Below are 57,671 nucleotides of genomic sequence, written 5' to 3'. Positions count from 1 at the left end.
GACGTCCCGCCAGATGTCCGCGAGCCAGGACAACGGGGCGAACGCGACCTCGGCCACACCGGGCGCCTTCCAACTCGCCGCCGCGGCCAGCGTGAGTACGCCGCCGGTACGCAGGCCGTCGCGGAGTCGTACCGGGAGCTTGAGCGTGGCGGCGAGGAGCAGGCACGCGGTGACCGCGAAGACGGCGGCCTGCCAGGAGACGGGCACGACCGACGCGGGCACGGCGCAGACGGCTCCGATGGCGGCCAGGCCCGAGCAGGCGGCGATCAGCAGGCGCGCCGCCGGCGCCCGCGTCGAGCCCGCCCACCACATCGCGATCACGGAGGCGGCGGCCAGGAGCCCGGCCACGACGAACGGCGACACCAGCGGGACGGAGCCGAGGTGGTCGGCGTCGGCCTCCGAGACCGCCAGCAAGGCGGTCAGGCTCGTGCCCAGCACCCAGGCGAGCGCGCCGGCCACGGCCGTGGTCACGTATTCGATCGCGGCCCTCGCCCGGCGGGCAGCCTGCCACAGGGCCAGGTCGAAGGCGGCCGTGGCGAGTAGGCCCGCGGCCATCCAGGAGAAGCCGGACGGGGATCCGCCCAACAGGGCCAGCCCGGCCAGCGGCAGGGGTGCCTGGGCCAGCACGATCGCGACCGCCGCGGGGAGGCGCAGCGGAGCCGCCCACGAGTACGCCGCCCACGCCACGGCCAGCGCGGCGGCGCTCAGCGACCATCCCCACATCGGATTCAGCTCGGGATCGGTGCTCGGGCCGGCGCTGTCGAAGATCTGCGCGATCGCGACGCCGTCCAGCGGGATCAGGACGAGCCCGATCAGCGCCACGGTCTCGGCCGTCGCGACCAGCCGCCGGCGTACGAGCAGCCAGGGCGCGGCCAGCACCCCCAGCGTGAACACGCTCAGGATGAGCGCCCGCAACGTCGGCACCTGCCAGCTCACCAGCGTGAACACCACCGCCGCGATCGACAGCAGCAGCCCGCCGAGCAGCAGCAACAGATTCTGCACCGCCCGATGCGACAAATCCCGCCCAGTCCTCCGCCCGCGCCGGACCCTGGCGATCGGCCCGTCGCTCTCGACCGGGCCGGTGTCCGCCACCGGCCGCGTGCCGCCGGCCTCGGCCACGAGGCCGCCCACGGAGTCCGTCACGGAGCCTCCCACCGACACGGCGTCCCTGGCACGCGTGGCGTCCGTGGCAGGCGCGGTGGTGAGTGCCGTGCCGGCCCTGCGCATGCCGGCGAGGGCTTCGTCACGACGCCGCACCAGCTCGGCACGGTGCTCCTCCACCCGTGCGAGGGTGACCGCGACGGCGAGGTAGGCGTCGGCGGCGGGGCCGTGAAGGAGCAGACGACACTCGGGGCAGGCGTCGACCACGGCGGAAAGGGCGGCGCCGCAGTCGGGACAGTTCGGCCAGTCCATGAAACGAACCTCGCGAAAGTCGGGGGCGCTCCCGACCTTGCCCCACGAATCCCACTTTGTCTGGGAATCAGGAAACCCGCGGCCCTGTCGTAACGAAAGCCACCCACGCCGTCCGGGGGGTGGGGTCACGGGAGCGTCACAGGTGGCGTTCCTGCTGGTCGAGGATGCCGACCGAGACGGCGATCGCCCGGGCGGGGTCGCCGGCCTCGATCGCCCGCAGCAGGTCCTCGTGGGAGGCGTCCGGATCCAGCGCCGCCTGCTCCTGGTCCCTGACGCTGTCGCGCAGCGCGTCGCTCATGCTCCGGTAGAGGTCCGCGAGCAGCGCGTTGTGCGCGGCGTCCGCCACGAGCACGTGGAAGTCCACGTCCGCGTCCGCGAACCCGTCGAGGTCGCCGGCCCGCCCGGCCGCGTCCCTCCGGGCCAGGGTCTGGCGCATCGCGGTCAGGTCCTCGTCGGTACGCCTGCCCGCCGCCAGCCGGGCGGCCACGAGGTCGAGCCCACGGCGTACGTCGATGATGTCCATCGCGGCGGCCGTGTCGAGGCGGCGGCGCAGCGCGACCTTGGACTCGTCGGTGGCGGTGACGTACGTGCCGTCGCCCTGCCTGGTCTGCAACAGGCCGGCGTGGGCGAGCACGCGGACCGCCTCGCGTACGGACAGGCGGCTCATGCCCAGGCTCTGCGCGAGCTGGCTCTCCGACGGGATCTTGGTGCCGACCGGCCAGACCCCGCGGGCGATCTCCTGGCGCAGCTCGTCGATGGCGGCGTCCACGAGCGAGGTCCGAGCGACGTTTCGCATGCGCCTTCTCCCAATCGGCTGACGGATCTCCAGCCTAGACGCTGCGGCTACGCCCTCCCGGCCGTGGGCACCGGTGCGTCGATCACTCGCAGTCGAGGAGGCGGGCGCCGAAGGCCCGGCAGGCGGCCCGGAAGCCGGCTGGTTCGTGGATGGTGAAGTCGGCGTTCATGAAGGCGAGGCTCAGGAGCAGCCATTCCCAGGTGTCGAGCATCAGGACGACCTTGGTCCGGCGCTCGTCCAGTGCCATGAGTTCGGCGTCCTGGTAGTTGAGTGCGTCGGCGACCGCGGGGAGGGGCGCGTCCACGGTGAGTACGACGCGGTCGCGGTTCTTGTTGATCCCTTGCCGGAGATAGTCCACGGCGGTGTCCGCGGGCAACGGCCTGGGCGTGTAGGTGCTGGTCGACGGCTGGAGATCGGCGATCCGGTCGATACGGAAGAGGCGCCAGTCGTCCTTGCCGGTGTCCCAGGCGAGGAGGTACCACCGCTGGAGATGGTGGATCTGGCGGTGGGGCTCGACGCGGCGGGAGGAGGCCCGGCCGTCCCTGCCGCTGTAGTCGAAGGTGACGATCAGGCGGCGCTCGATGGCGCCGGCCAGGGCGGACAGGTCGCCGGCGCTGGTGCTCGGGGCGGGTGACGTGCTGGTTTCCAGGCTCGCGCGGAGGTGGGCGGCGCGGTGCCTGAGGCGCTTCGGCAGGTATTGGTCGACCTTGCCGTACGCGCGGGTGGCGGCCTCGTCCACGCTGCCCTCGGTGGCGCTGCCGATGGCGGCGAGGGCGGCCAGCCCGAGGAGGGTCGCGATCGCCTCGTCGTCGTCGAGCACCAGCGGTGGCATGGCGTTGCCCGCGGTGAGCCGGTAGTGGCCGCCTGGGCCCGGCTGGGTCTGGACGGGGTAGCCGTAGCCGCGGAGGCGGTCGATGTCGCGGCGCAGGGTCCGGGGACTGACGTCGAGCCGCGTGGCGAGCTCGTCGCCGCTGAACGCCCGCCCGGACTGAAGGGTGGTGAGCAGGGCGAGGATGCGTTGGGTGACGTCCGCCATGCATCCAGTCTGACCGAAGTCGCGGTCACTTTCCGGCCACATCTCTTCATAGCCTCACCGGCATGCAGACGCGAACGATCCGCATCCGGGGTGCCCGTACCAACAACCTGAAGTCCGTCGACGTGGACATTCCTCGCGGCCGGTTGGTCGTGTTCGCGGGCGTGTCGGGGTCGGGGAAGTCCTCACTCGTGTTCGACACGATCGCGGCGGAGGCCGGGCACCAACTGAACGAGACATTTCCGCCCTTCACCCGTAACCGACTGCCGAAGTGGCATCGCCCTGAGGCAGACGAGATCACGGGACTGTCGCCGGTGGTGGTGATCGATCAGCGCAGAATCGGCGGGAACGCCCGATCCACCGTCGGCACCATCACCGACACCTGGGCCTATCTGCGGCTGCTGTTCTCTCGCATCGGCTCGCCGCATGTGGGCGAGTCGAACCACTTCTCGTTCAACGACCCGGCCGGCATGTGCCCGGCCTGCTCCGGGCTGGGCGAGGTCGTGGTGAGCGCCGTCGACCGGTTTCTCGACCTGGACAAGTCGCTCGCCGAGGGGGCGATCGTGCTTCCCGGGTTCGGCAACGGCGGCTACTGGTACTCCCTGTACGCCGGCATCGGCAGCTTCGACGCGGACACCCCGCTCAGGGACTGGACCGAGGAGGAACGCGCGGCCCTGCTCCACGGCGGTGAACACGCCGCACGCCTGAGCACCAGGCCCCCCGCGGACTACGAGGGCATCGTGCGGCGCTTCGAACGGATCTACCTGCACACCTCCGACGACCTCTCCGATCGCAAGCAGGAGACGATCGCCAGGTTCACCCGCTCCGAGACCTGCCATGACTGCCGCGGCGACCGGCTCAACGAGGCGAGCAGAAGCGCCACCGTGCTCGGGCACACCATCGGCGAAATGGCCCGCATGGAGATCACCGAGCTCGCCGGCCTCGTCGGGCGGGTGAGCGACCCGGCTGTCGCGCCTGTCACGGCAGCACTCAGAGACCGGCTCGCGGCCATGGTCACGATCGGCCTCGGTTATCTCCACCTCGGCCGCGCCACCACCAGCCTGTCCGGCGGGGAGTCGCAGCGGATCAAGACCGTCAAGCACCTCGGCAGCAGCCTCATCGAGATGCTCTACGTCTTCGACGAACCCACCGTCGGCCTCCACCCGCACGACATCAAGTCGATGATCACCCTGCTGCGGCAGCTCCGCGACCAGGGCAACACCATCCTCGTCGTCGAGCACGACCCCGCGGTCATGGCCATCGCCGACCACATCGTCGAGATCGGGCCCGACGCCGGCGCGGACGGCGGCGAACTGGTCTTCCAAGGCACCTTCGACGAACTCAGGACAGCGCGAACGGCGACCTCCACCGCCCTCGCCACGCAGCCCCCGATCACCACGGAACCTCGGGCGGCCACCGGTGCGATCACGGTGGTCGACGCCACCCGCAACAACCTCAGGAACCTGACCGTCGACATCCCCGCAGAAGTCCTCACCGTCCTCACCGGCGTGGCGGGGTCGGGCAAGTCCAGCCTCGCGAGCGAACTGGTCACCCAGCGGGGCGCGGTCGTGATCGACCAGCGGCCGGTCAGCACCAACCGCCGCTCCACCCCCATCACCTACAGCGCCATCGCGGCGCCGATCCGCAGGCTCTTCGCCAAGCACAGCGGCATGCCCGCCGGTTTCTTCAGCGCCAATTCCGACGGCGCCTGCCCCGACTGCAAGGGTTTGGGCGTCATCTACACCGACCTCGCCTTCATGGACGGCCAGGAGACCGTCTGCGAGACCTGCCAGGGCCGGCGGTTCGCCGCCGAGGTGCTCCGCCACCGGGTCAACGGCCTGTCGATCGCCGACGTCGGCGACCTGACGATCAGCGACGCCATCCGGCTGCTGCCCGACCGTACGATCCGCACGGCGCTACGGCACCTCGACCAGGTCGGACTCGGCTATCTCCGCCTCGGCCAGCCGTTGACGACGCTGTCCGGCGGTGAATGCCAGCGAGTCAAGATCGCCAAGGAGCTGCGCGACACCGCCGAGCCGACTCTCTACGTCCTCGACGAGCCCACCACAGGTCTGCACCTGCGCGACATCGCCACCCTGCTCAGGATCCTCGACCAGCTCGTCGACCAAGGCCACACCGTCGTCGTCATCGAACACAACCTCGACGTCATCCGGCACGCCGACTGGGTCATCGACCTCGGCCCCGGGCCGGGCAGGCACGGCGGCCAGATCCTCTACCAGGGCCCGGTCGCCCACCTGGACAGCACCGTCACCGCCGACGCCCTGCGAGCCGGGTGAGCGACGACGCGCTGGGATCTTGCCAGTTTCCGGCCCGGATGAGAGATTGCGGGGGATTTGGTCAATTTTCACGGAGGTCACGCGTGTCACAATTACGCCCGGCCCTCATCGCCGTCGCACTCACCCTCGCGATCGCGACCCCGGCCCAGGCGGCCGCCGAACCCACGATCACCGTCGAGAACGGCCGTACGCAGCCGGTCTTCTCCTACGCGGACGCCATCCGCGAGCACGTGTACGTCGAGTCGACCGTCGACAGCGACCTGGACGGCAACCTTGACAAGGTACGCGTGGACATCATCAGGCCCAAGGAGTCCGGCCCCGGGCTCAAGGTGCCGGTGGTCATCGACGAGAGCCCGTACTACGACAACTCGGGCCGCGGCAACGAGTCCGAGCGGAAGGTCTATGACGCCGCCGGAAATGTCGTGAAATTCCCGCTGTTCTATGACAACTACTTCGTCCCGCGTGGCTACGCCGTGCTGAACGTCGACATGCTCGGTACCACCAGATCAGACGGCTGCCCCGACATCGGCGGCCCGGCCGACGTGCTGGGCGGCAAGGCCGTCATCGACTGGCTGAACGGCCGCGCCAAGGCCACCAGGGCCGACGGCACCCCGGCCGTGGCCGACTGGACGACGGGCAAGTCCGCCATGATCGGCAAGTCGTACGACGGCACCCTCGCCAACGCCGTCGCGGCGACCGGCGTGAAGGGCCTGGAGACGATCGTCCCGATCTCGGCGATCAGCTCCTGGTACAAATACCAGCGCTCGAACGGCGTCGTCTACAACTACGACTACGCCTCCTGGCTGGCGAACGGCGTCGACACCGACCCGGACGCCAAGTGCCAGCAGGTGCGCGACAAGATGGACGCCGAGGACGGCGACGACACCGGCGACTACAACGCGTTCTGGCAGGAACGCGACTACATCGACGGCCTGCTGGGCGACGCCTCCAAGGTCCGGGCCAGCGTCTTCGTCGTCCACACGGTCAACGACCTCAACGTCAAGCCCGACAACTTCTCCGCCTGGTGGAAGGCCCTGGCCGACAGGAACGTGCCGCGCAAGATCTGGGTCGGCCAGACCCAGCACGTGGACCCGTTCGACTTCGAGGGCCGCAGAGCGCTCTGGGTGGACACGCTCCACCGCTGGTTCGACTACTGGCTGCACGGCGTGCGCAACGGCATCACGCGGGAGCCGCGCGCCGACGTCGAGATCGGCCCGGCGCAGTGGATCACCCAGCGCGACTGGCCGGCGCCGTTCGCGGCGAAGGCGTCGCTGCGCCCCGCGCCCGACGGCTCGCTCGGGCTCCTGCCGGCCGCCAGGAACAGCACCGCCTCCTTCACCGACACCGCCATGAGCGAGAACGAGATGACGGCCGACGTCGGAACGGCGAACCCGGGACGGGTGGCGTTCACCACGGGCGCGCTCCCGCTCGACCTGCGCCTGTCCGGCACGCCCACCGCGGACCTGCGGGTCAAGCTGGACAAGCCCACCGCCAACCTGACCGCCCTGCTCGTCGACTTCGGCGAGGCCACCCGCGTCGACTGGCGCCGCGGCCAGGGCATCACCACGCTCGCCGAGGAGGACTGCCACGGCGAGAGCACGGCCGCCGACGACGCCTGCTACCGCAAGGTCGTCACGAACGTGGCCACCCGCCCGCTGGAGATCGTCGCCCGCGGCTGGATCGACGTGCAGAACCGCGACTCGCTCAGCCAGTCCGCACCCCTGCCCGCGGGCAAGTACGGCAAGGTCAAGTGGCTGACGCTGCCGCAGGACTACACGTTCAAGAAGGGCCACAGGATCGGGCTCGTCATCGCCGGCACCGACTCGACCTACACCGACGAGTCGGGCACCGGCGCCGACGTGACCGTCGACCTGACCAAGAGCAGCGTCGTCGTGCCGTTCGTGCTCGGCACGCCGCTGACCGACGTACCGAAGGACAAGGTCAAGTTCCACGGACCGGACCGGGTCGAGCTGCCGCAGCCCGAGACCGAGTTCCAGTTCTTCTGATCTGATCACGGCCTCGGGCTCGGTGGAGCCCGGGGCCGCTCACTCGCAGTCGCGCCAGTAGACGCCGTTGCGCGAGTCGAGCAGCAGCACGCCCCTGTCCCTGGCGACGGTCCAGGCCACGTCCAGGGTCAGGGTGCCCTTCCCGGCCGTGGTGCCGCCCGTGCGGGTGCCGTCGCCGGTGGTGCCGCCCGCCCAGCGGACGGTGATCTCGCCCCGCCGCACGACCGGCCGCGCCGAGCAGCCCGGCACCGAGCGAGCCTCCCGCACCCGGAACGACGTGCCCGACACGGCGATGCCGTCCGTGCCGGTGGCCGAGACGATCTCGCAGCGGCCCGTGCACGACAACGAGAACGACCCGGTGCGCCCCGCCCCAAGCCACAACGACGACGGCGACAGCTTCGCCACCGGAGGCGGCGGCCTGGGCAGGTCCATCTTCCTCGGCACGCTCGTCAGGCCGAACTCGGCCGCCGGGGCGACCGCCGCCACCCAGCCCGAGGGCTCCTCCGGCTGCACGTCCGTCTGCGCGGCGGCCTTGGTGATCGTGGCCGGCTGCTGTTGCTGGGCGTTCATCACGGCCCAGACCAGTCCCGCCACCAGCAGTCCGACGCCGAGGATCAGCCCGAGCCTGGCCACCGTCCTGATCGGCGCGCCCGCCTCGGGATCGTCCTCGTCGGGCCTGTCCCGCCAGAACTCCTGCCACTGGGCCCCGCCTGGGCCCATGTCTGGGCCCTGGCCTGTGCCATTGTCTGGGCCCTGCCGCTGGTCGAGGCTGTCCCACGTGATCCCGCCGTAGCGGATGATCGCACCGTTGCTGTGGACGCCGTTGCTGGTGCCCTTGACGGCGGTGCTGTAGACGAGCTTGTCGCCGTACGCCCCGCCGCGGAAGGCCCGCGTACGACTCGGCGGCGTGAACGGGTGCCGCCCCCGCACCGCAGGTGAGCTGGAAGGCTCCTGGTCCGGGCGCCGTCCGCGTACCGCGGGTGAGCTGGAAGGCTCCTGGTCCGGGTGCCGACCGCGTACCGCGGGCGGGACGGAAGGCTCCTGGTCGGCGGCAGCCGCGCCCGCCGCCGACCAGGGCTTTCCCGGGGTCGCCGTCGTGGGGCCGGCGACCGGGACGGACGGCATGGTGTCGGCGTCCGGCGCAACGCCGGTGAATGGGCCGGTCGCGGGACCGGTCTCCACCAGTGTGCGCGCCTGCACGGGAAAGCCGTCCGCCCGCCAGAGAGGTCCCTCTCCGGGCAGCGGCTGCGCCAACGCCAGCCGGTTGGGAATTGTGCCGGGCAGTGCCGCGATCGGCAGGCGGCGCAGCAGCGCGCCCGCCGTCATGGTCCTCGGCGCGGCCCGGCAGGTCGCGCAGGACTGGATGTGCCGGCCGATCCTGGCCCTGGCCCGCCGGCCGGGCGCCGAGACCCACTCCGCGACCCGTGCCGTCAGGTCGGTGCACCCGTCGGGGGAGCGGGCGGCGATGATCGCGGCGAACCACTCCTCCAGGCCCGCCGCGGCCCGCGCCACGATGGCGTGCACCTCGGCCTCGGGCAGCTCGAAGACCACGGCCAACTCGGGGTCGGCCAGGCCGTGGCGTACGGACAGGTCGAGCAGCTCCCGCTGCGGGCGGTCCAGGGACAGCAGCGCCTCGGGCAGCAGCTCCGACATCCGGCCTGGACGCGACCAGGAGCCGATGCTCGCGGGCTTGGCGACGACCGCGCGGTGCGCGCGGGCCACCGCGTACAACCAGGGGCGCCGCAGGGCGGGGTCGGCGACTCGGTCCGCGTACAGGTGTGCCGTCAGGGCCGCGCCGGCGACCGCCTGCTCGGCGTCGCCCGCGGCGAGTTCGGTGCGGCAGTAGTCGTAGAGGCCCGCTCCGTGCTTGTCGCACAGGTCGCGAATGGCCTGGCGAGCATCGTCAGACAGGGTTCGCCACATCCGGCGTCACACCTCCTCCAGTCAGTACGCGGGCGCTTGTCGTGGACGGTCGGTCACCTCTTCCCTGGACCCGCCGGGCCTACGGCGGGCCCGTGGTCGGCGCCATGGGTGGTCCCGTGGCCGGCCTTGTGAGGGGCCCCGTGGCTGGCCCCGTGACTGGCCCCGTGACTGGCCCCGTGACTGGCCCCGTGACTGGCACTGTGTCCAGCAGTGAGGCTTGCGCCAGGTAGGCCCGGGTCGCGTCGGGGTCGCCGGCGATGGCCCGCAGCCCCGCCATGGCCGCCGCCAGCCTGGCGCTGTCGTGTTCGCGTACGCCCGCCGGCCGCGTCCCGCCACGCGGGATCACCCGCTGCATCAGCACGGAACGCCGCCGCCACGCCCACGCCTCGAGCACGGCAGGCGCGGCGAAACCGCCGACCACGGCCGCGATCACCTGTGCGGCCTCGGCGGCGTCGTGGATCCCCGCGTTCATGTTGAGCCCGCCGACGGTGGAGGTCAGGTGCGCGGCGTCGCCGACGAACATGACCCGCCCGCACCGGTAGGAGGGCAGCACCCCCCGCGACAACCCGAACCGGTCCGCGCCCGTCACGTGGATGGGCTCGCTGGCTCCTGGAAGGGCCCGGCGGACCAGCAGAGACAGGTTCGAAGGCGACAGCGGCTCGTGCGTGTCGCAGGGGATCTTGAAGATGATCCGCCAGTGGTCGGGCAGCGCGAGCAGGGTGCACGACTGCTGCACATCCCGTACGTACGTCAGCGGCGCCAGACTAGGCAGCAGCCGGTCCAGCGGCGAGTCCGTGAACACCCGCAACGCCTGCGCCGGATACGCCGACCTGGGGAACGGCAGCGCCAGCGAGCCCCGCACCGTGCTGTGCGCGCCATCGGCGGCGATCATGTACCGGGCCCGCGTCCAGGTGTGGCCGACGCGGACCCGGATCCCTGTGCCGCCTTCCGCGACGCCGTCCACGCGCGTGCCGAACCGCACGTCGACGTTCGGGTAGGCGCTGAGGGCGGCCAGCAGCAGCGGGGTGAGCGCGGTCTGGTCGGCGTGGATCCTGAACGGATGCCTGGTCAGCCCGTCCAGCCGGTTCATCCCCATTTCGGCGAGCACGATCCCCGACCGGTCGCGCCACTGCACCCGGTCGACCACGCGGCCCTTGGCGACGAGTTGCGCGGCCACGCCGAGCTCGTCGAGCAGGTCGAGCGTGGCCGGATGGAAGGTGCAGGCGCGCTGTTGCCTGCCGAGCTCGTTCTCGCGCTCCAGCACGGTGACCGGGATCCCCGCCCTGGCCAGTGAGAGCGCCGCGGTCAGCCCCGCGGGGCCGGCTCCCACTACGATGACGCCGTTCATGCCGTGCGCCTCCCCTGCGCCGCCATGTGACGGCGGTACGGCACGCGGTTGAGCGTCACGGGCCGTCCGAGGGCCCGGGACAGGGCCCACCAGGCCGTGCAGAGGTTCGAGGTGAGCAGGACCCGGTCGTTCCCTGTGCTGAGCCGCTCCAGCACGGGCAGCGTGGCCATGCCGGTCCCGGTGAACAGCAGCACCGCGTCCCCCGGCAACTCGGCCAGCTCGACCTGGCTGATCAGCTCGCGCGGTGTGACCGCGTACGGTGAGTAGCCGTCCTTGGCCCGGACCTGCAGGACCTGGGTGACGTTCAGCCCGGCCGTCTTCCAGAACCGCTCGGCCAGGTCGGTCAGCCACGGCTGGTACGGCGAGACCAGCACGATGTCGCTCACCTGCGCGTGCTCCATCGCCTCGCGGGTGGCCAGCGTGGCCGAGGCGAACGGCACCCCCGTCGCCTCGCCGAGCCGGGCGCACTGGTCGCGATCCTCGTCGGGGCCGAGCAGGTAGCGGGGCTCGCTGCAGGCCATGACCAGCGCGTTCAGCTGCAGGCCGTCGAACGCCCAGACCATCGCGGGCAGGGCCGAGTTGTAGCTCTCCAGCCGTTCGGCCAGGGCCGTCCCGTGCCGTACGGGAAAGCGGGTGACGTGCATGTCGGCGCGTGACCCGAGCAGGCGGGTCAGCTCCGGCTCCGCGGAGGGGTTCGCGGGCGCCACGATCACGCCCACCCTGCCGCGGCTCACGGGGCACCCCGGCGTCCGGCCCCGTGGCGTGCGGGGGAGGGGGCGTGGACGGTGCGCATGGGTTTCCTCCTGCGAGGGGAAGGCGGGACGGTCACGAGGCGCGGTGCCGCAGCGCCTGGTCGATGTCGGTGATGGCCCGTACGGAGACCTGCCGGATGCGGCGCAGCCGATGCACGGGCTGGTTGACTGGGGGCGCCGAGCCCGCCGGTCGGGCGGTGTCGTCCTGGTCCTCGCCCCAGGACGGCGGCGCGCCCGGCCGTACGCCGCGCGCGTGGACTTCGTGTGGCTGCGGCCTGCGCAAGTCATCGGTGAGCATGTTCGCTCCTGTCTATAGCGGGTTGGAGGGGACGAGCAGTGGTTCTCACGGTGGGCCGGCGAGGAGCCGGCGAGACGCCGCCGGCCCCTCTTCCGCCGCGCGTCGAGATCGATGAACGGTCTCAAGGCCCGACGCCACGGCGACCCGCACCAGCGCCGTGGCGGCGAGCAGGACGGCGGCCGGCGGAGCGGCCACCGGCACACGCGTGCCGATGGCGTCCGGCCGAGGCCGTCGCGAGGTGGCGAGCCACCCCGCCGGCGGTACGGCGAACGCCGCCGTACGGCCCGGTGAAGAAAGCCGGCCCCAGGCGCAACCCCATGAGCTGGCCGGCACGCCAGCCGCTACCGCGCCGGCCAACAGCACCGCGCCGACCAGGTCGGGCACGTGCCACACGGTGCCGGGGGGGTGGGGAAGCGCCGGGGCCAGCGGCACAAGCGCCGCCGCCGGTCCCGTGCGGGGGACGCGCCGGCCATACCAGGCCGGGCGCCGCCCGCTCGACGGCAGCGCGAAGTTTCCACGAGCCGGTGCCGAGGCGGCTCGCTGGTCGCGCGGGGTCGCCGGCGTCATCGTGCCGTCCCCGCGCTCGTGACCCTGTTGGGCACGCTGACGCAGACCATCCGCTCGGTCAGCCCGGCCCGGGGGCCGGACCCGCGTGCCGCGGGCGCGCGGGCCGGCGCAGGCACCGCACCACCGGCGACCGTGCGCGCGACCTTCGCTGCGAGCGTGAGGTGCTCGCCGCAGCGACGGCTCACCTTGGCCTCCAGACCGGCCACCTGGGCCAGTCTGAGCCTCAGCGGCTCCAGCGACGACCTGCGTTCGAGGCCGTCGAGGTCGGCCAGCCGGGCCGGCCAGCGCAACGCGTCGCCGCAGCGAGCCTCCACCTCGGCTGGAAGCTCCCCGCCTGGGAACCCCTCGTGACGCAACCGGGTGGCGATCATGACGGCCATGAACGCCGTCTTGTCGAAGTCGGCCAGCCGTCCCGTCAGGGCCGCGCTCAGCATCCTGACGCGGTGGCTCAGGCAGACCGCACTCCACCCGAGCAACAGCAGCCGATCGGGGCTCGTCTCCGTGTGCCAGCCGGCCAGCCGCAACTCGCGGGCCATCCGGTGATGGAAGCGCCAACGGTGACGAGGGCTGTCCAGCCACACCTGGACCCCGCCGAGCGGCAGGCCCGCGACGTGCACGCCCGGGCCGGCCACGGGACCGGCCACACGAGCGCAGATACGCTGCACCGCCTGCTCCTGCCCGCGAGAGGCCGGGCCTTCGAGGAACCAGGAGCTGTCCTGGGTATCCATGGTCATGTCCGGCCACCTCCTCGTCGGGAACTCTCCAGAACCTTGTGACTGTTAAGCCTCAGTTACCACGCGCTCTGATAGTCCGCTTATGTACGGGGCTATGTCAACTGACAGTTTGCGAATAAGTTGATACCTGCTCGCGTGGCAGAGCTTGCCCGCATGGCAGGGGACAGTGCGCCCAGCGTCCCTTACGCTGGAAAAGTTCACGGGCGGTAGGAGGTGTGCCGTGGCGAACTTCGCCGAGCGGCTCGATCTCGCGCTGACCAAGCGCGGCTACACCGGCGCGCAGGTGGCCTCCGCCCTGACGGAGGCCGGCATCCCGATCACTCGCGCCTACGTCAGCCAGTTGCGCACCGGCAAGCAGACCAACCCGACGCTGCAGGTGCTCAGGGCACTGGCCACCTGCCTCCAGGTGAGCGTCGGCTGGCTGGTCGGCGACGACTACCTGGAGTCAGGCTCCGCCGAGGACCTCCAGCTGCGCGCGGCCACCATCGGGCTGTCCGCCTCCGGGCTGTCGGAGACCTCGCTGACCGTCCTGCGCGGCGTGGTCGAGCTGGCCCGCAAGGCCGAGGGCCTGCCCGACGAGCCCGAGCCCGCCTCCGACATCCCCGACGCCGCGGCGCCGCTCAGCGGGCCGCAGCGCAGGGCGCTCGGCAAGCGGCTGCACGGCCTGCGCATCGCCGCCCGGCTGTCCGTGGAGCAGGTGGAGACCGCGATCGGCAAGGGCGCGGCCGCGATCCCCGCGATCGAGGAGGGCCGCATCTCCCCCTCGCCGATCATCGTCGAGCGCCTGCTGACCGTCTACGGCGTCGCCGTCCCGCCGATCCGCGAATACGTGCTGTCACTGGCCAGGGGCGAGCGGTCGGCCGCCTGGTACGACGCGCACTCGGTGCCGGTCTGGCTGGCGACGACGTACGCGCTGGAGCAGCGGGCCACGCTGATCCGCACCTACCACACCCATCTTGTCCCGCCGCTGCTGCAGACCGAGGAGTACGCCAGGGCCGCCGTCACCGTGGCCGGCCCCGCGACGCTCGGGCAGCGGACGGTCGACGAGGCGCTCGCCCTCGTGCTGGCCCGCCAGGAGGCCGTGGCCCGCGACAGCGGCATCGTGGTGTGGGCGGTGATCGACGAGAGCGTCCTGACGCGTTCCATCGTCGGCCCGCACGTCCAGCTCCGCCAGCTCGACAGGCTGCTGGAGCACGCCAAGCGGCCCAACGTCTCGCTGCACGTCGTGCCGATGGACGACCCGGCCTACGTGCCGCGCACCGGCCCGTTCACGGTGTGGCGCTTCGCCGAGGCGTTCGAGCCCGACATCGCGTGCGCCCACGGCATCGAGGCGGACGAGCTGGTCACCGACATCGGCGCGGTGGAGGCCTACCACCAGGCGTTCACCAAGCTGTCGGTGACGACCACCACCCGCGAGGAGACGTTCGAGCTGTTGAACGAGCATCGCGAAAGGCTTTCGCGTTCTCTCGCGAAGTGATCCGGTTCCCACGGCGAATGATCGTTACGCGTGGGATTGGTTACCCACATATATCGAAATCAGATGGCTTTTCGTGTTGTCTTCTGCCGCCCAGCGAGGATCATATGGTTCGGGTCATCGAGTGGGGTCCGAAAGGACAGCTTTTCCCGAGATAGTGGGCGAGGGGAAAGGGGCAACACTCAATGCGTCAGCGTGCCATCCGAAATTTGGCGAAGCTGGAGCTGACCCAACCAAGGATCACCCGTATTCTCGACGCCGCCGCGGGTGGGAAGAACAACTTCGTGGCGGACAGAGACGCGGTGCGCCGCTATGACCTGGCCGCACCCGTCACGACGGCCGCCGCACGGGCCGTGCTGCACTATGTGGGCCGTGTGGTACGCCATCTGGCGGCCGCGGGCGTGGACCAGTTCCTGATCGTCGGGAGCGGCGTGCCCAGTGGCCTGCCGGCCGGCGGGCAGTTGCACGACACGGCCCGCGAGGCCACGCGTTCCCCGGCCGCCCGCGTGGTCTACGTGGAGAACGACCCGATGGTGCTGGCCGCCGCGCGAGCCACCATCGAGCCGGTCAACGATCTCGTACGCGTCGTAGAGGGCGACGTACGCGAGATCGACGACCTCCTCGACGACCGGGTCGTGCGGACGTTCCTGGACTGGGACCGGCCCGTGGCCGTGCTGCTGATGTCGACGCACAGCGTGAACGACGACGAGTATTTCCATTACGTGATCAAACGCATCAGGCAGGCCGTTCCGGAAGGGAGCTACCTGTCCCTGCTGCAGACCACGTTCGACTCCATTCCGCCGGAGCTGCTGCCCGCCATTCACGACCTGCTGGCGATGACGCTGCCCGGCCACGCGATACGTACCAGAGAGGAGGTCGAGGCGTTGCTCGAAGGTCTGGTGCTGGTGGACCCGGGACTGGTGTGGGTTCCGGAATGGCGGCCCCATGGCCACGACATCGCCTGCCGCGATCAGCCGGGCGCGTCCGGCAACTACGGCGCCGTGGCGCACATACCTTGAAACCGCTGCGGGGGGTCCGGCCGTTGCTTCAGGCCGGGCTCTCGAGCGGGCCGTTCCCGCGGGCGGCCGGCTAGTCCCACCAGAAGGACCAGGAATGGCCGCCGATGATCTGCTCGGCGTACCCCTGCAGGTCGCCGGGACCCTGGACGACGTTGTCCGGGCAGAACGTCCAGTGCTCGGCCGCCACGTGTAACGCGTGCTCGGGATCGACCGGCGGCGCGGCGACGCTCAGTTCCAGCGTGTTGAAGCCGACGCTCACCACCCGCGCCCCGAACCGGTCCTCCCAGCTGCGCACCACCGCCGCCATGGGCACCATCCACTCGTTGTGGTGCAGCGCGCCCTGCCAGCCCATGACCGCCAGCGCGTCGGCGCCGCTGTTGGCCGCGACCAGGCCGAGCGGCATGCCGCCCGCCGCCAGCTCACCGGCGTACCAGTCGGCCACCGCCCCGGGATCGGCCCTGAGCACGCCGGGCGCGGCCGGCCCCGGGCAGATCGCGCCGAACGGCTCCAGCTCCTCCAGCGCGTCGGGCGGCATCTGCGACACCCACTCCTGCCACACCTCGGTCATGAACCCCTCGGGGGTGAAGTGGTCGATCTGGCGGGGATCGTCAGGCACGACCTGCCCGACCGCCCACGGCTGGGCCGACTCGTCCAGCAGCAGCGGCCACAGGCCACTGCGCGGATGCGACGAGCGCAGGCGCGCCCACTCCTCGCCGGTGACCGGCTCGTCGCTCAGCCAGAACGCCGGCCGCGCCGCCTCGCCCTGCCGGGTGTATCCGGGATCGGGCCAGACCACCTCGCCCGCAGGCAGGGACACGGACAGCACGCGACCCCTGCCGCCGTCAGGGAACAGCCGGCACATCTCGCGTGGCAGCCGGTGATCGTTCATGCCCTACCGTTCCGATACCGAATCCTGTCTCGGAGATGGTAGTGCCGCCGGTCGGCTCAGCACCCTGGAGCGGTGCGGCAAATCGTGGTGGCTGCGACAATGGTGGGCTGTGATCCCCTTTGCCGCGGTTCTCACAGATCTGGATGGCGTCCTGCGCCACTTCGACCACGTCGCCCAGGCGGACATCGAGGCCCGATACGGCGTGCCCCTGATGAAGACGGCCTTCGACCCGAAACTCATCACGCCGCCCACGCTCGGACAGGTCAGCGAGGCGCAGTGGGCGGAGTCGATCGTGGCCGCGCTGGGCGGGGACGAACGGGCGCGGCAGGCGGTCGAGGAGTTCGTACGCGTGCGGTTCTGGGTGGACGAGGAGGTCAGGGCGCTGCTGGCCAGGGTCCAGGAACACGTTCCGTTGATCATCGTGACCAATGCCATGGACACCCTGGAGGAGCATCTGGACCTGCTGGGGCTCACGTACTTCGCCGACGACGTGGTCAGCAGCGCCAGGATCGGCGTGGCCAAGCCGGACCAGCGCATCTACGAGATCGCCGCCGAGCGGGCGGGGGCGCCGCCGGAGCGTTGCCTGTTCGTGGACGACCGGCTGCCGAACGTCGAGGCCGCCAGGGCGCTCGGCATGACAGGCGTCCACTACCGGGCCTATCGGGATCTGGCGGCCGTACTCGGGTAGCAAGTGGTTTCCGGCGCGGCTCGCGCCGGCCGCGCCGGAAACGTTCGTTGACCGCCGCCCCCGGCCGTCGCCGGCGAGCTCTGCGCGATCCCGCCAGGCCGGGGGCGACGGCGAGAGAGTCCCGGTCAGTACCCGCCGTACGGGCTCCGGGAGGGGGGGGACTGGTTGTGGCCCGAAGGGTGACTCGACGGGCTGCCAGATGGACTACTCGACGGGGCCGCCGAGGTCACCTTCGTGCCCTTCGGGGCGATCACGCCGATCAGGCCGTGCTTGGTGGCGTCGATGCCTGCGGAGAACCACAGGGCGCTCTCCCCGCCGGTGGCCGCGGTGCCCGGCTGCAGGTCCCAGAGGCCGGGCAGCACGATCGGCTTGCCGTCCGCCTTGCGCAGCGAGCCCAGGTGGCGGCCCCGCTGGTACGCGTGCACGGTGCCGTCGCCGAAGTTGCCGACCAGCAGCGCGCCGGCGTACTGGCCCCAGCCCTTCGGCGCGGCGGTCAGGCCCCACGGGGCGTTGAGCCCGGTCCTGGAGATGCGGCCGGTGAGGCGCCCGTCCATGGAGAACCGGCTCACGAAGCCCTTGCCGGCGCCGAACACGGGCTTGCCGGTGGACTGGTCGCGCAGGGCGTAGGAGACCCACACGTTGCCGTTGGCGACCGCGACGTTGTACGCCTTGTACGTCGAGGGAATCGTCGGGTCCCTGAACTGCCAGCGGGCCAGCTGGATGCGGCTGAAGTCCTCGTCGAAGGCGTGGATGCGCCCGCGGGCGAAGTCGGCGGCGAGCAGGAACGCGCCGTCGTCCGTCTCCACCAGTTCGAGGCCCTTGTAGTCGGCGCCGCGGGAGAAGGCGGCGATGATCGCGTTGGCCGGGTCGGCCTCCGCGTTCCAGCCGCTGATGGCGCCGCTCGGGCTGGAGAAGATGAACGTGGCGGGCTTGCCCTTCACGGTGAAGCCCTCGCCGGGGTTGAACACCTGGCCCGTCGGGGCTCCGCCCGGAATGGCCACCTCGGTCTTCTCCTTCTTGCCTGTGCCGGAGTAGACGGTGGCGGTACCGGTGCCCGTGTTCGAGACCCACAGAGTCTTGCCCATGGCCAGGCCCCACGGGTTGACGACCTTGGGGTCGGTCACGGGGGCTTTGCCCTTGATGTCCGACACAAGGTTGATGACGTCGAAACGAGTCCTGGTGGTGGCGTGTGCGGGAGTGGTGAGAGTCGCTCCCAGAACGACCGCAACAGCGCAGAGTGTAATGATGCGTGGCCGCATCCGGTGCCTCCTAGTTAGCGCTTGTGACGCGAGATACGCGAAGGGTCGTGAGCGGGTTCAGCCGGGCCCGAAATATCGGCCCGAAATATCGGCCCGAGAGTTTCCCGGCGTGACAGAGGGGAGAAGGATGAACATGAACGTGCTGGGCATCGATATCGGAGGCTCCGGGATCAAGGGCGCGCCCGTCGACACCTCCTCCGGCGAGCTGCTCGACGACCGGCTGCGCGTCCCGACGCCGCACCCGTCCAAGCCGCATGAGGTGGTGAACGTGGTGGCGGCCGTCGTCAAGCATTTCGACTGGAACGGTCCCGTCGGCGTCACGTTCCCCGGCGTGGTCGTGGACGGGGTCGTGCGGTCGGCCGCCAACGTCCACCACTCGTGGGTCGGCGTGGACGCGGCCGCGTTGTTCGGCGGGGCCGCTGTGCTCAACGACGCCGACGCGGCCGGCCTGGCGGAGCTGACCTTCGGCAGGGGAGTGGGGCAGCGCGGGACCGTGCTCGTGCTGACGTTCGGCACGGGGATCGGCAGCGCGCTGTTCACGGACGGTGTGCTGGTGCGCAACACCGAGCTGGGCCACCTGCGGCTGCGTGGGAAGGACGCCGAGTACCGGGCGTCGGCGCGGGTGCGGGAGGAGCGCGACCTGAGCTGGGAGGCGTGGGCCGAGCGGGTGGAGGAGTATCTGCGGCACGTGGAGATGCTGTTCTCGCCGTCGCTGATCGTGATCGGCGGGGGCGTGAGCAAGAAGGCAGGCAAGTTCCTGCCGTACGTGCACGTCGACACGCCCGTGGTGCCCGCCGCCCTCCAGAACGAGGCCGGCATCATCGGCGCCGCCCTGGCCGCCGCCCGGTAAGGGCCGATATCGGTGGGTCCGATGGCCGCCGCCGGGTAGGGCCGGGGGCCGCCGCCTGGTGGGGCCTCCAGGGCCGCGGCCCGGTTGGGCCGATATTGGGATGCGCCGACCGGCGCGGTCGGGCAGCATGGGCGGTTGGCTCCGGGGCCCGCGGGGCTCAAATATCCTGAAAGCAGTATGGGAACGCCTTCGTTGTCCTCTCCACTCGCCGAGCTCCACTCCCGCCTGCCCGATCTCATGCCGCGCGACCAGCGACGGCTGCGGCGCAGGCTCGACGGCATGCGCCGAGTGCGCTCACGTGACACCCGAGACAAGATCGCCGCCGAGATCCTCGCCGACCTGGAGCGGGCCGAGCAACGACTGGCGCGGCGCCGCACGGCCGTGCCACCGGTGACCTATCCGGAGCAACTGCCCGTCTCCCAGCGCAAGGACGACATCCTCGCGGCCATCCGCGACCACCAGGTCGTGATCATCGCGGGCGAGACGGGATCCGGAAAGACCACCCAGATCCCCAAGATCTGCCTGGAGCTCGGGCGCGGCGTACGCGGCCTGATCGGCCACACCCAGCCGCGCCGCATCGCCGCCCGCACGGTCGCCGAGCGCATCGCCGAGGAGCTCGGCACCGGCCTCGGCGAGGCGGTCGGCTACAAGGTCCGTTTCACCGACCAGGCGAGCGACCGCACCCTGGTCAAGCTGATGACCGACGGCATCCTGCTCGCCGAGCTGCAGAACGACCGCATGCTCGACCAGTACGACACCCTGATCATCGACGAGGCCCACGAACGCAGCCTCAACATCGACTTCATCCTCGGCTACCTGAAACAGCTCCTGCCCAAGCGCCCCGACCTCAAGGTGATCATCACCAGCGCCACGATCGACCCGGAGCGCTTCTCCCGCCACTTCGACGACGCTCCGATCGTCGAGGTCTCCGGGCGCACCTACCCCGTCGAGGTGCGTTACCGGCCGCTGGACGAGGACGACGACCAGACGCAGGGCATCGTGGACGCCTGCAGGGAGCTCATCGGCGAGGGGCCCGGCGACATCCTGGTCTTCCTGTCGGGCGAGCGGGAGATCCGCGACGCCGCCGACGCACTGGCCAAGGCCGACTTCCGTAACACCGAGATCCTGCCGCTCTACGCCCGGCTGAGCGCCGCCGAGCAGCACCGCGTCTTCCAACGCCATACCGGCCGCCGCGTCGTGCTGGCCACCAACGTGGCCGAGACCTCGCTCACGGTTCCCGGCATCAAATACGTCGTCGATCCGGGTTTCGCCCGCATCTCCCGTTACAGCCACCGCACCAAGGTGCAGCGCCTGCCGATCGAGCCCATCTCGCAGGCCAGCGCCAACCAGCGCAAGGGCCGCTCCGGGCGCACCTCCGACGGCATCTGCATCCGGCTCTACGAGGAGGAGGACTTCCTCGGCCGGCCGGAGTTCACCGACCCGGAGATCCTCCGCACCAACCTGGCCTCGGTCATCCTGCAGATGACCTCGATCGGGCTCGGGGACATCGAGGCGTTCCCGTTCGTGGAGCCGCCGGACCGCCGCCAGGTCAAGGACGGCGTCAGCCTGCTGCACGAGCTGGGCGCGTTCGACGGCCAGGGCGCCCTCACCGGCGTCGGCCGCAAGCTGGCGGGCCTGCCGGTCGACCCGCGCCTGGGCCGCATGGTCCTGGAGGCGGAGAAGAACGGCTGCCTGCGCGAGGTCATGGTGATCGCCGCCGCCCTGTCCATCCAGGACCCGCGCGAACGACCCTCCGACAAGCAGCAGCAGGCCGACGAGAAGCACCGCCGCTTCGCCGACCCCGAGTCGGACTTCATGGCCTACCTCAACCTGTGGGACTACCTGCGCGACAAGCAGAAAGAGCTGTCCTCCAGCGCGTTCCGGCGGCTCTGCAGGGCGGAGTTCCTCAACTACCTGCGGGTCCGGGAGTGGCAGGACATCTACAGCCAGCTGCGCCAGTCGCTCGGGGCCCAGCCGGGCAGCCAGGCGGCGCAGCCGTACCACGTGCACGTGTCCCTGCTCGTGGGGTTGCTGTCGCACGTCGGCGTCAAGGACGTCATGGAGAAGCGCGGCCAGGACGGCCGCAGGCCGATCCAGGAATATCTCGGCGCCCGCAACGCCCGCTTCGCCATCTTCCCCGGCTCGACGCTGGCCAAGAAGCAGCCGCAGTGGGTCATGTCGGCCGAGCTGGTCGAGACCTCCCGCCTGTGGGCGCGGGTCAACGCCAAGATCGAGCCAGACTGGGTCGAGCCCCTCGCCCAGCACCTCGTCAAGCGCACCTACTCCGAGCCGCACTGGGAGAAGAACCAGGGCGCGGTGATCGCCCTGGAGAAGGTCACCCTCTACGGCGTGCCGGTCGTGGTCGGCCGCAAGGTCAACTACGGGCGCATCGACCCGGACCTGTCGCGGGAGCTGTTCATCAGGCACGCGCTGGTGGAGGGCGACTGGGACACCCACCACCGTTTCCTGAAGGAGAACCGCAAGCTGCTCGAAGAGGTCGAGGAGCTGGAGAACCGCGCCCGCCGTCGCGACATCATGGTGGACGACGAGGCTCTCTACGACTTCTACGACCAGCGGGTGCCGGCCGACGTCGTCTCGGCCCGCCACTTCGACTCGTGGTGGAAGCGGGCCGGGCAGGAGCAGCCGGAGCTGCTCACGTTCTCGCCGGAGATGCTGGTCAACGAGGGCGCCGACGTCAGCACCCGCGACTATCCCGACACCTGGAAGCAGCTCGGCCAGCGGATGAAGCTGACCTACCAGTTCGAGCCAGGAGCCGACGCCGACGGCGTGACCGTCCACGTGCCGCTCCAGGTGCTCAACCAGGTCAGCTCCGACGGCTTCGACTGGCAGATCCCCGGGCTGCGCGAGGAGCTGATCACCGCGTTGATCCGCTCGCTGCCCAAGCACCTGCGCCGCAACTTCGTCCCCGCCCCCAACTACGCCAAGCAGGTCCTTTCCGGGGTCGCGCAGGGCGGCGAGCCGTTGCTGGCGGCCGTGGAGCGCGAGTTGCTGCGGCTCACCCGCGTACGCGTGCCGCGTGAGGCCTGGCAGCTCGACCAGGTGCCTGACCACCTGCGGATCACGTACCGGGTGATCGACGAGCGCAGGCGGACGGTCGCCGAGGACAAGGACCTCGACGCGCTCAAGCGCCGCCTCGCCCCGCGCCTGCGCCAGACGCTCTCGCAGGCGGGCGACGACCTGGAGCAGACCGGCCTGCACACGTGGAGCTTCGGCCGGCTGCCCAAGGTGTTCGAGCAGGGCCGGATGAAGGGCTATCCGGCGCTGGTGGACGCGGGCGACTCCATCTCGATCAAGATCTTCGAGACGGAGGCCGAGCAGCGCCGCTCCCACTGGCCCGGCGTGCGCCGCCTACTCCTGCTCAACGTCACCAACCCGGCCAAGTCGCTGCTCGGCGGCCTGTCCAACCAGGCCAAGCTGGCCCTGTCACGCAGTCCGCACGGCGGGGCGGTGGCGTTGTTCGACGACGTGGTCAACGCGGCCGTGGACCAGCTCATGCTCGACGCCGGCGGCCCCGCCTGGGACCCGGTCGGCTTCGACCGCCTCTACCAGCACGTACGGGCCCACCTCTACGACACTGCGCGGGACGTCCTGGCGAAGGCGGAACAGATCCTGAGCGTCTGGCACGAGGCCGGCGCCCGCCTCGACGCCCTGCGCGCCAGTGCGGCCACCGACGACATCCGCGACCAGCTCGGCCACCTCATCTACCCGGGCTTCGTCACGGCCACGGGCTACCGCCGCCTGTCCGACCTGCTGCGCTACATCAGGGCCGTCGACCGCCGCCTCGCCAAACTCCCCGAGGAGCCGTGGCGCGACCAGGAGTGGATGGACCGGGTCCACAAGGTCGAGGACGACTATCACGACCTGCTGCAGAAGCTCCATCCGGCGCGGCGCGGGGATCCGGACGTGCTGGAGATCCGCTGGATGATCGAGGAACTGCGGGTGAGCTTCTTCGCCCAGACACTGGGCACCCCCACCCCGGTGTCGGAGAAGCGCATCGCCAAGGCGATGGAGAAACTCACACCTTGAAGATCGAGGTGTCCAGCTCGAAGTCGACGGGGGCCGGCAGTTTGATCGGCGTGCCGATGAGCGTGGTGGTCGTCACCTGGTAGGCGTCATCCTTGATCTCGCTGAACACGGTCACGGCAGGCTCGTCGGCGAGGGGATCGATCAGCAGGTAGACCGGGACGCGGCCCAGTGCGTAGAGGCGTCGTTTCTCCTCGCGGTCCGTGTGGACGCTGCTGGGTGAGACCACCTCGGCGACCATGACCACGCCGGAGGAGAGCAGTTCTCCCCTGCCCCAGCGCGGGCAGTCTGGCGGTGCCAGGACGTAGTCGGGCGCGAGAGAGTCTCGGGGCCCTTCGATGCAGATGTTCAGGCCGCCGGCCGCTGCCTTCCACCCTCGCTCCACGGTCAGCGAAATGAGGGCATTGTTCAGGTCCATGGCCATCCAGGCGTGTTCCGGGCTACCCAGAGGACTCACAATAAGTTTCCCTTCGATGGCCTCAGCCCGGAAGCCGGGGAGGGGGGGTAGGGCATCGAACAGCTCACGAGCCGTTTGCGGCGTTCGCTGATCGCTCGTGGAGGTTGATTCCGTGTCGTGCTTCTCTGCGACCATGGTGACCATGGAATCTTTCCCTTCGTATTCGAATGGGCACGCTAAGTATTCCACTCCGGCCGAGCCGCCGCCACAACGATCGGCCGCCTCCGCCGACGGCGGAAACGGCCGATCGTCACTGAGTCACTGAGTCACGCCGGGACGCTGGACACGTCGCGCTCGTAGAAGCGGTGCCCCGCCACCGCCTCCGCGAACCGCTTCGCGATGTCGTTGCCGTCACCGATCAGCACCCCGACGTCATTGGGCAGTTGCGCCGCCTCGACGAGCCGCCGGCCGGAGCCCACCGACGCGATGGCCTTCTGGTGCTTGAACGCCTCCTTGACGAAGAACTGCGCCCGCCCCATCGGCGCCAGCGCCGCCCCGTCCGCGGCTACCACGGCGTCGTAGATGACCGAGTTGGCCGCGCTGAGCTGCCGGTCCACCGGGACGCCGCCCACGGTCCCCTCGGCGGGGGCCACGATCTCGCAGATCGCCCCCTGGGCCTCCAGTTCCCGGCGCAGGGCCGTCACCGCGGCGGCGTCCGTCCCGTCACCCATGAGGATGGCGATCTTGCGGGTGGCGACGCTGCGCGGCTGGCCGGTCATGCTGAGCGCGGGCGAGGTGTCGGAGTGGACCTGGGCCATGGCCGGGGCGGGCAGGCCGAGGCCCTGGGCCACCTGCGAGGCCAGGTCCGGGTGGATCTGGCCGAGATGCCGTACGACGCCCTCCTTGATGTGCTTGCGCTCCACGTGCCCCAGCTCGAACAGGAACGCCGCCACGATGTGCTGCTTCTCCCAGTCGGACATGCTGTTCCAGATCAGCGTGGACTGGCTGTAGTGGTCCTCGAAGCTGGGGCTGCGCATCCGGATCTTGGTGCCTTCCACCTTCTCCTGGTAGTGGCGGTAGCCCTCCACGGCCCCGGGGCAGCCGCCGCTGATGGAGTTGGGGGCGTAGCTGGTGCGCGACTCGTGGACCATGTGCTGGTGGAAGCCGTCACGCTGGTCGTTGCGCACCTCGTTGACCGGCCGGTTGATCGGGATCTGCGGAAAGTTCGGCCCGGCCAGGCGCAGGAGTTGCGTGTCGAGGTAGGAGAAGTTCCTGGCCTGGAGCAGCGGGTCGTTGGTGAAGTCGATGCCGGGCACGACGTTGGCGGTGTGGAAGGCCACCTGCTCGGTCTCGGCGAAGAAGTTCTGCGGGTTGCGGTTGAGGGTCATCTTGCCGATGGGCCGCAGCGGCACCTGCTCCTCAGGGATGATCTTCGTCGCGTCCAGCAGGTCGAAGTCGAAGTCGTGCTCCCGCGACTCCGGCACGAGTTGCACGCACAGCTCGTACTCGGGGTAGGCGCCGCGCTCGATCGTCTCCCACAGGTCGCGGCGGTTGTAGTCGGGGTCGTTGCCCTGCAGGCGCAGCACCTCGTCCCACACCAGCGAGTACGTCCCCAGCACCGGCCGCCAGTGCCACTTGACGAACGTGCCCTGCCCCGAGGCGTTCACCAGCCGGAACGTGTGCACCCCGAACCCCTGCATCATCCGGAAGCTGCGCGGGATGGCCCGGTCGGACATCAGCCACATGATCATGTGCAGCGACTCGGGCTGGAGCTGCACGAAGTCCCAGAACGTGTCGTGCGCCGACTGCGCCTGCGGGATCTCGTTGTGCGGCTCCGGCTTGACCGCGTGTACGAAGTCGGGGAACTTGATGCCGTCCTGGATGAAGAAGACAGGGAAGTTGTTGGCGACGATGTCGAAGTTGCCCTGCGTGGTGTAGAACTTCGTGGCGAATCCCCGGACGTCCCTGACGGTGTCCGCCGAGCCGCGCGAGCCCGCCACGGTCGAGAAGCGCACGAAGGTGGGCGTCTTGACCGACGTGTCGTTCAGGAAGGCGGCCGAGGTCACGTCGCCGAGCGGCTCGTACAGCTCGAAGATCCCGTACGCGCCCGCGCCCCTGGCGTGCACCACGCGCTCGGGGATGCGTTCGTGGTCGAAGCGGGTGATCTTCTCGCGGAAGTGGAAGTCCTCCATGAGCGTGGGCCCGCGGGTGCCGGCCCGCAACGCGTTGTCGGTGTCGTCGACCCTGCTGCCCTGGTCCGTGGTCATGTTCAGGTCGTCCACGGGGACGCGGTGCTCGTCGAGCTGCTGGTCCTTCGCGTCACGCGCTGGTTGCATGGAAAAATCCCCCTTGCAGGTATTTATCGGGCCTTCATCTAGTGCCCCGATGAATGAGATGAAACGGCTCCGAGCAGGGGGATTGATGATCAAGGCCGTGGTGTTCGACGTCGGTGAGACGCTCATCGACGAGACGCGGATCTGGTCGCGCTGGGCCGAGCGGCTCGGAGTGAGCAGCTTCGTGCTGATGGGCGCGCTCGGGGGGATGGCCGCGCTGGACCGGTCGCACAGCGACGCCTTCCGGCTCGTACGACCAGGTTTCGACCTGGGCGCCGAGGTGGCCGCCTGGGAACGCGACGACCCCCACGGCCCGCGCAACGAGTTCGACGCCGGCGACCTCTACCCCGACGTGCGCGACGCCCTGGCCGCCATCCGCGCGGCGGGATACCAGGTGATCATCGCGGGCAACCAGCCGCGGCGGGCGTACGACGCGCTGGTCGCGATGGACCTGCCCGCGGACTCCGTGCACACCTCGGAGGGGTGGGGCGTGGCCAAGCCCGACCCGGAGTTCTTCGCCAAGGTCGCCGCGGTGGCCGGCCGGGAGCCGGCCGAGATCCTGTACGTGGGCGACCGGCTGGACAACGACGTGCTCCCCGCGGCCGCGGCGGGCATGCGCACGGCGTTGCTGCGCCGCGGCCCGTGGGGCTACCTGCACGCCGAGCGCCCGCGGGCGGCGGACGCCGACGTGATCGCCGACGACCTGCACGCGATCCTGCCGGCGCTGCGAGGGCTCACCTGAGGGTCTCATCGGGATCGATGCGGATGGCCCGTTCCTCGGCGGACATGTCCTCCACGTCCTCGCCCCAGTACTCCCCGATCTCCTCGTCGTCGGTGTCGGGCTCCAGCCCCTCGTCCGGCTGCGTCAGCCGGTGCTTGGGGCGGGGTTCGTGGAGCCGGTCCCGGGCCTCCCGCCGCAGGCGTTCGTCGAGCGTGTCCCGGTGCTGAGGATCGTCCTCGGCGACCTCATGACTGAGGCCGAGATCGTCGGTCCACTCCTCGACCTCGATCCCCTGCTCGTCGCTCATGCCGTGTCGGTCCGGAGGTTTTTCGGTCATAACCGCCCCCTACCCACCCAGCGGCCCGAAATCCTCTCACTTGGTGTGTCGGAGGGCGTCGGCCAACTCTTCCTTGCCCATGTGCGACCGCCCGGGGATGTCGGCCCGTTGCGCCCGCTCGTACAGCTCGGCCTTGCTGGGTCCGTCGTGGGAGCCGCCGGGTGGGCCGAGCGCCTTGAGCTCCTCGGCCCTGCGCTGCTTGAACGCCTGGCCGAGCTCCTGGAGCCCCTTCTTGCCCGCCGACTTCGCCAGGGCGGGCAGGATGGTGCTCTCCTCCTCCTCGATGTGGTGGCTGACGGACGCGACGAGCTGCTCCAGCGTCGTACGGAACTCCGCCGAGCCCGGCTTCGCGCGTACGAGCGCGTCCAGCAGGACCTCGGCCTCCTTGTGCTCCTCGACGCTGTGGTGGGCGTGAACCACAGCGCCAGGACGACGAGCAGCCACGGGGTGCGCAGGACGTACCGCAGGCCCGCGAGTACGGCGCCGGGCCGCCGCTCGGCTGCGGCGAGCCGGTGGAACTCCTCGCGCCGCATGGCCACCACCGCCGCGATCACGACGAAGAAGCTGGCCGCGTTGATCACGAACAGCCCGCCGTTCCCGGTGAACGGCAGCAGCGCGCCCGCCAGGCTCATGCCCAGGATGCGGCCGGCGGAGCTCAGGATGGAGCCGAGCGCCATCGCGTTGGGCAGGTCGGCGGGCGGCACCACCTCGGCGCCGAACCGCCCGAGCGCCGGTCCGCCCAGCGCGGTCACCACGCCCCCGGCCAGCGCCACCCCGTAGATCGGCAGCACCGACTCGACGCCCGTCAACGCGATCATCGCGAGTACGCCGGCCAGCCCCGCCTGCGCGACCTGCGCGGCGATCACGAGCGGCCGGCTCGGCAGCCGGTCCGCCAGCGCCCCGCCCCACATGCCCAGCAGCAGCGTGGGCAGCGCCTGCATGACGAGGCTCAGCCCGACGCTGGTCGCCGACCCCGTGATCGTGAGGATGAGCCAGTTGACGCCCAGCACCTGCATCCAGGTCCCGGTCACGGAGACGATGTCCGCTCCGGCCCACAGCCGGTAGTTGTGATGACGCAACGCGCGGAACGTCGCGGAACTCAAAGACAAACCTTGTCCTAGTGTTGGGGATTCACCGGGGTTGCCAACACCCTCCCTTGGGAGTCCGATTCCGGTCTGACCGGAATGTGAGGCAGGACACCGATCAGACGAGCTCCAGTGGCTGGTCGCGGCTCACGAGCGCCGCGTAGTGGCCCGCGCGGGCGATCAGCTCGTCGTGGGTGCCGCGCTCGACGATCTTCCCGTCGTCCAGCACGACGATCTGGTCCGCGTCGCGGATCGTGGACAGCCGGTGCGCGATCGTGATCGTCGTACGCCCCCGCGCCAGCCCGTCCAGCGCCTCCTGCACGGCCCGCTCGGTCTGCGTGTCCAGCGCGCTCGTGGCCTCGTCGAGCACCAGCACGGGAGGGTCGCGCAGCAGCGTACGGGCGATGGCCAGGCGTTGCTTCTCCCCGCCGGAGAACCGGTAGCCGCGCTCGCCCACGAGCGTCTCGTAGCCGTCGGGCAGCGTGGCGATGTGGTCGTGGATGCGCGCGGCCCGCGCCGCCTCCTCCAGCTCCTCGTCCGTCGCCGACGGCCGGGCGAAGCGCAGGTTGTCCGCGATCGTGGCGTGGAACAGGTACGTCTCCTGCGACACCACGCCCACCGCGTCGCTCAGCGTCTCGAACGTCAGCTCCCGCACGTCCACCCCGTCGATCGTCACCCGCCCGCCCGAGACGTCGTAGAGCCTGGGCAGCAGGTAGCTGAGCGTGGTCTTGCCCGAGCCCGTCTCGCCCACGATGGCCAGGCTGGTGCCCGCGGGCACGGTGATGTCGACTCCGGTGAGCGTGGGCGTGTCGCCGTACGCGAAGTCGACGTCCTCGAAGCGGACCTCACCGCGTACGTCCTCCAGCCGCCGCGTGCCGGGACCGATGTCCACCGGCAGGTCCAGGTACTCGAAGATGCGCCCGAACAGCGCGAGCGAGGTCTGCACCTCGACGCCCAGCCGCAGCAGCGAGACCGTCGGCCTGAACAGGCTGGTCTGCAACGTCGTGAACGCCACCAGCGTCCCGACGGAGATGGCGCCGGTGTGCCCGGCGGCCCAGTAGACGCACGCGGGCATCGCCGCCATGACGAGCTGGATCGACGCCTGCCGCCACCGCCCGGCCATGCTCGTACGCACGCCGAGGTCGGCCAGCTCGTCGGAGGCCCGGTCGAAGCGCTCGGTGAGCTGGGCCGAGCGGCCCATCGTGCGGCCGAGGAGGATGCCGCTGATCGACAGCGACTCCTGGACCATGGACGCGATGGTCGCCAGCTTGCGCTGCCGCTCGGCGGTGATGCGCTTGCGCTCCGCGCCGACCTTACGGCTGATCCACACGAACACCGGCAGCAGCACGAGCGAGATCGCCGTCAGCCGCCAGTCGAGCGCGGCCATGGCCACGATGGTGGCGATCACGGTGGTGAGGTTCGAGATGAGGGAGGCGGCGGTCGAGGTGACCACCGCCTGCATGCCGCCGATGTCGTTGGCGATGCGCGACTGCACCTCGCCGGTCTTCGTACGGGTGAAGAACGCCAGGGACATGCGCTGCAGATGGCCGTAGACCGACACGCGCAGGTCGTGCATCACCCGCTGGCCCACCGTGGTGGAGACGAGGGTCTGCAGGACGTCGAACACGCTGGTCGTGACCGCCACCACGATCATGCCGAGCGCCAGCAGCGTCAGCAGCCCGGCGTCCCTGGCCGGGATCGCCACGTCGAGCACCTCGCGCAGCAGGAACGGCGAGGCCAGGCCCACCAGCGACGAGAGCAGGATGAGCGAGCCCACGACGGCGAGGCGGCCGCGGTGGGGACGGAACAGTTTGATGATGCGCCGCAGCGGCGCGCGTGGTTCCTCCTCCAAGGGGCGTCTCCTTCCAGACGTACCACCCAAACAGAGGCTAACTCATATTTGTTCCGGCTAAACTTACCAACATGGCAGAAAAGGAGCTCGCTGAGCTCTTGCACCTGGTCAGCCGCCGGCTGCGGCATGGATATGTGCGTCGGCTCGTCCCGCTCGGGCTGAACCCCGGTCAGGCGCGGGCGTTGCGCGCGCTCGCCGACACCGAGCGGCCACTGCGGATGGTGCAACTCGCCGATGAGCTGCGCATCGTGCCGCGCTCGCTCACGCCCGTGGTGGACGCCCTGGAGGAGGCGGGGCTGGCGCGCAGGGAGCCCGATCCTGCCAGCCGCCGCTCCACCCTGGTGGTGATCACCCCGGCCGGGCGCGCCCTCGCCGAGCGGGCCCGCGACGCGCGCAGGCAGGCGGGCGAGGAACTGTTCGCGGTCCTGCCCGAAGGCCGGCGCGAGCAGCTCAGAGACCTGCTGAACGCGGTCGAGAGCCACTTCAGGTGAGGCCCTGGCCAGGACGTGACGGTGGCCCGTGAGGTGGCCGCTCAGGTCGTGACGGTGGCCCGTGAGGGGCCCCGGTCAGGGCGTGACGGTGCCGGAGAACAGGCACGGCGTGAGCGGCCCCGGTCAGGGCGTGACGGTGACGAGGTCGCCCCCGACGACCGTGCCGAGGCACGGCGGCTGGGCGAGCAGCGCCGCGTACGGGTAACGGCCGCGCGCGTCGAAGACCGCGAAGTCGGCGCGGGCGCCGGGCGCCAGTGACCCGATCCTGCCCTGCCCCCGGTCCATCCCCAGCGCGCGGGCCCCGCCCAGCGTGGCCGCCTCGACCAGCCTGCGGTCCAGCCCCCTGGTACGCAGCCCGAACTCCCGCGCGTGCCGCCTGATGGCCGCCGCCACGTCCAGCGGACCGACGCGGAGGGCCGGCGGCCCAGGCGGCCCCGTGCCGAAGGCGACGGCGTTGCCCTCGTCGAGCAACGTCAGCGCGTCCGGCGCGAGCGACGGCTCCGCCGGGCAGACGGCCACCACGGTGTCACGCAACCTGAGCAGCTTGCGCTCGCCCGGGTCAAGCGGCCGGGCGCAGGCCACATGGCACAGGGGACCGAGCACCCTCGCCTCGTCCAGCGCGGCCGGCGAATGCCGGTCCAGATCGACCAGCAGTCGCAGCCCGAACGTCCTGGCCAGCACCGCCACGTCCTCCAGGACCTGCGGATGCCGCGTACGCGCCGCGATCCCCACCGCGCACGGCCGGTCGACCTCGCGGATGGCGGTGATGACCGCGTCCCGCTCGCGTTCCTCCCACTCCTCCTCGCCGGCGCTGGTCACCTCGACGTAGGTGATCCCGGGTGCCCCGGCGGGGTCCGTCAGGTCGGCGACCACGCTGGCCCGCGCGGTCACCCCTGGAGCCGTCGAGTGGACGGTGGAACGGGCGTCCACCAGCCCCGCCACGATCATCCCCGCCCACCTGTGCTCGCGCGCGACGGGAAGGCGCGACAGCACCTCGGCCCGCGCGCCCACGCGCAGCACACGATCGCCTCTGATCGCCACGGCTCCGTCGCGTACGGGCTCGGCGCACACCGGTAACACGAGCGGCGCGGAATGGACGATGACCGGCGCGAGCGCGCGCCTGCCCATAGTCGCTCCGGCACGCTTCGCAGACGGCATTCACAACTCCCGTCGGATCTCCCCTTCAGGGCATTAAACGTGAGCTTGGGACAATGGCGCAATCAGGACGAACCATGTGAATCTCGTGGTAGGTAGCGTCCGGAGAGCCGGGCGAGTTTGAGGCTGAGGTGCAGGGCGAGCCGCTCCCCGCCGTCCTTGAGGTCCGTACGCGCGAGCTCCTCCACCCGCTGCAACCGGTAGTACAGCGACGTGCGGTGCAGCCGCAGGACCCGCGAGGTGGCGACCACGCTGCCCGCCAGGTCCAGGTACGTCTCCAGCGTCTCCAGCAGCGGCAGATACTGCGCGTCGCCCAGCAGCCCTTCGAGCCCCGGGTGCAACGGCTGGTCGGGCAACTGCGTGAGCATCCGGTAGACGCCGAGCCGCGCCCACTCGGCCGACCGGCCGAGCCCCCGCACGCGGGCGGTCACCTCGGCCGCGTGTCTCGCCTCCTGGTACGACCCCGCCGCGGCCGCCAGTTCGGGACGGCTGCGCCCGACGCCGACCACGACAGGCACCGGCATGGCCGCGTGCAACTCGTCGGGGGAGACCGGCGCCCCGGCCGTGAGCAGCACGGCGTGGTCGTAGCGGACCAGGTGCAGCGGATGGTGCCCGCTCAGCCGCTGCCGCAGCGCCAGCAGCCCCTGCTCCAGCGCCAGCCTCAGCGCCTCGTCGGGCTCCGGCGCCAGGGGCCTGGCCACCTGTACGGTCACCGGCTGCGCCTGCGGGAACGCGCCCGCCTCGATGAGCTGCCTGGCCGCGTCCCGCTCGCCGAGCAGCAGTCCGGTCACCGCCTCCAGCTCCCGGTGCGAGGCGAGCCCGCTGGCCAGGCTCTCGTGGAACAGCGTCAGGGCGAGCGCGGGGGCGGCGGCCTCGGCCTCGGCCACCTGCGCGTCGGACATGGCCGGCTCCGCGTCGATGAACCACAGGAAGCCGAGCAGCCCGTCGGCGTGTCGTACCGGGACGCAGACCCGCGGCAGCAGGCCCAGGTGCGGCGCGCCCGGGGTGCGCAGCGGGGCGGCGGCGCGGTGGATGCCGGCCGCCCGTAACCACTGGCGCACCTCGGGCGTGGTGTGCCTGCGCAGGATCGAGTCGCGGCGGATGTCGTCCATGGCGCCGTTCTGCTCGCTGTAGGCCACGACGCGTTGCACCCGGTCCTCGAGCAGCAGGGGGCGGTCGAGACGGGCGGCGAGCTCGTCGACGGTCCGCTGAAGATCCGCCACAACAACCTCTTTACCTGGACGTTTCAGCATTTGTAGGACATGTCGCTGCAAGTCTTCCCTACAACTGCGCGGTGATCTCCGTCAATAACGTCTATACCGTCGATCCGTGAATGCCCCGAAGAAGCTGCTTAAGGGTTTACTGGTGGCCATCGTGCTGATCCCGGTGAGCCTGATGGCGACCCCCGCTTCCGCAGCACCCCCCACTGATCCTGAGCACCCGTGGCGGCAGAACCACTGGCCGCAGACCCAGCCCTGGCAGCTTGACGCTCCCGCCGACGCCCAGACGATGCGCGCCAGGCCGGCGGGCGACATCAAGCCCATCGACCCGCAGAACTGGGAGAACCCCGACCACATGACGTGGGCGGACTACAAGAAGCCTCCAGGCACCGACTGGAGCGACCCCGCGGTCAAGGGTTCGACACGCACCTTCAAGGGCGCGCTCGTCCTCCTCGACTACCCCAACCAGCAGTTCATGGTGTCGCAGCCGCAGGGCTCGACGGTCTACGGCAACCCGTCCGCCGAGGCCCACGACATCCCGCGTGAGCAGTTGGCGACGTTCTACCAGGACTTCCTCAACACCCCGAACGACCTCAACAAGGGTCACACCATCCATGAGTACTGGATGGAGGACTCAGGCGGCAGGATCGGCGTGGAGCTGGCCGGCTTCGGTCCTTACACGATGCCGGGCAAGAGCCACGAGTACGCCATGGAGTACCAGCGGGAGTCCTGCCCGGCGGGCGACACCTGCAACAAGAACCTGCGGGCCGACGGCAACGCCGCCTGGATCGCCTCCGTCGGCCAGGAGGTGGCCGACCAGTTCGACTTCGTCTTCTACCTGAGCGCCGGCCAGGACGAGTCGGCCACCTGGCAGGAGTTCGGGATGATGAAGTTCCCGACCAAGGAGGACGTGCCCGACGAGTGGGGCCCGCCCGACCCCAACCTGCCCAACTGGTCCAGGACCCGCTACGTCGAGTGGACCTCCTGGCAGGCCGGCTCCAACTTCTGGCCCAACGCCCGCTTCGGCGTGGACTCCGTGCAGGCCGAGAGCTCCGGCATGGCGACCTTCGCCCACGAGCTGAGCCACATCATGGGCATCTCCGACAACTACAACAACCCATACGCCGTGCCGGTCAAACGGGCGTACACCGGCATCTGGGAGATGCTCAGCCGCGGCAGCTTCAACGGCCCCGGCGGCCCGCACTCGCGCTGGCTGATCCCGCCCACCGCGGGCGCGTCCATGGGCTCGCAGCACATGCTCCGCAACAAGATCGACCTCGGCATGGTCGACGAGCAGAACGTCCTGCGCCTGTCCCGCGAGGCGCTCGACGAGTCCGGCGTGGTCACCGCCAAGGTGCTCGCCCGCGCCGTGCAGCCCGGCGAGAACGAGCTGGCAGGCGTCAACGTCTCCTTCGACACCGGCGACAAGAGCACGTGCCAGACCACCGACCCGCTCTGCGACGGCGGTTCGTACGACAACTACACGGTCGAGGTCGTCGACCGCATGGGCTCCGACTCCTTCACCCCCGACGCGGGCGTCCTGCTGGCCAAGACCAAGAACCAGGACCGTGCCCCGTTCGAGTGGGTGATCGACGCCAACCCGCAGGACATCGGCATGACCGACTACGTGCTCCCCGACGGGACCGAGGTGCCGATCACGCTCGGCGACTACCGCCAGCTCTCCGACGCCCTCTTCCACGCCGGCACCGACTCCGGCAGCGAGTACGAGTACGTCGACGAGGCCAACCGCCTGCACTTCTACGTCACCGACCTGAAGCGCGACCGCAAGGGCCAGCTCTCCTACACGGTGGCGATCCGCTCCCTGGACGGCGCGGGCCCGCAGCGGCGCGGCGTCAAGCTGCTCCCCGGTGCCGGCATCCCCACCGGCAAGAGCCTGTCCACCTGCAAGTTCCCGCTGTTCAACACCGGTAAGGCGGCCCCGGCGCAGGGCACGCACCCGGAGGACGTCAGCGCCTACCTCAACTCCGACATCTACCGGCTCAAGGCCGAGGTCCAGGGCAAGGGCTGGACCGCCCAGGTCCCGAACGCGCTGGCCTCCGTCGCGTTCGGCAAGCAGGCGCTCGTGACCGTCAACGCGGTACGCGGGTCCGGCGGCGACCGGCTGGCCAGGGTGAAGCTCACCGCCACCTCGGAGAGCGACCCGGCCAGGACCATGACCGCCACCTGCCACGTGATCGGTCTCTAGGACCTCTGGAGCCGATGGGGTACGGCTGGGAGCCGTACCCCATCGGTCTCAGGTCAGCGGGGTGCGGATCAGCTCGCCCGCCGCCTGCCTGGCCTCGTGGATGCTCTCCTCGAACAGCTTGCGCACGTGCGCCGCCTGGTCGGCCAGCTCCTTGATGCGCTCGTGCGCCAGCTCGTCCCGCAGCGTGTCGGCGAGCAGCATCTGGTACTCCGGCGTCTTGGCCGCCAGCGCCTCCAGCCGCCTGTGGGCGTGGTAGACCTTGTCCGCCTTCAGCACCTGCTTGGCGTAGCCCTCCAGGTGGCGTACGCGCTGTGTGAGGGACGTCCAGGCGGTGTCGAGCGCGCGGGTGTAGGGCTTGAACGCGTCCTCCATGCCCGTGGGCAGTTCGCGGGGGATGATCCGGCCGTGCTCGGCGTGCATGGACGACAACCGCCGCAGGCGCTGGGCGATCTGCCAGATCTCCTCCGGCAGCGTCACCTGGTTGTCGATGGTGTCGATCAGGCCGGCCCGGTGCACGCGGGAGCTGAGGATCGTCTCGACCGCGTTCTGCGCCCGGCGCAGCAGCATCTGGCAGGGATAGTCGAGGTCCTCCGGCAGGATGTAGCGGTCGGCGTGCGCGTGGGCGAGGCGGAGTCTTCGCTTCGTCGCCCGGTACGAGCTGTCCAGCGCCATCCACCGGAACAGCGCGACCAACCCGACGGTGACTCCGCCGACGAGAAGGAAGCCGACCCTGCTCAGTGACCAGAGCAGCAGCAGGAAACCTGGGAGCACGAAGAGCAGTGCGGGGTTGTTCTGGGTGTCCAATCGCGTGCCGGACCGAGCCATCCGGAGGAGGTGCGGGCTCGAACGCAGCTCGACAGAGATCTCCGGGGGCAGCGTTGGATCGATCACCAGCCGTGGAGGCAGAGCTCGTGGATCCATACGTTCATGCTGCGTTATGAACTCCGAATCCGCTCATATTTGAGGGACATATAGGGTCTAGACAATGAATGAGATGACGAGGTGGATCGACCTGGAAGGCGCGGTCAATGCGCGTGACCTGGGCGGACTCCCCACCCGCGACGGCGGCCGCACTCGTCGCGGGCGGATCCTGCGCGCCGACAATCTTCAGGGCCTCACCCCCGAGGACGTGTCCGTGCTGGTGGGCGGGCTCAACCTGCGGCACGTCGTGGACCTCCGCTCCAACACCGAGGTCTCGCTGGAGGGCCCGGGACCGCTGACCGAGGTGCCCGAGGTGGCTCATCACTACCTGACGCTGTTCGCCGAGGGCGGCAGGCACACCGACGTCGAGGCCGACACCATCGACGGCGAACGCGTGCTGCCATGGGCGGAACGCGTGCTGGACGAGGAGCTGCGCGTGACCGGCTTCTACTTCGGCTACCTGCGCGACCGCCCGGACGCCGTGGTCGCGGCCCTGCGCGCCCTGGCGCTGGACGACGGGGCGGCGCTGGTGCACTGCGCGGCGGGAAAGGACCGTACGGGGGTGCTGTCGGCGCTCGCGCTGGAGGTGGCGGGCGCGACCAGGGAGGCGATCGTCGAGGACTACGTGGCCACGGGGGAGCGGCTGGAGCTGATACTCAAGCGGCTGCGGGGCAGCGACACGTACCGGGGGGACCTGGACGCGCGTCCTGCGGACGACCACATGCCCAGGGCCAGGTACATCGAGCAGTTCCTCGGCGTTCTCGACGACCGGTTCGACGGGCCGATGGGGTGGCTGTCGCGGCACGGCTGGACGGACGCGGACACCGCCACGCTGCGTTCCCGCCTGCGCGACTGAGGCCGGTCAGCTCAGGTGGACGACGATGCGCTGGGCGGCGGACAGGCGGGCGGCCTCGATGACGGTCAGCGCGTCGACCGCGCTCTCCGGATCCACGGGCGGCGCCGTGCCCTCCCGCACCGCCGCCTCCACCCCCCGGTAGAAGTCCAGGTACGCCCCGGGCTCGGTCCGGACGGCACGATGATCGTCCTGCGTGCCGAGCACGCCCCACCGTGCCTCCTCATCCTTCCCGAACCCGGCGGAGCCGGGCGCGACCCCCGCCCGCAGCCGCTCCTCCTGCACGTCCATCCCGTGCTTCACGAACGCCCCTGACGACCCCAGCACCCGGAACCGCGGCCCGAGCGTGGCGGCCACGGCGCTCATCCACAGATGCGACCTGGCCCCGCCTGCGTGCGTGAGCGCGACGAACGTGTCGTCGTCGGCGGCCACCCCGGCACGCCTGACGTCGCTCTCGCAGTAGACCTCCCGCACCGGACCGAGGAGCTGCAGAGCCTGATCGACGAGGTGACTTCCCAGGTCGTACAGGAGTCCAGCGGCCTCCTCCGGGCCGCCGGTCTCCCGCCAGCCGCCCTTGGGCACCGGCCGCCACCGCTCGAACCGGGACTCGAAGCGCAGCACGTCACCGAGCCCTCCCTCGCCGGCGAGCCGGCGTACGGTCAGGAAGTCGCCGTCCCAGCGCCGGTTCTGGAACACGGTCAGCATGAGCCCGCGCTCCTTGGCCAGGCGTACGAGCTCGCGTCCCTCCTCGGCGGTCCTGGCGAGGGGCTTGTCCACGACGACGGGCAGCCCCTGGGCGAGCGCCGCCGCGGCCGTGCTCACGTGCGTCCTGTTCGGGGAGGCCACCACGACGAGATCGCAGCGGCCCCACAACTCCCGCACGTCGGGCACTCCGGCCGCGCCGTACCGCTCGGCCACCTCGGCCTGCCTGGCCGGGTTCCCGGTGACGACGGCGGCCAGCGACAGGCCGGGGGTGGCGTGGATCAAGGGGGCGTGGAAGTAGGCCCCCGCGGTGCCGTAGCCGGCCAGCCCGACCTGGATATCGCTCATGGCGCCAGGCTATCCGGGCCGGGTGATGACCTATTCGTCGTCGCGCTCGGCGAGGAAGCGTTCGAACTGGGCGGCCAGTTCGTCGCCGGTGGGCATCGGGGTCGTCTCGGCCATGAGGTTCTCGCGCTCCGAGCCGCCCGCGAAGGCGTCGTACTGCTGCTCCAGACCGCTGATCGCGGTGGTCAGCTCGGCGGAGGCCTGGATCTGCTCCTGGATCTCCGTCGTCGTACGGCTGGCCGCGTCGCGCAGCGCGTCCATCGGGAACACCAGCCCCGTCCCCCTCGTCACGGCCTCGAGGGCCGTCACGGCGGCGGTCGGGTATTCGGCCTGCGACAGGTAGTGCGGCACGTGCACGGCGTACCCCAGCGCGTCGCGTCCCTGCGCCCCCAGGCGCAGTTCGAGCAGCGCGGCGACGCTGCCGGGCACCTGGACACGTCCGAACGCGCTGGTCTGGGAGTTGATCAGCTCCGGCCTGCTGGCGTGCATCGTGATGCCGAGCGGCCGGGTGTGCGGGACCGCCATGGGGACGCCGTGCAGCGTCACCAGCTTGCTCACCCGCAGCCGTGCCACGAGCTCCGCCACGGCCTTGGTGAACAACTCCCACTCGCGGTCGGGCTCGGGCCCGCTCATCAGCAGGAACTGCGTCCCCGTCGAGTCTTTCGCGACATGTACGGCCAGCTCAGGGCTCTCGCACTCCACCCAGCGGTCGGTGTCGAACGTCATGATGGGCCGCCGGGACCGGTAGTCGAGCAGCCGGTCCACGTCGAATGTCGCGACGACCCGGTGCTCCAGCTCGGCCAGCAGGTGGCCCAGTGCGAGGCGTCCGGCACCGCCCGCGTCGACGAAACCGTCGAAGTGGTACAGCAACACCGGATCGGGCAGCTCGGGCGCGTCGTCTGCGAGCCTGTAGAGATCCTTCGGGTCGAACACGGTTGGACAGCCTTTCCCTAGGTACTCTTCAACAGAACCTACGGCGGGACGGAACGATTCCGTGCAGGGCACCCTATCGAGGCACAATGGGTGCATGGACGGGGACCCGGAGCTGGAAGAGTTCGCCACCAGGTTGTTCGACCTGGCCAGGGCGGGTGACACAGAGACTTTGCGCTCGTATGTCGAGGCGGGGGTGCCGGCCAACCTGACCAACGGCAAAGGTGACACTTTGCTGATGCTGGCGGCCTACCACGGTCACGCCGAGACCGTACGCATGCTCGCCACCCACGGCGCCGACCCCGACCGCGCCAACGACCGGGGCCAGACGCCACTCGCCGGCGCCGTCTTCAAGAAGGAGCCGGACGTGGTCCGGGCGTTGCTCGAAGCCGGCGCCGACCCGAACGCGGGGACCCCTTCCGCGGTGGAAACCGCGACGATGTTCAACCTGCGGGACTGGCTGGACAAGGGTGAATTCCAGTAGTAACGAAGAGGTTACATCGCGCTATATAGCCAATATTCGCTGAGCCATCGACTATGCCCTTATGGCTATTATCTCTGCGCATGCCACACCCCCCAGAATCCCCGCGTTACGATGTCCGTTCGCGAGCCAGGTAAACCCGCATGTCAGCGAGGCCAGCGAGGACAGTTTCGGCTGGCTGCTCGAGTCGGGCATGCTCCAGGACCCGGAGATGCTGGAGCGCTACCGGGGCGCCCGGTTCGGCTGGCTCACCGCCCGCGCCTACCCGCTCGTCGACCGGGACATGCTCAAGCTCCTCATGGACTGGTGCATCTGGCTCTTCGCCTTCGACGACGGCTTCTGCGAGTCGGAGGACCTCAGTAAGCACACGGCTCTCATCGCCCGGGCGCTGCCGGAGATGTTCCGGGTCCTGCACGACATCGAGTCCGACCAGCCTGTGACGAACGTCTTCGCCAGGTCCCTGCGGGAGCTCAAGGGCCGCATCTCCGTCCACGCCGAACGCGACCAGCTCGACCGCTGGTGCACCGCGACCAAGGAGTACATCTTCGCCCAGGTGTGGGAGGCCGCCAACAGGGAGTCGGACGTGGTCCCCACGCCCGAGGACTACGTCTTCATGCGCCGGCGCACCGGCGCCATGTACCCCGTGTACGCCCTCATCGACATTGCGGGCCGGCAGCGACTCACCCCCGAGGAATGGCACCACCCCGACATCCGGGCCCTCACCGAGCACGCCAACGACCTGGTGGTGTGGGACAACGACCTCTTCTCCTACGCCAAGGAACGCAAGCACGACCAGGCCCGGCACAATTTGGTGAACGTGCTGGTGACCCACCGGGGCTACTCCCTGCAGGAGGCACTCGACGAGGTGGCGCTGATGCACGACGGCGCCGTCGCGGAGATGGTGCGGCTACGCGCCTCCGTCGAGACCTGGGGCTCACCCGCGGCGCTCGCCTACGTCCAGGGCCTCGAACACTGGGTGCGGGGCCACATCGTGTATTCGCTCAGCAGCGCGCGCTACGTGCATGCATGGCCGAGTGGCACCCAGTGGCTCCAGGCCTCCTGACCCCCGTCCGCCCGAGCACCTACGACGAGGCGTCCAGGTCGCCCAGCGCGAGCGTGGTCGCCTCGTCGAGGTCGAGATCCGCCCCCAGCACGAACGCCTGCTTGTAGCCCTCGATGCCCAGCTGCCGCTCACACTCCTTGACGCACTTCTCGTGGTCGACCGTGAGGAACGGCGCGCCCAGCATCGGCAGGCCGGCCGAGCGCCAGTTCTGGTGCAGCGCGCCGAGCAGCCGGCTCGCGAGATCCACCTGCTCCTGCGCCGCGTAGATCCGAGCGGCCGTCTCCAGCGTGATGAGTGTGCCCAGCGTGTCGTGGAAGTGCCGCTTGATCCGCAGGCTCTCCTGGGCGCTCTCCAGCGCGAGGTCCGCCCGCTTCGACTGCAGCCTGGTCGCCGACAGCGCCCAGTGCGCGTAGGAGCTGACCCAAAGCTCGCCGCGCTCCCTGCACACCTGCAGGCAGTCCTCCAGCAGCGACCCGGCTTCGTACAGCTCGCCCTGCGAGGTGAGCACGATCGCCAGCTCGACGATGGCGGGCAGCAGGCCGGGATTGAGCTCCTTGTTGTCGGTGTTGAATTCGATGGCCACGCCCAGCAGCGCGCTGGCCTTCTGCAGATCTCCTTGGAGCAGCGCGGCGGTGCCCTGCATCTTGGAGGCGAGGATCACCGCTCGCGAGTCGCCGACCTGGACGGCCTCGGTGCTGCACTGCTCGGCCGCGTTCTGCGCTCCCGTGCTGTCGCCCTGGGCGCTGCGCACGTAGGAGAGCACCCACAGCGCCTTGCAGCGCTCCTTGCTCACGCTGGGGTTGGCCTCCAGCGCGCGTTCGAGATAGAGGCGGCCCTCCCGGACGAACCCGCAGCACACCCACATGAACCACAGCGACGACAGCAGGGTCAGCGCGAGTCCGCTGCGACCGGGTGACCTGAGCGCGTATTCCAGCGCCGTCCGGACGTTGTCGTGCTCCTGGCGCATCCGGACGAACCAGTAGATCTGCCGCGGGCCGGACCAGGCGTCCTCGCTGCGCCGGGCCATGCTCAGGTAGTAGTCGAGATGCCGCTCCCGAATCTGCTCCTTCTGGCCGAGCTTGTCGAGCCACTCGTCGCCGTAGTCGGCCAGGGTGTCGATCAGCTTGTAGCGGACGCCCGCGTGGTTGCTCCTGATCAGCAGGATGGACTTCTCGACCAGTCCCGTGACCAGATCGGTGATCTCATCGGCGGGCAGCCGGGCGTCCGAGCACACGAACCTGGCCGCGTCGAGCTCGAAGTCGCCCGCGAAGACCGACAACCGCGCCCACAGCAGCCGCTCGGCCGGCTCGCACAGCTCATGGCTCCAGCCGATGGCCGCGCGCAGGGTCTGATGCCGCGGCAGCGCCGTCCGGCTCGCGCCCGCCAGCAGGCTGAAGCGGTCGGTCAGCAGCCCGAGGATCTGCTCCACCGACAGCGCCCGCAGCCGCACCGCGGCCAGCTCGATCGCGAGCGGGATCCCGTCGAGCCGCCTGCACAGCTCGGCGACGGCGCCGATGTTCTGCTCGTCGAGCACGAAGTCGGGCGCGCCGGCCCCCGCGCGGGCGGCGAACAGCTGGACGGACTCGTTGGTGAACAGGTTTTCCGCGACGTCGTCGCCAGGCACCTGCAGCGGCGGGACGGGCACCACGTGCTCGTACGGCAGGTGCATCGACTGCCGGCTCGTGGCCAGCACCTTCAGGTTGGGCGCGGCCTCCAGCAACTCCTGGACCAGCTCCGCGCACCCCTGCACGACGTGCTCGCACGTGTCGATGATGAGCAGCATGTCGCGCTCGCCCACCCACTCCGCGAGCGACTCGGACTCCGCGCGCGAGGACTGGTCGGCGATGCGCAGCGAGGAGGCGATGCTGTGCCTGACCATGCCGGCGTCCTGCAACCGCCCGAGATCGGCGAACCACACCCCGTCGGGATAGTGGGCCTGCACCTGGTGCGCCAGCCTCAGCACGGTGCGGGACTTGCCCACGCCGCCGATCCCGGTGACGGTCACCAGCCGGGACTCGTTGAGATGCCGCTTGAGGTTGGCGAGGAGGCGCGTCCGGCCGACGAAGCTGGTCAGCTCCGCCGGCAGATTGCCCTCTCGCCGCCAGCCGGTCGGGGTGGCCATGCGCAGCCTCACGGGGGATAGGCGACACCTGCCTACGCATCGTACAGCCGAGCATCGTGCCTGTCCCTGGACCTGCCGATGCGCCGGGTGTCGGTTTGTCCTCCCGGGTAGCATGTCGGGCGTGGAAGATTTTCTACCTGAGCAGACGGCGGACGACACGGACCTCGGCTGGGGCGACTGGCGCGAGGACGACCAGGACTCCTTCTACCTGGACAACAGGCCGCCGCACTGGGGCTAGCCGTGGCCGGTCGCGAAGGAAGGATCGCGGCGCGGTTGTCAAGGGCGAACGTTCGTTCTACGTTGTGATCCCATGGCACGCATGCCCAAAGAGCACCTGGAAGCCCGCCGTCGCCAGATCCTGGACGCCGCCCGGCGTTGCTTCATCGGCAACGGCTTCCACGCCACCTCCATGCAGGACATCCTCGCCGAGGCCGAGTTGTCGGCGGGCGCCGTCTACCGCTACTTCAAGAGCAAGGACGACATCATCGCGGCGACCGCCGCCGAGGCGCTGGCCGAGGTCGCGGCGGTGTTCGAGGCGCAGGGTGAGGAACGGCCGCCCGACCTGGACAACATGGTCGACCTGGTGCTGGGGGTCGAGCGCCCACCGCTGTCCGGATCGACGGAGTCGGCCCAACTGCTGATCCAGGTCTGGTCGGAGGCGCTCCGCTCGCCCGCGTTGTCCGCGAAGCTGAAGGAGGTCATGGAGGAGGCCCGCGGCGTCGTCCGGGGTCTCGTGGTCCGGCACCAGCGCCGCGGCCTGCTTCCCGCAGACGTCCCCGCCGAGCACGTGGCCGACGTCCTGATGGCTGTGGTGGATGGGTTCATGGTGCTTCGGGCGGTTTATGGCCACGCCGATTCGGCGGCGTTCCGTGACGGCCTGCGCGCCCTGATGTCGGCGCACGCGACCAAATGAGAGAATGAACGTTCGTTCTTGACGCAGTGGCTGTGGCCGTGCTCTCATAAAAGAACGATCATTCGTTCTAAGGTGGGCATGTGAGCGTACTCATCGTGGGCGCGGGGCCGGCCGGCCTGGTGCTGGCCATCGAGCTGGCACGGCGCGGGGTGATCCCGCGCGTCATCGACGCCGGAGCCGCGGAGCACCGGGAGAGCCGGGCCGTGTCCATCGTGGCCAGGTCGCTGGAACTGCTGGACGACCTGGGCCTGGCGCAGGCCGCCATCGAACGCGGCGTCCCGCTGCACGCGCTGAACTTCTACCAGGGCACGACGACCCTGGCCGAGATGGACGTGACAGCGGTGGACTCCCCGTTCCCGCTGGACCTGTGCATCCCGCAGTGGCAGACGGTCGCACTGCTCAGGGACCGAGCCGAGGAGCTCGGGGTCACCGTCGAGTGGAACACCCGCCTCGTCGGCCAGCGGGCCAGAGCGCACGGCGTCAACGTGGAGATCGTCCATGGGGACGGCCGCGCCGAACGGTGCGACACCCACTGGCTGATCGGCGCGGACGGCGCCCACAGCACCGTGCGCGAGTCGGCGGGGATCACCCGGGAGCGAGCCGATCTCAGGCGCGGTTTCATCCTGGGCGACGTCGCCACGGACTGGACGCTCACACGGGACCGCTTCCACGTCTACTTCGGCAGGACCGGCGTTCTGGCCGTCTTCCCCATGGTGGAGGGCTACTGGCGCATCCTTGCCAGTACCCCCGGCGACCAGCCGCCGGAAGACCCCGGCCTGGCCGACTTCGCCACCTACGTCACCCAACGCACTCCGCTGGACTCCCGCGTCCGCGACCTGCGGTGGAGCTCGTCGTTCGTGGCCCGCGAGAGCCTGGCCGACCGGCTGCGCAGCGGCCGGGTCCTGCTGATCGGAGACGCCGCGCACAGCCACAGCCCGGTGGGCGGCCAGGGCATGAACACGGGCATGCAGGACGCCCTCAACCTGGGCTGGAAGCTCGCGCTCGTCGTGACAGGACGCGCCGGCGAGTCCCTCCTGGACAGCTACCAGGCCGAACGGTGGCCCGTGGTCAAGGCCGTGGTCGACGCGACATCGACCACCACCCACCTCGCCACGGAGACCACACTGCTCGCCCGCCGGGTCAGGCGGCACGCGCTGCGCCTGTTCGGCCGGCTCAACCCCGTGCAGCAGCGGCTGTCGAACGCCTTCGGCGAGCACCTCGTCCACTACCGCGGCAGCGCCCTCGTCTTCGAACGCTGGCACGAGTCACCGGCCAGGGCGTGGAGCGACGTCGCCGGCGCCGGGCCGGAGGCCGGTGAGCTGGTGCGGGACACCTACGTCGAGACCCGCTCCGGGTCCGTGGTGGCGCTCCGGCACCTCCTGCGGCCGCCGGGCCACCATCTCGTCCTCTTCGGGGCCGACACGACGGACCCCGGCATCCTGGCCGTCTGGCAGGCCGCCGCCCGCGAGGTGATGGACGGGCACGGCGACGTCCACCTCGTCACGCGCGGCCATCTGCCGCCCGGGCCCGCCGAGGGGATCTACGCCGACCCGCGCAGCGAGGCCCACAACCGCTACGGCGTGCGCCGTCCCAGCCTGTACGTGATCCGCCCGGACAAGTACGTCGGCTACCGCGGTGACCAGGTCGACTTCGCACCCGTGACCGACTACTTCCGCGTCCTGGCCGCGTGAGACCCACCGGCCAGACCATTCGCCGTCCAAGACAGAGAGCAGGACACCCGTGACACCCGAACCGACGGTCCCCGAGAGCCTGACCGGAATCAGCGCCACCGCCTTCGCGGTCGCCCTCCTGCGCGCCCAGGAGAGCGACCGCTCGGACCGGCTGTTCGCCGACCCGTATGCGCGGCACTTCCTCAGGGCCGTCGATCCGGCCGTCTCCCCCTGGGCCGCCCAGTCGTCGCCGGAGACGCGGAGCTTCGTGCGGATGATGGCCGGGCAGGTCGCCGTACGCACGCGATTTCTCGACCGGGCGCTGCTGGAAGCGGTGGAGCAGGGCTGCGAGCAGGTTGTCCTGCTGGCCGCCGGCATGGACGCCCGCGCGTACCGGCTCGCCTGGCCCGCGGGCGCCACGGTCTTCGAACTGGACTTCGCCGACGTGCTGTCGTTCAAGAGCGCCGTTCTGGGCGGTGCGGGCGCGGAGCCCGCGTGCCACCGCGTCGAGGTGGCCACCGACCTGCGCGAGGACTGGCCGCGCGCGCTGGCGGAGTCGGGCTTCGACCCGGGGCGTCCGGCCGCCTGGCTCGCCGAGGGCATCCTGTACGCACTGCCACCCGAGGCCGCCGACCGGCTCCTCGACCGGATCACCGCCGTGTCCGCGCCCGGCAGCGTCCTCGCCCTCGACCACGGTACGGACTCCGCCCTGTTCCGCGAGGCCCGTGCGGCCATATCCGCTGAACTCGTCGCCCTGTGGCGAGGCGGTCCCGCCGAGCGTCTGGACACCTGGCTCGCCCGGCGCGGCTGGCGTCCGGCCGTGTGCGACGTCGTCGAGGTCGCGGCCGGTTACGGACGGCCGGCCCCACCCGCGTTCGACCCCGCCGACCCCCGCGCCGGTCACGGCTGGCTGGCGACGGCACGCCTCCCAAGCGGACACTGACGGCGGCCCGCTTCCGGGGGTTTCCTGAGGCGGCCCCGTCCCGGCGGGACTTTCGGGGGTGGCCCGCGGCGGGCCGGCCACCCCGCACGTTCGCCGTGGGCGTGCCCCTCACTACGATCGGCGGGAACGAGATCTCCACACCTCCAGAGCAGGCCATGACACCTACGCCTACCGCGTACCCGCTGCGCACCGCCACCCCGGCCGACTACGACGCCATCGCCGCCGTGGTCGACGACTGGTGGGGCCGTCCCATCCTGCCCTCACTGCCCAGGCTGTTCCTTGACCATTTCCACCGCACGAGCCTCGTCGCGGAGGGTCCGGAGGGAATGGCCGGCTTCCTGATCGGCTTCGTCTCGCCGTCCGAGCCGGACGAGGCGTACATCCACTTCGTCGGCGTCGCCCCCGCCGCCAGGACGAGCGGCCTCGCCAGGACGATGTACGAGCGCTTCTTCGACCTCGCCCGCCACCACGACCGGCAGGTCGTCAAGGCCATCACCGCGCCGGTCAACCAGACCTCCATCGCCTTCCACCGGCGGATGGGCTTCCAGGTCGGCGACCCCGTCCCCGGCTACAACGGCCCGGGCACGAGCCTGGTCACCTTCGTCCGGCCCCTCTGACCCCCCGCCGCCGGCGTCAAGCCGTCCGGGGCGTCGAAGCCCGCGCATCACTTACTTTCCGCAACGTATAGCGCACAGTCCGTATGCATGCCCGGGAATCGGGAATGGCACACAACGCTCACGCGGAACACGAGGGGGCGGGTTGTGGCCGGACGTCTCAACCGGATGGGGCTGGCCGGCGAGTTGATCGCCGAGTCCGCCGGGACGATGGTGCTCGTCCTGTTCGGAGCGGGCGTGGTGGCACAGGTCGTCGCCGGCGGACTCGGCGACCACGACAGCATCTCCTGGGCGTGGGGGATCGGCGTCGCGCTCGGCATCTACGTCGCGGGCCGGACCTCGGGCGCGCACCTCAATCCTGCGGTCACGCTGGGGTTCGCCCTCTTCCGCGGCTTCGCTTGGAACAAGGTCGTGCCGTTCGCGCTCGCGCAGACGGCAGGCGCGTTCGTCGCGGCGCTGCTGGTGCGCTGGAACTACACCGAGATCCTGGCCATGGCCGACCCAGGGCACACGGTGAAGACGCAGATCGTGTTCTCCACCCTGCCCGGCAACGGCACCCTGCCGGTGGGCCTGTGGGGCGGACTGCGCGACCAGATCCTCGGCACCGCCATCCTGCTCTTCGTCATCTTCGCCCTGTCCGACACGCTCAACATGGCTCCCAGCGCGAACATGGGCCCCTTCGTCATCGGTCTCCTCGTGGTCGGGATCGGCATGTCCTTCGGCGCCGACGCCGGGTACGCGATCAACCCCGCCCGCGACTTCGGCCCGCGCCTGGCCAGCTTCCTGACGGGGTACGACGGCGCGTGGCGAGACCAGTACGGCGACCTGTACTTCTGGGTCCCGATCGTCGGCCCGCTGATCGGCGGGGCCATCGGCGCCGGCCTGTACCAGGTGTGCGTCGCCCGGTTCCTGCCACCAGGAGAGGACCGCGACGCCGTGAAGCCATCCGACACCTGAAACCCGTGGAGCCGGGCAGCCATCGAACGCCTGAAACCCGTGGAGCCGGGCAGCCATCCGACACCTGAAACCCGGAAAGCCGTGCGGCCATCGGACGCCTGAGACACGCAGAGGAGAACGCCATGCCTGATTTCGTGGGCGCCGTCGACCAGGGCACCACGAGCACGCGCTTCATGATCTTCGATCACGACGGCGCCGAGGTGGCCAAGTTCCAGCTCGAGCACGAGCAGATCCTGCCCAGGGCGGGCTGGGTGGAGCACAACCCGATCGAGATCTGGACCAGGGCCGGCGCCGTGATCCAGACCACCCTCCAGCGCGCCGGGCTGCACGACAGCGACCTGGCCGCGCTGGGCGTCACGAACCAGCGCGAGACGACCGTGGTGTGGAACCCGCGCACCGGGCGCCCGTACTACAACGCGATCGTGTGGCAGGACACGCGTACCGACCGGATCGCCGCGGCGCTGGAGCGGGACGGCCGGGGGGACGTCATCCGCGCCAGGACGGGCCTGCGGCCGGACGCGTACTTCTCCGGCGGGAAGATCCAGTGGATCCTGGAGAACGTGGACGGCGTCCGCGAGGCCGTGGACCGTGGCGAGGCCGTCTTCGGCAACACCGACACCTGGACCGTGTGGAACCTCACCGGCGGCACCAACGGCGGCGTCCACGTCACCGACGTGACGAACGCCAGCCGCACGATGCTCATGAACCTGGAGACGCTCGACTGGGACGACGAGCTGCTGTCCTTCTTCGGCATCCCGCGCGCGATGCTGCCCGAGATCAGGCCCTCCTCCGACCCCGCCTCCTACGGGAGCACGATCCCGTACGGGCCGGTCGGCGGGAAGGTGCCGATCACCGGGATCCTCGGCGACCAGCAGGCGGCCACCGTGGGCCAGGTCTGCTTCTCGCCCGGGGAGGCCAAGAACACCTACGGCACCGGCAACTTCATGCTGCTCAACACCGGCACCAACCTCGTGCGCTCCCGGAGCGGGCTGCTGACCACGGTCGCGTACAAGTTCGGGAGCGAGCCGCCCGTCTTCGCGCTCGAAGGCTCGATCGCGGTGACCGGGTCGGCGGTGCAGTGGCTGCGCGACCAGCTTCACCTCATCACCTCCGCGCCCCAGAGCGAGACGCTGGCCCGGCAGGTGGCGGACAGCGGCGGGATGTACTTCGTGCCGGCGTTCTCCGGGCTGTTCGCCCCGTACTGGCGGGCCGACGCCCGCGGGGCGATCGTCGGCCTGTCGCGCTTCAACAACGACGCCCACCTGGCCAGGGCCACCCTGGAGGCGATCTGCTACCAGAGCCGCGACGTCGTCGAGGCCATGCAGCAGGACTCCGGCGTGGTCCTGGACGTGCTGAAGGTGGACGGCGGCGTCACCTCGAACGACCTGTGCATGCAATTCCAGTCCGACATCCTCGGCGTCCCGGTCAGCCGCCCGGTCGTCGCCGAGACCACCGCGCTCGGCGCGGCCTACGCCGCCGGGCTCGCCGTCGGCTTCTGGCGGGACGCCGGCGAACTGCGCGCCCACTGGGCTGAGGATCGCCGCTGGGAGCCCGTCTGGGGCGAGGAGGAGCGCGAACGGGCGTACGCGGGCTGGAAGAAGGCCGTGACCAGAACGTTCGGCTGGACAGAAACCGACTGACCGCGCCCCCTGACTGCGGCTCCCGTGGGCGGGGTTGACCAGGTCCGCGTGGCCTAACTGACCACGTCCTTGCGGCGGAACCGGCGGAAGGCCACGGCGATGAGGATGGCCGCGTACGTGATCGACACCGACGCCCCCTTCGCCATCCCGCTCCAGTCCAGCTCGGGCACCAGCGCATCGGTCCAGGCGTTGTTCCAGAACGTCGGCAGGAACTCCCGCAGCACCCCCAGCGCCTCGACGGCCTGCAGGATGTTGCAGACGATCCAGAGCCCGACGGCACCGCCCACCGCGCCGAGCGGGGAGTCGGTCATCGTGGAGACGAGGAAGGCCAGGGCCGCCACGACGAGCTGGCTGACCAGGGCGTACGCGATCACGATGCCGAACCGGGGCAGCACGTCGACGGCCGGCATCACCTCGCCCGTGCCTGGCACCTGGATGTCGTTCCAGCCGAACGCCACCGTGCCCGCGAGCAGCGCCATCACCGGCAGGCAGATCACGGCCGACGCCGAGAAGCCGAGCGCCACGATCAGCTTCTGCCGCAGCAGCCGGTCGCGCGGGACCGGGGCGGCCAGCAGGTAACGCAGCGACGACCAGTTGGCCTCGCTGGCCACGGTGTCGCCGCAGAACAGCGCGACCGCCACCACCAGCAGGAAGCTCGCCGACACCGACAGGGCGAACGCGGCGAAGTTGAGGCCGCTCGCCGTCGCCAGGTCCGACATACGCAGGGACGTCTGTCCCTGCCCGCTGCTGGACTGTGGCCCGAACTGGAACGCGATCACCAGGATCCACGGCAGCGCCAGCAGCAGCCCGAACATGACGAGCGTCCTGCGCCGCTTGAACTGCCTGACGATCTCCACCCGCAGCGGCAGCGTGCGGCGGGGCGCGTAGCCCGGCGCGGCGGTCATGCCTTGTCTCCGATGAGGTCGAGGAACACGTCTTCCAGTCGAGGCCCGTGCCCGTTGCCGACGGTGGCCGAGCTGAGCAGCCGCGACACCGTGCCGGTCGAGACCAGCCGCCCCCGGTGCATGACCACGACGTGGCTACAGGTCTGCTCGACCTCGGCCAGCATGTGACTGGAGACGATCACGGTACGGCCGTCGCGCGCGTAGCGCTTGAGCACCTCGCGCATCTCCCGGATCTGGGGTGGGTCGAGACCGTTCGTGGGCTCGTCGAGCACGAGGAGGTCCGGCAGGCCGAGCATGGCCTGGGCGATGGCCAGCCGCTGCCGCATGCCCTGGGAGTAGGTGCGTACGGCCCGCTCCAGCGCCTTGCCCAGGTTGGCGATCTCCAGCGCCTCCTCGAAGTGGGCATCGGCTCTGGGGCGTCCGGTGGCGGCCCAGTAGAGCTCGATGTTGTCCCGGCCGGACAGGTGCGGCAGGAATCCGGGGCCTTCCACGAACGACCCGAGCCTGGACAGCACGGGCGCCCCCGGCGTGACGCGTTCACCGAAGATCCGGATCTCGCCGTCGTCCGGCCGGATGAGGCCCATCATCATCCGCATCGTGGTCGTCTTCCCTGCGCCGTTCGGTCCGAGCAGGCCCAGCACCTGCCCCTGCTCGACCCGGAAGGACAATCCATCGACGGCCAGCTCACCGTTCCGATACGCCTTGGTCAACCCACTGATCTCCAACGGCACCTTCGCCCCGTCCGCGACCCCGCCGAGCCCATCCGCCTCAGCGCCCGGTGCGGGCACGTCGTGCGGGTCAGTCCCCGAGAGGGATGCATGGTGCGGATCGGCGCCCGGGACTGGCGCACCGTGGAAGCCAGGGGCCGGGAGGGTTCCGTCACGCGGATCAGTGTCCGAGGCCGGGTGCGGCTGGGCGTTGACGTCGGGGCGGGGCGGTGTGTCGGGCGCCTGACCGTTCGGCGTGGGGGCTGGCGATCGCCCGTTCGAGGTGGCGCCGGACATGTCGTGCAGTCCGGCGGACGTTACGCGTGGCTCGGCACCCAGCGCGGGAGTGGGCCGGCGGAGGCGGGTGCGGGCGAGGGACTGGGTGCGGCCCGTGGCCATGAGGGCGGCGGCGATCAGTACGGCGGCCAGGGGCATCGCCCACACCCACCACGCGACCCCGGTCGGGGGAGCGGCCAGGGTGCGGACCGTTGGGACGGCGAGAGCGGGGGAGGCCAGCGACACCTGGTACGTGGCCGGCTCGGCAGGCGTGGCGAAGCCCATGTCGGTCGTCGTCACGACCAGGCGGAGCCGGTGACCGACGGCGAACTGGTGATCGACGGCGGGCAGGCTGATCGTGGCTTCGGTGCTGCCCGCGCCCTCGGGGATCGTCACCCGGACCGGCGCCACCAGCCCGGCGGGCAAAGTGGGCAACTGCGCGCTGTCGGCCACGTCGTAGAGCTTCGCGAACAGCGTCGCCTCGCCCTTGCCCGACACCCTGACCTTGGCGGTGCTGCTGCCGGTGAGCTGGAGTGGGGCGGCGAGCGGCCGGGACTCGAACGTGGCGCTCTGGCCAGGCATGTCGATCGACACGCCGCCGTTGGTCTGGCCGCCCAGCAGGCCGCCGATGCCGGGCACCGTCGAGATCGAGGCGGGTGCGCCGCCGGGCGGGTTGGCGATGCTCTGCTCGGGGCCGCTCAGCTGCACCGTGGTGGTGTCCGTGCCCGCGAGTCCCGGGTACGAGCCCGCCTCCGGGTGCAGCCGGATGCGCTGGCGGGTGCCCGGGTCGCGGCCGCCGTCACGCGTCACCGTGAACGTGCTGACCGGCGGCGCCGCCTGGGCCGCGTCGTCACCCTTCAGATAGCGGGCGAACCAGGCCGAGGACTGTTCGAAGAGCCAGTCGGCCTCGCCGTCGCCGCCGTCGTGCCCGCCGTCGAACCAGGCCAGGCTGACCGGGGTGCCCGTGGCGGCGATCGCCCTGGCGTTGGCATCGGCGTGGCTCAGCGGGAACAGCGAGTCGCGCTGCCCCTGGATGAGCAGGGTCGGCGCCTTGATCCGGCTGGCCACGGTGATCGGGCTCGACTTGCGGAGCAGGTCGACGGCCTCCGGGGTGGCCCTGCCGTCCTTGGCCACCTGCTGGTAGATGTCACAGATCGCGGGCAGGAACCTGCCGCACCGCGCCTGCTCGGGAGTCAGCGGACCGGCGGCCTGCCCGCGTTCCGGACCCTGCATCGCGAAGCTGTCCAGCGAGACACCCTGGCCGAAGAAGATGCCCGCCCACATGCGCTTGAAGACACCGCCCTCCGCGCCCTGAGCGGCGCCGGAACCCCCGGAGCCGGTCTGGTCGGTGGTGCCGGTGCCGCTCTCGGGCGTGGTGCCGGCGGCGGCGTCGCTCTGGGGGGCCGTGTCCGGGTTTCCGGTGCTCTCGGGTGCGGTGGCGGTGTTTCCCGTGCTCTGGGTGGCCGCGTTGGGGAAGAGCGCGTCGGCCAGGTCGGACCAGGTGATCTGTGGCACGATCGCGTCGACCCGCTGGTCGTGGGCCGCCGTCATCAGCGCGATGGCGCCGCCGTACGAGCCGCCCGCGATGCCGACGCGTGGGTCGCCCGAGGCGTCGAGCTGGACCTCTGGCCGCTTGGCCAGCCAGTCGATCAGCTGCTTGACGTCCTTGACCTCGTAGTCCGGCGAGTTGAGCGCGATCTCACCGGTCGAGCGGCCGAAACCGCGCGCCGACCAGGTGAGCACGGCGTAGCCGTCCTGGGCGACGCGGATCGCCTGCTCGCGCACGCTCTGCTTGCTGCCCCCGAAACCGTGGGCGATGAGTACGGCAGGCGCCTTCCCGCCATCAGGCGGCGGGAAGAACGTCGCGTCGAGTTCCACCCGCTGGTCGTCGGCCGGTCCGTCGACGACGCTGATCCTCTGGTCCTGGGCCCGCACCTCCGGTGCCGACGGCCACACGAGCCACGTCGTCACCCCGATGAGGGCGAGTGCCGCTACCAGCGCGGCCACACGCTTCATGCGGTGAGCCTACTTTCCGCACCTGAGAGATCCCTGAGACGGCGCTAACGCCGGGATCGCTCTGTGGTGCTCGGTGCCGTTGAGCTGCGGGATCTTGATCGCTCCAGCATGGGCAGGGCGCGCCCGGCCGTCGGTGGGGAGGCCGGTGTCAGGCGGATGGTGTGTGGTCCGCGGTGGTCTCGTCAGCGAGGGCACGGGCGATGGTGAGGCTGTCCTCGTAAATGTGGTAGCGCGTGACCAGGCCGTTTTCGACGGTGAGGTGCAGGGCGAAAGCAGAGGTGTACGCCTCACCGGTCGCTCTGACGGTCTGCGCGATCTCGCCCAGCACAACGGCGTCGTCCCCGTCCACCAGGATCCTCGTCACCGACGTGCCGTTCTTCTCCGGCACGTGACAGGCGTCCAGCATGCGGAAATGCTCCGCCATGTCCCCACGCCCGGCACGGGGCCGGATCCACGGCACCGACGGGTGCCCCTGAGCAGGCCAGTTGAGCTGCCAGTCGATCCGGTCGGCGAACAACTCGGCGGTCCGGTCGTGGTCGCCCGCGCCGATCCGGCGCAGCAGTTCTTCTACGGTTTCGCGAGTCATGATCTGTCCTCAAGCCGCTGTCTCGGGGGTCAGGTGGAATCATTGTCCGGATCGTGCGTCATGACGATTACCTGCCAGGTAAGCGAAGGTGCTCAGGCCAGCAGGGCGTAGGCCGTCGTGGCCTGGGCCGCCGGTTCCGTGCTGCCCGCCGCCGAGAGGGTGATCTCGGAGAAGGCCAGGGTGCGGCCGAGCTTCGTGATGCGGACATCGATCAGGACGTCTTTGCCCGTACGCCGACCTCCTCCACCCGTAAGCCGAGCTGCCGGACCCAGGGGGCGAAGTATTCCTGGAGGATCGTCTCTGCTTCTGCTGGAGTCACGCGCTCATCATGCACGCCGGACCGGGCACGCGAGACGCCGCGCGGGCGACCTGTGGACAAGGCGACGCCACCAGAAAACGCCTGTGGAAAACCCACCGCCGTCCCCTACGCTCGACGCCATGGAGTATCTGGAGGTCAACAGGGCCAACTGGAACGCGAGAGTCCCCGTCCACGTCGGCAGCGACTTCTACGACGTCACGGGTTTCGTGGCGGGCAGGTCCCGGTTGCGGCCGTTCGAACGGGAGGAGGTCGGCGACGTCTCCGGCCGCCGCCTGGCTCACCTGCAGTGCCACTTCGGCCTCGACACGCTCTCCTGGGCCAGGCTGGGTGCCGAGGTGACCGGCCTCGACTTCTCGGACGCCGCCATCGAGCAGGCCGCAGCCATCGCCGCCAAGTGCGGCGTCCCTGCGGCGTTCGTCACCGCCGACGTGTACGACGCCGTCGAGGCACTCGGCGCGGCCACCTTCGACATCGTGTACACGGGTTTCGGGGCGCTGGTATGGCTCCCCGACCTCGCGCGCTGGGCCGAGACGGTCGCCGCGCTGCTGAAGCCCGGCGGATTCCTCTACCTCGCCGAGTTCCACCCGTTCGCCGACATCATGGACGACGCCACGGGCACCACCGTCGCGTACGACTACTTCAACCACGGCCCCCACGTCTGGGAGGAGCCGCACACCTACACCGGCGGCGAGATCCTCGACCACCAGACCTCCGTGCAGTTCCAGCACGGCATCGGGGACGTCGTCACCGCCGTGTCGGGGGCGGGGCTGCGGGTGGAGTTCCTTCACGAGCACGATCACACGCTCTTCCAGCGTTACCCCACCCTGGTCGCCGACGAGGGCGAATACCGCTTCCCCGAGGGCAGCCCCAAGATCCCGCTCATGTACTCGCTGCGAGCCTCAGCCGGCGGCGCCGGCCCGGCGGGGAGCGCAGGGGGCATGACCTCGCGGTAGGCGGTGCGCCAGGTTGAGGTCGGCCAGGCCGACGAGCACCGGCTCGCCCACGAGATGGAGACGGTCGTCCGGCAGCGCGGTCCTGATCTCGGACGACTCCCGGATCGGGGCATCGCGGGCCGGTGTTCCACGGGACCGTAAGATTCACTCCCGTGAAGTCTCGAGCATCGTTCAAGAAGGCCGCCGCGTGGGCCCTGCCGTACTGGACCCGGGGACCGGCGGGGCGTGAGACGCCGCAGGACCTGTTCAGGGTCCTCTATTTCGGCTGGCTGCTGGCGTTCGCGTTCAAGGTGCTCGGCTCGGCCTGGGACGTCTCGTGGCACTTCATGTGGCTGCGTGACGACCTCGCCCCGCCCCACCTGCTCAACTCCGTCGGAACAGCCCTGGCCGTCGCGCTCACCGTGATCCACGGCTACACCGGCTACGGCGTGGACAAGTCCGCGCTCAGGCTCATCCAGTGGGGCACGGGCATCTTCCTCGTCGCGGTCCCGCTCGACCTGATCAACCACCGCGTCAACGGGCTCGACATCACCTCGTGGAGCCCGTCGCACATGATGCTCTACGTCGGAACGCTGTTCATGATCGCGGGCGTGATCCGCGGCTGGTTCATGGGCGCGCCGCCCGGCCGCGAGCGCGTGGTCGTGCTGGGCGCGTTCATGGCGTTCCTCCTGGAGAACGTCCACTTCCCCGAGCAGCACCAGGAGTACGGCATCCTGTCGATCGGCGCCTGGGACAACCACACCGTCTACGCGGAGCCGATCCTGCTCCAGTTCGCCGCCGACCAGATGGGGCGGCCGGTGGACCGGACGATGATGACCGAGTTCACCTTGCCCGTGCCGGACTTCCTCTACCCGGTCTACGCGGTGGTCGCCGGGCTGTCGGTGCTGGTCGTGGCGCGGCTGCTGATCGGCAGGTTCGGCGCCGCGACCCTGGTGGCCGCCGGTTACGTGGGCTTCAGGACGGTGGCCTGGCCGCTGCTGACGTTCACCGGGTTCCCGCCGTCGGCGCTGCCGTTCTTCCTGGTGCTGGCCGGGCTCCTGGTGGACGTCGCCTTCCTGGTACGCCTGCCGGTGGTGCGCGCGGTGCTCGGGTCGATCGGTGCGACAGCCGTCGCGTACGCCGCGCTGGCGGCGCAGAGCGCCCTCATGGGCCCGGTGTACGGCGCTCTGAAGGGGCAGGAAGGGCTGCTGGGCGCACCGCCCCTCGTCACGTCGTCAGCCGTCTGGGCCGGCCTCGGCCTCCTGGCCGCCTGGCTCGCCGTCGAGTGGCTCGCCGCCAGGCGCGGCACCCCCCAGCCCATCGAGCCACCACCGGCGATCGCGACCGCCACGCCCTGATCACGCGATCACGAAAGGCACACCCTGATCGTCTGACGGCCACACCCTGATCGCGCGATGTCGACCGCCCGCGCCAGGAACTGCGGGCGGGTTCAGGCGATCGAGGCTCGCGTGAGCGCCACGGCCACGCCGTACGCCAGTCCCATGACGGACACCTCGGCCACCGCCCATCCCACCAGGGCGGTGGCCCGGCCGTCGCGTACGGCGGGCAGCAGGCGGAAGCGGATGTGCGCGGCCAGCGGCACCAGCAACGCCACCAGCACCGTCTTGACCACCAGCAGCAGTCCGTAGTGGCTGGTCACGATCGCGCCGAGCAGCGTCACGCCGGGCGTGAGCGCCATCGTGCCGAGCCCGTTGACCAACCCCGAGAGCCCCACGAGCAGCAGGCAGACCGCGGCGATCCTGGAGAACCTGGGCAGCGCCACGGCCAGCAACTCCCGGTGCGGTGCCACGAACACGGCCGTCGCCACCAGCCCGCCGGTCCAGGCCGCCGCGCCCATCACGTGGATCTCCATCGAGACCATGATCGGGTCGTGCCAGACCGAGTTGACCGCGTGCCCGGTGACCGGGATGGGCAGCAGCCCGAACAACGCCACGATCACCCGTAGCTCGGCCGGCACCTTCTCGCCGAACCGCACCGCCATCAGCCCGATGCCCGCCGCCGCCAGCGCGCACGCCGCGCTGAACAGCAAACCCTGACCTGTGCCGACATCGCCGACGTATGCCGCGATCATCCCGAACGTCGGGACGCCGCCGGGGTTCAGCTCGGCCGTCTGGAACACGATGGTGAGCAACGCGCAGATCGCCCACGCCCAGGCGGCGATCACGGCGAGCGGCCGCACCCTGCGCAGAACCGGCTCGGTACGTTCGGGGGCGTCGAACCCGAGCAGCTTCGGCACCAGGCTCAGCCCGACCACGGCCACCGCCGCGACGTCGAGCAGCACCCGCACCACCGGCAGCCCGACCGCCACCAGCGGGCCAGGCATGGGAATGCCCGGCACGGCCTCCTGCGCGCTGAACGTGCTCGCCGCCACGGCCGCGACGACCGCACACACGCCGAACGCACCCGCCACGAGCCGCCCGCCGACGCGCTGACGCGGAAGGACGGGGCTGGCGGCCGGTGCGGTGACGCTCACGCCCGTCCCCCTTCGCCCCGACCGGACGCCTCATCAACCGACCCCGGCAACCCGCGCACTGAGGCGGTCGGCGCGTCGGGGGAGAGGGCGGAGGG

47 protein-coding genes and 1 pseudogene (1 of these 48 running past the window's edge) are annotated in these 57,671 nt (G+C 70.5%); 21 read left to right on the top strand and 27 right to left on the bottom strand.

All coding sequences use genetic code 11. The features are described from left to right. The 3 genes from ITP53_RS17290 to ITP53_RS17280 form a co-directional block, all read right to left on the bottom strand. Positions 1-1,413: part of a hypothetical protein coding region (locus ITP53_RS17290; RefSeq protein WP_207756056.1), annotated on the bottom strand (this coding region is incomplete at its 3' end). Its footprint begins 397 nt before the window's first position; the window shows 1,413 of its 1,810 annotated nt. A 136-nt stretch (positions 1,414-1,549) separates the two neighbouring features. Beyond that, complete coding sequence (locus tag ITP53_RS17285) at positions 1,550-2,209, bottom strand: FadR/GntR family transcriptional regulator (protein WP_195896419.1); 660 nt, start codon at positions 2,207-2,209, stop codon at positions 1,550-1,552. 82 nt (positions 2,210-2,291) lie between these two features. Continuing rightward, positions 2,292-3,245, bottom strand: a complete 954-nt coding sequence (locus tag ITP53_RS17280) for a helix-turn-helix transcriptional regulator (RefSeq protein WP_195896418.1) — start codon at positions 3,243-3,245, stop codon at positions 2,292-2,294. Positions 3,246-3,307: 62 nt separating this feature from the next. Here ITP53_RS17280 and ITP53_RS17275 point away from each other — a divergent pair, with 62 nt between their 5' ends. Beyond that, the gene (locus ITP53_RS17275; RefSeq protein ID WP_195896417.1) at positions 3,308-5,539 is read left to right on the top strand and encodes an ATP-binding cassette domain-containing protein; all 2,232 of its coding nucleotides are present in this window, start codon (positions 3,308-3,310) and stop codon (positions 5,537-5,539) included. Between the two features lie 83 nt (positions 5,540-5,622). Next, positions 5,623-7,545, top strand: a complete 1,923-nt coding sequence (locus ITP53_RS17270; protein ID WP_195896416.1) for a Xaa-Pro dipeptidyl-peptidase — start codon at positions 5,623-5,625, stop codon at positions 7,543-7,545. 39 nt (positions 7,546-7,584) lie between these two features. On the opposite strand, the gene ITP53_RS17265 is transcribed toward ITP53_RS17270, so the two are convergent. The 6 genes from ITP53_RS17265 to ITP53_RS17240 form a co-directional block, all read right to left on the bottom strand. Next, positions 7,585-9,468, bottom strand: a complete 1,884-nt coding sequence (locus tag ITP53_RS17265) for an RNA polymerase sigma factor (RefSeq protein ID WP_195896415.1) — start codon at positions 9,466-9,468, stop codon at positions 7,585-7,587. A gap of 79 nt (positions 9,469-9,547) precedes the next feature. Beyond that, a complete protein-coding gene (locus ITP53_RS17260; RefSeq protein WP_195896414.1) occupies positions 9,548-10,816 on the bottom strand; it encodes an FAD-dependent oxidoreductase in 1,269 nt (422 codons plus the stop codon). Then, positions 10,813-11,550, bottom strand: coding sequence for a maleate cis-trans isomerase family protein (locus ITP53_RS17255; protein WP_195896413.1), 738 nt, complete (start codon positions 11,548-11,550; stop codon positions 10,813-10,815). The genes ITP53_RS17260 and ITP53_RS17255 overlap by 4 nt, the downstream gene beginning before the upstream one ends. A gap of 91 nt (positions 11,551-11,641) precedes the next feature. Then, positions 11,642-11,866, bottom strand: a complete 225-nt coding sequence (locus ITP53_RS17250; protein ID WP_195896412.1) for a hypothetical protein — start codon at positions 11,864-11,866, stop codon at positions 11,642-11,644. 45 nt (positions 11,867-11,911) lie between these two features. Then, positions 11,912-12,433 (bottom strand): hypothetical protein, encoded by a 522-nt coding sequence (locus tag ITP53_RS17245; protein WP_195896411.1) that lies wholly within the window; start codon positions 12,431-12,433, stop codon positions 11,912-11,914. Beyond that, positions 12,430-13,167, bottom strand: coding sequence for a hypothetical protein (locus ITP53_RS17240; protein ID WP_195896410.1), 738 nt, complete (start codon positions 13,165-13,167; stop codon positions 12,430-12,432). The genes ITP53_RS17245 and ITP53_RS17240 overlap by 4 nt, the downstream gene beginning before the upstream one ends. Before the next feature lie 220 nt (positions 13,168-13,387). Between ITP53_RS17240 and ITP53_RS17235 the strand changes: the two genes are divergently transcribed. Continuing rightward, the gene (locus ITP53_RS17235; RefSeq protein ID WP_195896409.1) at positions 13,388-14,644 is read left to right on the top strand and encodes a Scr1 family TA system antitoxin-like transcriptional regulator; all 1,257 of its coding nucleotides are present in this window, start codon (positions 13,388-13,390) and stop codon (positions 14,642-14,644) included. Between the two features lie 206 nt (positions 14,645-14,850). Continuing rightward, entirely contained in the window at positions 14,851-15,660 is an 810-nt protein-coding gene (locus ITP53_RS17230; protein ID WP_236050892.1) for an SAM-dependent methyltransferase, read from the top strand. A gap of 70 nt (positions 15,661-15,730) precedes the next feature. Here ITP53_RS17230 and ITP53_RS17225 read toward each other — a convergent pair whose 3' ends face one another. Beyond that, positions 15,731-16,549 (bottom strand): DUF4253 domain-containing protein, encoded by an 819-nt coding sequence (locus ITP53_RS17225; protein ID WP_195896407.1) that lies wholly within the window; start codon positions 16,547-16,549, stop codon positions 15,731-15,733. Positions 16,550-16,658: 109 nt separating this feature from the next. Between ITP53_RS17225 and ITP53_RS17220 the strand changes: the two genes are divergently transcribed. Beyond that, positions 16,659-17,237, top strand: a complete 579-nt coding sequence (locus ITP53_RS17220) for an HAD family hydrolase (RefSeq protein WP_207756054.1) — start codon at positions 16,659-16,661, stop codon at positions 17,235-17,237. A 125-nt stretch (positions 17,238-17,362) separates the two neighbouring features. On the opposite strand, the gene ITP53_RS17215 is transcribed toward ITP53_RS17220, so the two are convergent. Continuing rightward, the gene (locus ITP53_RS17215) at positions 17,363-18,388 is read right to left on the bottom strand and encodes a TIGR03118 family protein (RefSeq protein WP_195896405.1); all 1,026 of its coding nucleotides are present in this window, start codon (positions 18,386-18,388) and stop codon (positions 17,363-17,365) included. 241 nt (positions 18,389-18,629) lie between these two features. On the opposite strand from ITP53_RS17215, the gene ppgK reads away from it, so the two are divergent. Both ppgK and hrpA read left to right on the top strand, forming a co-directional pair. Then, positions 18,630-19,346, top strand: a complete 717-nt coding sequence (ppgK, locus tag ITP53_RS17210; RefSeq protein WP_195896404.1) for a polyphosphate--glucose phosphotransferase — start codon at positions 18,630-18,632, stop codon at positions 19,344-19,346. Positions 19,347-19,523: 177 nt separating this feature from the next. Then, positions 19,524-23,393, top strand: a complete 3,870-nt coding sequence (gene hrpA / locus ITP53_RS17205; RefSeq protein ID WP_195896403.1) for an ATP-dependent RNA helicase HrpA — start codon at positions 19,524-19,526, stop codon at positions 23,391-23,393. Here the strand turns inward: hrpA and ITP53_RS17200 are convergent. Then, complete coding sequence (locus tag ITP53_RS17200) at positions 23,383-23,991, bottom strand: Uma2 family endonuclease (RefSeq protein WP_236050890.1); 609 nt, start codon at positions 23,989-23,991, stop codon at positions 23,383-23,385. The two genes, hrpA and ITP53_RS17200, sit on opposite strands and share 11 nt — an antisense overlap. A gap of 122 nt (positions 23,992-24,113) precedes the next feature. Beyond that, complete coding sequence (locus ITP53_RS17195) at positions 24,114-26,123, bottom strand: catalase (RefSeq protein ID WP_195896402.1); 2,010 nt, start codon at positions 26,121-26,123, stop codon at positions 24,114-24,116. 85 nt (positions 26,124-26,208) lie between these two features. On the opposite strand from ITP53_RS17195, the gene ITP53_RS17190 reads away from it, so the two are divergent. Further along, positions 26,209-26,862, top strand: coding sequence for an HAD family hydrolase (locus ITP53_RS17190; RefSeq protein WP_195896401.1), 654 nt, complete (start codon positions 26,209-26,211; stop codon positions 26,860-26,862). On the opposite strand, the gene ITP53_RS17185 is transcribed toward ITP53_RS17190, so the two are convergent. The 4 genes and pseudogenes from ITP53_RS17185 to ITP53_RS17175 form a co-directional block, all read right to left on the bottom strand. After that, positions 26,855-27,148, bottom strand: coding sequence for a DUF5709 domain-containing protein (locus ITP53_RS17185; RefSeq protein WP_195896400.1), 294 nt, complete (start codon positions 27,146-27,148; stop codon positions 26,855-26,857). The genes ITP53_RS17190 and ITP53_RS17185 overlap by 8 nt on opposite strands. A gap of 66 nt (positions 27,149-27,214) precedes the next feature. Beyond that, positions 27,215-27,598, bottom strand: a complete 384-nt coding sequence (locus ITP53_RS57540; protein ID WP_236050889.1) for a hemerythrin domain-containing protein — start codon at positions 27,596-27,598, stop codon at positions 27,215-27,217. Between the two features lie 50 nt (positions 27,599-27,648). Further along, positions 27,649-28,257, bottom strand: a pseudogene (locus ITP53_RS61110) (MFS transporter); the annotation flags it as partial. A 124-nt stretch (positions 28,258-28,381) separates the two neighbouring features. Next, positions 28,382-30,115, bottom strand: a complete 1,734-nt coding sequence (locus ITP53_RS17175) for an ABC transporter ATP-binding protein (RefSeq protein WP_236050887.1) — start codon at positions 30,113-30,115, stop codon at positions 28,382-28,384. Between the two features lie 71 nt (positions 30,116-30,186). Between ITP53_RS17175 and ITP53_RS17170 the strand changes: the two genes are divergently transcribed. Beyond that, on the top strand, positions 30,187-30,606 hold the full coding sequence (locus tag ITP53_RS17170; protein WP_195896397.1) for a MarR family winged helix-turn-helix transcriptional regulator: 420 nt from the start codon (positions 30,187-30,189) through the stop codon (positions 30,604-30,606). 123 nt (positions 30,607-30,729) lie between these two features. On the opposite strand, the gene ITP53_RS17165 is transcribed toward ITP53_RS17170, so the two are convergent. Together ITP53_RS17165 and ITP53_RS17160 are read right to left on the bottom strand one after the other, a co-directional pair. After that, a complete protein-coding gene (locus tag ITP53_RS17165) occupies positions 30,730-31,734 on the bottom strand; it encodes an amidohydrolase family protein (RefSeq protein WP_195896396.1) in 1,005 nt (334 codons plus the stop codon). 92 nt (positions 31,735-31,826) lie between these two features. Beyond that, positions 31,827-32,984 (bottom strand): PucR family transcriptional regulator, encoded by a 1,158-nt coding sequence (locus tag ITP53_RS17160; RefSeq protein ID WP_195896395.1) that lies wholly within the window; start codon positions 32,982-32,984, stop codon positions 31,827-31,829. Between the two features lie 106 nt (positions 32,985-33,090). On the opposite strand from ITP53_RS17160, the gene ITP53_RS17155 reads away from it, so the two are divergent. Next, positions 33,091-35,187: a M6 family metalloprotease domain-containing protein gene (locus ITP53_RS17155; protein ID WP_328814793.1), complete on the top strand. Its 2,097-nt coding sequence runs from the start codon at positions 33,091-33,093 to the stop codon at positions 35,185-35,187. Between the two features lie 48 nt (positions 35,188-35,235). Here ITP53_RS17155 and ITP53_RS17150 read toward each other — a convergent pair whose 3' ends face one another. Beyond that, positions 35,236-36,108 (bottom strand): hypothetical protein, encoded by an 873-nt coding sequence (locus tag ITP53_RS17150; protein ID WP_195896394.1) that lies wholly within the window; start codon positions 36,106-36,108, stop codon positions 35,236-35,238. A gap of 73 nt (positions 36,109-36,181) precedes the next feature. Here ITP53_RS17150 and ITP53_RS17145 point away from each other — a divergent pair, with 73 nt between their 5' ends. Further along, positions 36,182-36,964 carry a tyrosine-protein phosphatase gene (locus ITP53_RS17145; RefSeq protein ID WP_328814790.1) on the top strand — a complete coding sequence of 261 codons (783 nt, stop codon included), beginning with the start codon at positions 36,182-36,184 and terminating at the stop codon, positions 36,962-36,964. Between the two features lie 6 nt (positions 36,965-36,970). Here the strand turns inward: ITP53_RS17145 and ITP53_RS17140 are convergent, their stop codons facing one another. Then, positions 36,971-38,011 (bottom strand): Gfo/Idh/MocA family protein, encoded by a 1,041-nt coding sequence (locus ITP53_RS17140; protein WP_195896392.1) that lies wholly within the window; start codon positions 38,009-38,011, stop codon positions 36,971-36,973. A 30-nt stretch (positions 38,012-38,041) separates the two neighbouring features. After that, positions 38,042-38,941, bottom strand: a complete 900-nt coding sequence (locus tag ITP53_RS17135) for a proteasome assembly chaperone family protein (protein ID WP_195896391.1) — start codon at positions 38,939-38,941, stop codon at positions 38,042-38,044. Positions 38,942-39,035: 94 nt separating this feature from the next. Between ITP53_RS17135 and ITP53_RS17130 the strand changes: the two genes are divergently transcribed. After that, positions 39,036-39,422: an ankyrin repeat domain-containing protein gene (locus ITP53_RS17130; protein WP_195896390.1), complete on the top strand. Its 387-nt coding sequence runs from the start codon at positions 39,036-39,038 to the stop codon at positions 39,420-39,422. Positions 39,423-39,483: 61 nt separating this feature from the next. Beyond that, positions 39,484-40,482, top strand: a complete 999-nt coding sequence (locus ITP53_RS17125) for a terpene synthase family protein (RefSeq protein ID WP_195896389.1) — start codon at positions 39,484-39,486, stop codon at positions 40,480-40,482. A gap of 19 nt (positions 40,483-40,501) precedes the next feature. Here the strand turns inward: ITP53_RS17125 and ITP53_RS17120 are convergent, their stop codons facing one another. After that, positions 40,502-42,616: an ATP-binding protein gene (locus ITP53_RS17120; RefSeq protein ID WP_328814786.1), complete on the bottom strand. Its 2,115-nt coding sequence runs from the start codon at positions 42,614-42,616 to the stop codon at positions 40,502-40,504. 307 nt (positions 42,617-42,923) lie between these two features. Between ITP53_RS17120 and ITP53_RS59270 the strand changes: the two genes are divergently transcribed. From ITP53_RS59270 to glpK, 6 genes are all read left to right on the top strand, one after another. Next, positions 42,924-43,517, top strand: a complete 594-nt coding sequence (locus tag ITP53_RS59270; protein WP_207756052.1) for a TetR/AcrR family transcriptional regulator — start codon at positions 42,924-42,926, stop codon at positions 43,515-43,517. 80 nt (positions 43,518-43,597) lie between these two features. Further along, on the top strand, positions 43,598-45,208 hold the full coding sequence (locus ITP53_RS17110; RefSeq protein WP_195896387.1) for an FAD-dependent monooxygenase: 1,611 nt from the start codon (positions 43,598-43,600) through the stop codon (positions 45,206-45,208). Between the two features lie 49 nt (positions 45,209-45,257). Continuing rightward, positions 45,258-46,130, top strand: a complete 873-nt coding sequence (locus ITP53_RS17105) for an SAM-dependent methyltransferase (RefSeq protein WP_195896386.1) — start codon at positions 45,258-45,260, stop codon at positions 46,128-46,130. 155 nt (positions 46,131-46,285) lie between these two features. Next, a complete protein-coding gene (locus ITP53_RS17100) occupies positions 46,286-46,747 on the top strand; it encodes a GNAT family N-acetyltransferase (RefSeq protein ID WP_195896385.1) in 462 nt (153 codons plus the stop codon). A 144-nt stretch (positions 46,748-46,891) separates the two neighbouring features. After that, entirely contained in the window at positions 46,892-47,701 is an 810-nt protein-coding gene (locus tag ITP53_RS17095; RefSeq protein WP_328814782.1) for an MIP/aquaporin family protein, read from the top strand. 122 nt (positions 47,702-47,823) lie between these two features. Then, positions 47,824-49,341 carry a glycerol kinase GlpK gene (gene glpK, locus ITP53_RS17090; protein WP_195896384.1) on the top strand — a complete coding sequence of 506 codons (1,518 nt, stop codon included), beginning with the start codon at positions 47,824-47,826 and terminating at the stop codon, positions 49,339-49,341. A 53-nt stretch (positions 49,342-49,394) separates the two neighbouring features. Here the strand turns inward: glpK and ITP53_RS17085 are convergent, their stop codons facing one another. The 3 genes from ITP53_RS17085 to ITP53_RS17070 form a co-directional block, all read right to left on the bottom strand. Continuing rightward, the gene (locus ITP53_RS17085) at positions 49,395-50,246 is read right to left on the bottom strand and encodes an ABC transporter permease (protein ID WP_195896383.1); all 852 of its coding nucleotides are present in this window, start codon (positions 50,244-50,246) and stop codon (positions 49,395-49,397) included. Continuing rightward, on the bottom strand, positions 50,243-53,245 hold the full coding sequence (locus ITP53_RS57520) for an alpha/beta fold hydrolase (protein WP_236050886.1): 3,003 nt from the start codon (positions 53,243-53,245) through the stop codon (positions 50,243-50,245). The genes ITP53_RS17085 and ITP53_RS57520 overlap by 4 nt, the downstream gene beginning before the upstream one ends. Before the next feature lie 148 nt (positions 53,246-53,393). Next, positions 53,394-53,831, bottom strand: coding sequence for a nuclear transport factor 2 family protein (locus ITP53_RS17070; protein WP_195896382.1), 438 nt, complete (start codon positions 53,829-53,831; stop codon positions 53,394-53,396). A gap of 438 nt (positions 53,832-54,269) precedes the next feature. On the opposite strand from ITP53_RS17070, the gene ITP53_RS17060 reads away from it, so the two are divergent. Next, positions 54,270-55,103 carry a class I SAM-dependent methyltransferase gene (locus ITP53_RS17060; RefSeq protein WP_195896381.1) on the top strand — a complete coding sequence of 278 codons (834 nt, stop codon included), beginning with the start codon at positions 54,270-54,272 and terminating at the stop codon, positions 55,101-55,103. 152 nt (positions 55,104-55,255) lie between these two features. Continuing rightward, the gene (locus ITP53_RS17055) at positions 55,256-56,440 is read left to right on the top strand and encodes a hypothetical protein (protein WP_328814778.1); all 1,185 of its coding nucleotides are present in this window, start codon (positions 55,256-55,258) and stop codon (positions 56,438-56,440) included. A 92-nt stretch (positions 56,441-56,532) separates the two neighbouring features. On the opposite strand, the gene ITP53_RS60290 is transcribed toward ITP53_RS17055, so the two are convergent. Continuing rightward, on the bottom strand, positions 56,533-57,576 hold the full coding sequence (locus tag ITP53_RS60290) for a CopD family protein (protein WP_195896380.1): 1,044 nt from the start codon (positions 57,574-57,576) through the stop codon (positions 56,533-56,535). Positions 57,577-57,671: the final 95 nt, after the last annotated feature.

This window comes from Nonomuraea cypriaca, assembly GCF_015645445.1.
Classification (GTDB): Bacteria; Actinomycetota; Actinomycetes; order Streptosporangiales; family Streptosporangiaceae; genus Nonomuraea; species Nonomuraea cypriaca.
Note: the sequence above shows the minus strand (reverse complement) of the source record. Positions and strands in the feature narration are given on the sequence as shown.

Coding starts and splice junctions, on each gene's coding strand:
- ITP53_RS17130 (WP_195896390.1), top strand. CDS start 39,036: ATGGACGGGGACCCGGAGCTGGAAGAGTTCGCCACCAGGTTGTTCGAC.
- ppgK (WP_195896404.1), top strand. CDS start 18,630: ATGAACGTGCTGGGCATCGATATCGGAGGCTCCGGGATCAAGGGCGCG.
- ITP53_RS17150 (WP_195896394.1), bottom strand. CDS start 36,108: ATGGATCCACGAGCTCTGCCTCCACGGCTGGTGATCGATCCAACGCTG.
- ITP53_RS17185 (WP_195896400.1), bottom strand. CDS start 27,148: ATGAGCGACGAGCAGGGGATCGAGGTCGAGGAGTGGACCGACGATCTC.
- ITP53_RS17245 (WP_195896411.1), bottom strand. CDS start 12,433: ATGACGCCGGCGACCCCGCGCGACCAGCGAGCCGCCTCGGCACCGGCT.
- ITP53_RS17225 (WP_195896407.1), bottom strand. CDS start 16,549: ATGAACGATCACCGGCTGCCACGCGAGATGTGCCGGCTGTTCCCTGAC.
- ITP53_RS17240 (WP_195896410.1), bottom strand. CDS start 13,167: ATGACCATGGATACCCAGGACAGCTCCTGGTTCCTCGAAGGCCCGGCC.
- ITP53_RS17260 (WP_195896414.1), bottom strand. CDS start 10,816: ATGAACGGCGTCATCGTAGTGGGAGCCGGCCCCGCGGGGCTGACCGCG.
- ITP53_RS17085 (WP_195896383.1), bottom strand. CDS start 50,246: ATGACCGCCGCGCCGGGCTACGCGCCCCGCCGCACGCTGCCGCTGCGG.
- ITP53_RS17070 (WP_195896382.1), bottom strand. CDS start 53,831: ATGACTCGCGAAACCGTAGAAGAACTGCTGCGCCGGATCGGCGCGGGC.
- ITP53_RS57520 (WP_236050886.1), bottom strand. CDS start 53,245: ATGAAGCGTGTGGCCGCGCTGGTAGCGGCACTCGCCCTCATCGGGGTG.
- ITP53_RS17265 (WP_195896415.1), bottom strand. CDS start 9,468: ATGTGGCGAACCCTGTCTGACGATGCTCGCCAGGCCATTCGCGACCTG.
- ITP53_RS17285 (WP_195896419.1), bottom strand. CDS start 2,209: ATGCGAAACGTCGCTCGGACCTCGCTCGTGGACGCCGCCATCGACGAG.
- ITP53_RS17200 (WP_236050890.1), bottom strand. CDS start 23,991: ATGGTCACCATGGTCGCAGAGAAGCACGACACGGAATCAACCTCCACG.
- ITP53_RS17100 (WP_195896385.1), top strand. CDS start 46,286: ATGACACCTACGCCTACCGCGTACCCGCTGCGCACCGCCACCCCGGCC.
- ITP53_RS59270 (WP_207756052.1), top strand. CDS start 42,924: ATGCCCAAAGAGCACCTGGAAGCCCGCCGTCGCCAGATCCTGGACGCC.
- ITP53_RS17280 (WP_195896418.1), bottom strand. CDS start 3,245: ATGGCGGACGTCACCCAACGCATCCTCGCCCTGCTCACCACCCTTCAG.
- ITP53_RS17140 (WP_195896392.1), bottom strand. CDS start 38,011: ATGAGCGATATCCAGGTCGGGCTGGCCGGCTACGGCACCGCGGGGGCC.
- ITP53_RS17190 (WP_195896401.1), top strand. CDS start 26,209: ATGATCAAGGCCGTGGTGTTCGACGTCGGTGAGACGCTCATCGACGAG.
- ITP53_RS17165 (WP_195896396.1), bottom strand. CDS start 31,734: ATGGGCAGGCGCGCGCTCGCGCCGGTCATCGTCCATTCCGCGCCGCTC.
- hrpA (WP_195896403.1), top strand. CDS start 19,524: ATGGGAACGCCTTCGTTGTCCTCTCCACTCGCCGAGCTCCACTCCCGC.
- ITP53_RS17125 (WP_195896389.1), top strand. CDS start 39,484: ATGGCTATTATCTCTGCGCATGCCACACCCCCCAGAATCCCCGCGTTA.
- ITP53_RS17195 (WP_195896402.1), bottom strand. CDS start 26,123: ATGCAACCAGCGCGTGACGCGAAGGACCAGCAGCTCGACGAGCACCGC.
- ITP53_RS17275 (WP_195896417.1), top strand. CDS start 3,308: ATGCAGACGCGAACGATCCGCATCCGGGGTGCCCGTACCAACAACCTG.
- ITP53_RS17170 (WP_195896397.1), top strand. CDS start 30,187: ATGGCAGAAAAGGAGCTCGCTGAGCTCTTGCACCTGGTCAGCCGCCGG.
- ITP53_RS17145 (WP_328814790.1), top strand. CDS start 36,182: ATGACGAGGTGGATCGACCTGGAAGGCGCGGTCAATGCGCGTGACCTG.
- ITP53_RS17250 (WP_195896412.1), bottom strand. CDS start 11,866: ATGCTCACCGATGACTTGCGCAGGCCGCAGCCACACGAAGTCCACGCG.
- ITP53_RS17060 (WP_195896381.1), top strand. CDS start 54,270: ATGGAGTATCTGGAGGTCAACAGGGCCAACTGGAACGCGAGAGTCCCC.
- glpK (WP_195896384.1), top strand. CDS start 47,824: ATGCCTGATTTCGTGGGCGCCGTCGACCAGGGCACCACGAGCACGCGC.